Source organism: Evansella halocellulosilytica, assembly GCF_002335745.1.
Classification (GTDB): domain Bacteria; phylum Bacillota; class Bacilli; order Bacillales; family Salisediminibacteriaceae; genus Bacillus_CA; species Bacillus_CA halocellulosilytica.
Window position 1 is genome coordinate 384,841 of sequence record NZ_NIST01000001.1, and the last position, 57,671, is coordinate 442,511.

The following is a 57,671-nucleotide window of genomic DNA, read 5'->3' on the forward strand; positions in this document are numbered from 1 at the left end:
CGTATATTACGAGAAATGAACGAGAAAAGTGGTTAAATGAATCTCTAACATTTGCAACTGATGAAGAAGTTGAAGCAAATAGAATCGCTCCATACTTTCAAGACACAGTACAGCAATGGCTTGTTAACGATTTAGGTATTGAACAACAAGTTATTGATAACGGGGGTCTTGAAATTCATACGACGTTGGACTTTGAGATGCAAAGTGATGCAGAAAAGCTAGTACAAGATGAATTAGCTAACAACGAAGACTTACAAGCTGGTTTTGTCGCGCTTGATCCAAGAACTGGAGAGGTGCTAGCTTTAGTTGGAGGTAGAAATTATGAGGAAAGCTCCTTTAACAGGGCTACACAAGCAAAGCGCCATCCAGGTTCAACGATCAAACCGATTTTATATTACGCTGCTTTAGAAAATGGCTTACGACCGAATTCGATGTTAAAAAGTGAAGAAACAACGTTTATTTATGACGAGGGAAGAAAGGAGTACCCACTAAGTAATTTTAATGACAGCTTTGCAGATGATTATGTAACAATGCTGCAGGCTTTGGCGGTTTCAGACAACATTTACGCGATGAAAACACATTTCCTTCTCGGTTTTGATACGTTGATTCAGACCGCAGAAAAATTCGGGATTGAACAACATCTCGAACGGAACCCGTCATTAGCTATCGGAGCATTTGATGTAGGTATTTTAGAAATGGTAAACAGTTACAGTCCATTTGCAAATGGCGGTTACCGAGTCAAACCTCAATTTGTCAGTAAAGTCATTGATCGTGAAGGGAAAGTCCTTTATGAATCAGATGTTGTGCGAGAAAAGGAACTGGATCCTGCTTATACAGCAATCATGACAAATATGATGCAAGGAATGTTTGAAACGAGCTTGAATGCGCCTTATGCTTCCGTTACTGGTGGAAGCCTAGCACATTTTTTAGATCGTCCTGTCGCTGGTAAAAGTGGTTCTACCCCGAGAGACAGCTGGATGATCGGCTATACGCCTCAGCTTTTATCCGGAGTCTGGGTAGGCTATGATGAAGGTGAAGATTTAAAGGCTGGAGACGAATCTGCTTCGAAAAAAATATGGGGTAACTTTATGAAACAAGCACTGGATGGACAATTAAAACGACCATTCCCTGTCCCGGATAATGTCGTTGAAGTGAGTATAAATCCCCTAAATGGCATGGTCGCGACTGACGCTTGCCCCGTAAGCAGAAAAACATTGTTTTACGAAGGTACTGAACCGACTGAAGAGTGTACGGAACATATTGACTCAGAAGAAGTCCAGGAAGAAGAATATGAGAAACGAAAACAAAAGGAAGAAGAGAAGAAAGAGAAGTTTTTAGATAAACTCATTAAATGGTTTGAATAAAGTTTTACGCATTGTAATATATTTTTTTTTAAAAAAGACAGACGAAGGAAAGTTCCCTTCGTCTGCCTTTTTGTCTTAGTATTTCGTGTGTCGATTTTTAGTTTACTCATTTTCGTGCTTTTTTACAAGATGACTTTTATCTGTTCACAATTTGTTCACACTTTGTTATATCAATAAAATATTTTGAACGTCTGTTTTTTCATGTTTTAGACGAGAATTTCCTTTAAGTGTTCAAATCCTCTTTTAATTGATCATCTGAGTTTTCCCACATGTTTTCGTCAAATGAAGTTAAATAATCTTTTAGTACGTTTTTCGATTTATCATCCATATGAGAAACAATGATTCTTCCTTTCAATGATTTATCCATGTTGTTCACATGTTCCGGTAAACTTTTATAACCGCGGCGAATTTCACGATCGACTGTCAATTCACAAGCAGCAACACCTATATATGCGGGCTTTCCGTTTCTCATATCCGTTGTGATCCAAATAAGCCAATAAGGCTTCCCGTTTGGAACTTTATCCTTTTCATGAAGAAATTTGATTCCTTTTTCAACAGAGCTTCGTGCATGGAGCGCGCCCATATCAACGAATGCCTCTCCTTCTTCAACATCAATAAAGAGCGATGTCATATTATTTAAGTTCAAAACCCCTGCTCCGTATCCACCATGACCGTCTGTTGAATCTGAGCTTAATATGTTAAAGCCTTGCCCTCGTTTTTCACCTTTCTTTTTATCAAAAATATCCATAACGATATCCCTCTCTTTCAAATAAGAAACGTTTTTTTCTAGTTTATCATAGAAGGTTTTCATGATACACATATGAACAGTTGTATAAATTCAGAAGTTTTGACACACTGAAAGGAAATATAAGTCATCATGTCTAACGTATGTTACGATATAAAGAGATGGAATACTACCATAGAAGATGATAGGAGAGATTAACATGCCATATGTAACTGTAAAAATGCTTGAAGGGCGCACTGATGATCAAAAACGTGCATTAGTTGAAAAAGTAACAGAAGCAGTATCAGAAACAACAAATGCGCCAAAAGAAAAGATCGCTGTAATTATTGAAGAAATGTCCCCTTCTCACTATGGAGTAGCTGGAAAGCGGATTAGTGACGACGCTTAACTTCTATATGAAAGCACCCCCATTAAGACAATTTTTTGACCATGGGGGTGCCATTCTATATATTGTAATTATGCTTCATTTTTCTTCCTGATTGAAGCGATAAATTGATATGCTTCGTCTATTTCTTCTTCACGATAATTTGACTTTGCTTTTAACGTATATACTTTTTCCTTCACTTCATCCTTCGACAAATCCTCAAAATATAAAACCGTTGAGACGAGCTCAAGAAAACGCGAGCTTTGTTCATTGAGACGGTTTAACACTTCTTTTTCTTCAGGAAAATCGTACGGTGACATTTCTAGAAATTCGGAGCCTTTTTCTGAAAGATGATAACGGTATTGATAATAACCGCTCTTTTTTTCTTTAATTTCAGATACAAATTGAAGGTGACACATCTCTTCCATTCGTAAGTTCAACTCTTCTGAATAAGGACCGTAAATGTGAAACTGGTACTTTTCGAAAAAAGGAAAGTTTAATTTTTTTGCAATATAGATTAGCTTTTGAAGTTTTTTTCTTCCAACTACCTCACCGGTCTGTTTAAATAATGCCAGCAGCTTAGCATGTTCTTGTAACAACATTATCCCCCCTGAGTCATTAACAGTCTCAAAATTCGTTTTTTCTCGTCTTCAAACGAACTGAAATCTTCCAATAAGTCTTTTGGAAAATATAATTTATGGTCTGTTCTCTTTTTGCCTGAAATGGCTTCAACGACATCAGATTGCCGTGACAGCTCTCTAAGTTCCCCTGTAGGTTTCAACAAATGGATCGGCAGCCTTTCCTCTTCTTCACCTGGACGGTAAAAATCATAAGGAAGGTCTGAAGATGAATCGATTACTAAGTAATAAGCAGGATCAAGGCCGATTTTTGTGAATAGCTCCATTAATTCCGGCCATATTCTCATTTGCTGGCTAGGGTCACACTCAACGTATTTAAACAGTCTGCGGTCCATAAACCGTAAACATAGATCTCGTAAAATGCTGTCCTCTTCTTCTTGCCACTCTTGAAAATAATAAAGAATGATTGATTCGTCGAGCTTTAAATAATCTTTTAACGTAATTTCTCCGGAAAAGAGCGAATAGAAATGCTTCGGCTCGTCTTTAAATGTATACCCGTTTTCATAAAGGTCTTTTGCTCTATGTAAAATTTTGCTTAAGATGACCTCTGCACTTCTTGTCACAGGGTGAAAATAAACTTGCCAATACATTTGATAGCGGCTCATAATATAGTCTTCGACAGCGTGCATGCCGCTGTGCTTAAATACAGCTTGATCTTCTTTCGGACGCATGACACGCAAAATTCGTTCCATATCAAAGTGGCCGTAACTTACGCCTGTGTAAAAAGCGTCACGCTGCAAGTAATCCATTCTGTCTGCATCAATTTGACTCGAAATGAGACTGACAATTAATTTGTTTGGGTACGTTTTAGCAATGACATCCGCTACTTTCTTTGGGAATTCGTCACTGACTCCTTTTAACACTTTGTTAATATCAGTGTCGCCTAAAATAATTTCTCTCGTCCATTCTTCATGATCCATATGAAAAACTTTTTCGAACGAATGCGAAAACGGGCCATGTCCTACATCGTGAAGCAACGCAGCTGACAAACAAAGAAGACGTTCTTCTTCCTCCATCGGCTCCTTCTCTTCAATAATCTCTACCATCCGTTTCATGATTTCATAAACACCTAGCGAGTGGTTAAAACGGGTATGCTCGGCACCATGGAAAGTTAAATATGTCGTACCTAGCTGTCGGATGCGGCGTAGTCTTTGAAATTCCCTCGTGCCGACTAAATCCCAAATCAGTTCATCACGAACATGTATATACCGATGAACCGGATCTTTGAATACTTTTTCTTCATTTAGCTTTTTGAAACGGCTCGTCATTACGAGACTCCTTCCTGCTCCATACATCTCCATTATGATATTTAGCTCTTACTGTAAATTTTCGATCAGTTCATTGATTTCATTATACTAAAATCCACACTGAAAAAAAGAGCATATTCTCCATTATTTATCAAAAAATGACACAAAACCAAACAAACCATATGGAAAATAATTGAAGGTGCCTGACACCTGTAAAAATATGACAAAGGAAAAGAGGTTGAGCTTATTGTTAGGACTCTTCCAATAAGTTCAACCTCTCTATTTGGCCACATCATTTCATTCGTTTAATCACTTTTTCCATAAGCTGTTCTTCATCCAATGCGGCTACCGGACGGTCATTGACAAAGGTAAATACCTTCTTCCTTCCTGGTCCACAATAAGATTGACAGCCGATGTGTATAGTTGCATTCGGATCGAGCTTTTTTAAACGTGGAACTAACGTCTTTATATTAGTGGCCTGGCAATCATCACAAATTCTGAACTCATTTGCCACCTTCACCACATCCTCTAATCATATAAATTGGAAATGTAACCCATGTGCCTGGCACATGGTAGTTTCTTGGCAGTTTTTTGCACTATCGAACATTTTACAATGGATTGCGACTATATTCAACGGTAAGGTTGTCCATTTTTTCACCGATTATGGTATACTCGTGAAGAAAAAAATTCGAAAAACAAGTAAGAAACGAGGAGAAGTCAGTCGTGAAGACCATTCACTCCCCCCTTTATCGTAAAAAGTGGTCGATTCTCGATCAATCACACATTGGATTAACGATGAACCCGATGCAATCTTTTGCATATGATGATACGCTTTGCCGAATTGTTGGTGAAGAAGAGAATCTCGGTATCGCCAGGACGTGGGTTCACGACAAAACGGTCGTACTCGGTATTCAAGACAGCCGCCTTCCTCATATTAAAGAAGGAGTTCATTACTTAAAAGAGCAAGGCTATGATGTCATTGTCCGTAACTCTGGTGGACTTGCCGTCGTTCTTGACCCGGGAATATTGAACGTTACCCTTGTATTTAAAGACGGTAAACATATGTCGATTGACCGCGGATACGAATTAATGGTAGAGCTGACGAAAGCACTATTACCAGAGCTGGATGGCCTGATTAAAGACGGGGAAATTGCCGAATCTTATTGTCCTGGTCGCTATGATTTAAGCGTTCATGGACAAAAATTTGCTGGTATTTCGCAAAGGCGAATTCGCGGTGGTGTTGCTGTACAAATTTATTTAGCAGTTAACGGAAACGGAGCACACCGAGCGGAATTGATCAAAGACTTTTATGATCATGCTGTTAAAGGCGCACCGACAAAATATTCATATCCGCAAATTGTTCCGAGTAAAATGGCTTCGATCGAAGAATTAACCGGAACCCATCACACGGTCGCTCAACTCGTCAGCAGCCTTTTACGTACGCTGCAATCATTCAGTGAAGAACTAGGTGTATTTGAGTTAAAAGACGATACTTGGCCTGTCTTTGAGGAAAACTTGCAGCGAATGATAAAAAGAAACGAAAAACTTAATATGACATAAACGTGTGTGTAGAAAAATAGGCGTAAACTCAAGGCGACGAAGGTTTGAATCGTGGAGCGTATGATATTCATACGTGAGTAAGAGAGAAACGAGTCAACGCAAAAATACGAAAGCTATTTTCCCTAAACTTTTTGAACATCCAAAAGCTGCTGCCCGATGCAACGATGTTGCCGGACAGCAGCTTATTATTTCCCTTTCCTCTCATTTGTAAACCACAATGTTGAAAAGTCAACGGCATCCACTAGTGAAAACAAACGTGACTTTGCTTTGCCAACATCCCCTTTTACGACTTTACATCGTTTCTCAAACTGAACCCCCATTTTTTCAAATTCGTCATCTTCATATGCTATTTCCTTATAATCGAACCAAACCCGTTTCCCATCAATGAATACAGGAGCGCTCTCCGTAACGATTTTCGGTTGTGGAGCACGATATTCTCCTAAGTGAAAACTAGTATTTGTGTCGTACCCAGTGCCAATAAATAAGACATATGCGTTATTTTCATATAACCTTGCTAATGGAGATGCCTCCCCAAGGCCAAAATCCAGACCGTGATTATCAATTATTTCCTCCCTCTTCTTCCCCCATGCCGCAAATGAAACTGCAGGATGATTGCTCCGTAACACATTTGGAAAAGCCCGAAAAACGTCAACAATTACTCCCATTCCATATGTCGGTGTATACGAAGGGTGAAAAGCTGGCACCGACTCCCGGATCGGCTGCCACCAGCTTTTTGGTACAGGTGGATTTTCCCACTTTTCCGGATCACTTAAGTCACCACTATGAGTTGGCATGACAATCGTTCCATTATCTGTCACAACATCCATTAATGCTTGTACAACCGCAACTGCTCCTCCACTTGTCCAGCCTATGGAAGATAAGGAAGAGTGGACGAGAACGACCTGCCCCTCCTGTAAACCTAAGTTTTGCAAATCGTCCTTCAATCGATTAACAGTCATTGGCATTCTTCTATTCTCTCTCATATGACTCATTCTCTAACTCCCCTATTGTTCGTCTTCAAGTAGCGATTCTAAACATTGATAAAGTTCCTCTCGCTCAAGTTCACGCAACTCTTTCTCTTTTTGTAATTGTTGCAGATGATCAACGTTTCCTTCGACCATCATCTGTTCCTCGATTTGATGAATGGCATTTTCAATGTTGCTGACATCATTTTCTATGCTTGAAATTGACCTTTCCGATATTTTCTCTACAGTCGCAACTTTCTCTTTCGGATTTGACTTCCTTTTGCTATGTTGCTGATCTGAACGCTCTTCTTTTCCTTCGTTCATCTTCATTTTTGCGTAATCATAATTCCCGTTAAAAAAATTGAGTGTTTTATCGGCGAGCCAAAACACTTGCTGAAATAATTTATTAATAAAGTAACGATCATGGGATACAGCTAAAATCGTTCCATTATACTCCTCTAACGCCTCTTCTAATACTTCCCTCGAATCAATGTCTAAATGATTGGTCGGTTCGTCTAGGATTAGTAAATTGATGTCTTGATACATCAGTTGAGCTAACCGAAGCCTCATTCGTTCTCCACCACTCAACTGGTGAAGCTTCTTAAATACAGCAGCACCAAAAAACAAAAATTTTGCTAATATTGGCCTTGCATCTGCTTCAGACACGTTCACTTCATCTCTAAATGCTTCAAGAATACTTTTGTTCGTATCCTCAGAGGAGTAGACATGTTGAGCAAGATAGCCTACTTTTACTTGGCTTCCTAGTTTTATCGTTCCTTCTGTTACCTCTTCTTCGTTTAAAAGCATCTTTAGAAATGTTGATTTTCCTGAACCGTTATCGCCAATTAAAACAGCACGATCTTGATGACGAATGTGCATGTTGACATGAGAAAATAAGTTCCGTTGTCCAAAAGTCTTCGAGACATTATCTACAACGATTGCATCTGTTCCACTGCGGCTTGCTGCTTTTAATTCTATATTCATTTTCTTTCTGTTCAGCAGAGGCCGTTCTATTTTTTCCATACGCTCAAGTGCCCTCTCCATATTCCTTGCTCGTTTGTGCAAGCCTTCATTAGGTGGATTCGCACGATTTGCCCAATCCTTTAAACGCTTGATTGTCTCTCGCATCTTCTTTATTTTCTTTTGCTGTTCTTCATATTTTTGAAATTCGTTTAAGAGCAGCCTCTCTTTTTCCTTTATAAAGTTAGAATAATTCATGTGATAAGACGTCAACTCACCGTCTTCTAAATCAAAAATTTTGTTTACAACCTCATCTAAAAAATAACGGTCATGAGAGATAAGCAGAACTGTACCTGGAAAATCACGAATAAATTTCCCTAGCCACTCGACTGCTCGAATATCAAGGTGGTTCGTCGGTTCATCAAGAAGCAGTAAATCAGGCTTCTTTAACAGTAAAACGCCTAACCCTACTTTTGTTTTTTCACCGCCGCTTAAACCGTCAAATGGTTTCTGAAGAAATGTTGTTATATTTAACCCACTTGCAATCCGCTCGATATTTGCCTCTATTTCATAGCCATGACCGTTCGAAAATTGTTCTTGCTTTTCTCCATATAATTCAACAAGCTTCGTCAATTCGTCAGGGTTCGATTCTCTGCTAATTTTCTGCTCAATTTCCTCCATTTCATTTTCGATCATAATCAGCTTCTCGTATGCTGTTTTTAATACGTCGACCGTCTTCACCTCTTTCGGAAAACGAGGTAGCTGCTCTAAATAACCAACTGTCGTACCTTTTTTCCAATGAATATTACCTGAATCAGGATGTTCTTGTCCTGAAATGATTTTTAACAAAGTCGTCTTCCCGCTTCCATTTCGGCCGACAATTCCAATACGGTCGTGTTCAGATACTTCAAAGGTAACTCCTTCTAGTACAGGATCACCACCATACATTTTGGATAGATTTTTTCCGCTGCATGCAATCATAGTAGAACGTCCTCCTTATATTTACATGTTCTATTTTTCAGAGCGCAAAAAAGACCATAAGGAAGCTCTCCTCATGGTCCCATGAACTTTACGCATTTAGATGTTAAGAAGTTCAAAAAAAGCAAACAAAAAGGAGAGCTAAGAAGCTCCCCCTGAATGCGTACTTAAAATTGGGATAGAGATGTCCTCGCTGTTTTTACATTTATGAAGTTGCTAAAAAAGGACACACTTGTCCCTTGGACAGCAACACCAGAAAAAACAGCACGAACAATGTATAAGTACGTTATAAATCTGCTTCGTGCTAAATTAAAAACTGATTGAGTCATCTCTACCCACCTCCGTTCTACCATGTGTTACATGTTATCATAGTAAATCCTTTCCATTTTGTCAATTGGTCATGACGTAGAAAAATAAAAAAGCAGCCCTCACCAATTAGTTGGTGAGAGCCATTTTCAGATATTTATATTCGCGTTGATTGTTTAAAAATACACTTGTTTTCATTCGTAGTGTCCTCTTTGCCGCGGGCAAGGCTTCAGTTAATATGGGGAAAATCGATCCGGTGGTTAACCTTCTATACCTTGCATCGCTGTAATTAAGGCAAGCTTGTACACATCTTCTACGTTACAGCCTCGCGAGAGATCATTAACCGGCTTATTCAAACCTTGTAAAATGGGGCCAATAGCTTCAAACTCCCCTAAACGTTGAGCAATTTTATATCCGATGTTTCCAGCTTCGAGACTTGGAAAAACAAATACGTTTGCTTCCCCTTTTAACGGAGAATCTGGTGCCTTTTTTGCTGCAACGGATGGAACGAAAGCTGCATCAAATTGAAACTCTCCATCTAAAACTAATTCTGGGGCTTTTTCATTGGCAATCTTCGTTGCTTCTACAACTTTTTCTGTTTCTGGACTAACTGCAGACCCTTTTGTTGAAAAGCTGAGCATCGCTACTTTCGGATCAATATCGAAAACTTTCGCTGTTTTGGCAGCTTCAATAGCTGTTTCCGCAAGATCGTTGCTATCTGGAGCAATGTTAATCGCACAATCACCGAAAATATAACGCTGATCACCTTTCACCATGACAAAAACGCCAGACGTTTTCTTTACGCCTTCTTTCGTCTTAATAATTTGCAAAGCTGGGCGGACTGTATCACCAGTAGAATGAGCCGCTCCGCTCACAAGACCTGCCGCTTTTCCAACGTGGACGAGCATCGTTCCAAAGTAATTCGGTGTTTTTAAAATCTTACGCGCGTCTTCTGCTGTCGCTTTTCCATTTCGACGTTCAACAAACGCTTCAACAAGCTCTTCAAAATCTGCGTAAGTGTCAGGGTCATAAATATCTACCCCTGCTACATCAAGTTGTAATTCATTTGCTTTTGCTTGAATGTCTGTTTCACTGCCAACAAGAATTGGGTTTAAAATCCCTTCTCGTTTCAGACGGACTGTCGCTTCCAATATTCGTTCATCTGTACCTTCTGGGAACACAATCGACGGATTGTTTTGTTTTACTTTATCAGCAATTGCTGTGAACATATCACTCACAAAAATTCCTCCTTTAGTTAATCAATACCCGTTACTATTGATAAGGATACTCCTTCTAAACGAAAAAATAAATCGAACAGACATGATATGAACAAAGTTTAAATTTTCTGAATGTACACTCTTTCACATACTGCCGAATCCCTTCTGCCACAAGCGCCCAAACAACATCATCAACTAACCATTATTTAGTAATATCCAATATCATCCAGGTGCCAGGCACCTGGATGATATTGGATATCGACGGATATTCACGGGTTCGGACATGTGTTTCATCAGAATTTTCGTACTTTTCATTGCAACGCTATGACGTATCCGATTATAATGAATGAATAATCAGTCATTTTTAGATTATTTTGACGTCACCACTTTCATTTATGCAATTAAAGGGGGAAAAGTCATGGGTTGTGAAGCGATATTTCAACAGGCAACAGTGAAGTCTTTAACGATGAAAAGCCGTATTATCATGGGATCTATGCATGTAGGATTAGAAGGTCTAGAGAATGGTGTAGAGAAGTTGACCGAATTTTATAAAGCGAGGGCGAGACACCACGTCGGCTTAATCGTTACAGGAGGTGCTGCAGTGAACCCTGAAGGAAGCGGCGGCACAGATTTTATGACGATATACGAAGAAGAAGATATTGAACGATGGAAACCGTTAACTTCAGGTGTTCATGATGAAGGCGGTGCAATTGCACTGCAGCTTTTTCATGCAGGAAGATATGCATATAAAGCTTTAACAGGATATGATCCTGTCGCACCTTCTCCGATTCAGTCGCCAATTAATCCTGATCAGCCAATTGAAATGACAGAAGAGGATATTCAACGAACGATTCAAGATTTTGCTGAAGGGGCTAGGCGAGCGAAAGAAGCTGGCTTCGATGCCGTCGAGATCATGGGATCAGAAGGATACTTAATTAATGAATTTACATCGCCAGTGACAAACAAAAGGACAGATCAATGGGGTGGTAGCTTTGAACGGAGAATTTCCTTCTCCCTTCTCATTACTGAAGCAGTACGTAAAGCTGTCGGAGAAAACTTTCCGATTTTATTCCGTATGTCAGGGTTAGATTTAATTGAAAACAGTACGACTGAAGAAGAAACGATTCAATGGGCACAAGCACTGGAAAAAGCAGGTGCTGATGTCTTAAATGTCGGAATCGGCTGGCATGAGTCAAGAGTACCTACTATTTCAATGAAAGTTCCAAGATTAAAGTTTGTCCCTGTTGCAGAAAACATTCGGAGAAATGTCTCAATACCAGTCATTGCAAGTAACCGGATCAATGATCCAAAAGATGCTGAAGCTGTTTTACAGAAAGGAACAGTTGATTTTGTTTCAATGGCACGCCCCTTTTTAGCGGATGAAAAGATCTTAACGAAAGCTTATGAGGAGCGATTTGAGGAGATTAATACGTGCATCGCCTGTAATCAAGCATGTTTAGACCATGTTTTTGAAGGGAAGCACGCCTCTTGTCTTGTAAATCCAGTTGCAGGAAGAGAAACGGAGCTGAAAATCGTCCCAACCTTTCATCCAAAAAATGTTCTTATCGTCGGCGCTGGCCCTGCCGGTTTAGAAGTTGCAAAAGTCGCTGCCGAGCGTGGTCACAATGTAACAATTATTGATGAAAAAAACGAAGTTGGCGGACAGTTAAATTATTCGAAGCGAATCCCTGGTAAACAGGAGTTTTATGAGACGTTGCGTTATTATGAAGTTCAACTTGAATTACTCGGTGTTACGGTCCTTTTAAATAAGAAAGTTGATGAACACGATCCAATCATTAAACAATCAGATGAAATCATTTTAGCGACAGGAATTGTCCCTCGAACTCCGGATATTGAAGGAATCAAATCTTCAAATGTTACCTCCTACAGGGACGTATTTGAAGGGAAAGCAGAACTAGGCAAGAAAGTCACCATCATTGGCGGGGGCGGAATTGCTTGCGACTTAGCTCTTTATTTACACAGTAAGGGAATTCACGATATCACACTTCTTCAAAGGAGCAAGTCGTTTGCTCGCGGCATTGGCAAAACGACGCGGTGGGCAACCATTATGGAAGTACGACAAAAAGGGATTCAAATGATTGGCGGTATTGATCGCTACAAACAAATTGACGGTTCAACGATTACTTATTTGAAGGACGGAAATGAACATCACCTTTCTGCTGATTCTATCGTACTTGCAGCTGGGCAGCTTGTAAATAACCGCTTAGCGGAAAAGCTCGAAGAAAAAGGTCATAATGTCCATATTATCGGTGGAGCAAAGCATGCTCTCGGTTTAGATGCCAAGCGGGCAATATACGATGGCACCATTATCGGCAGAGAAATTTAAAGGAGGCAAATGATGATGTTTAAAAATGAAACCGTTTTATATGAAGTAAACGATCAAGTTGCAACAATTAAGTTGAATCGCCCTAAAGTAAAAAATGCGGTTAATTTCCAAATGCATGAAGAACTATATGACGCGTTTCAAACTGCACAACACGATGAAAACGTCCGAGTAATCGTATTAACTGGAACAGAAGATTCTTTTTCCAGCGGTGCTGATATTAAAAGTTTTCCTTTAAATGAGATGGAAAACTTTGATCACGGTGAAGCATTAGAAAAAACATATAATAAATTAATTTTACTAATGGAAGAAATTGATAAACCGACAGTTGCCTATTTGAATGGAACCGCAGTAGGTGCAGGCTTAAGTCTAGCACTAGCTTGTGACTTTCGATTTGCAGATCGAAATGCAAAAATGGCCTTAAGCTTCATAAAAATTGGACTAACCCCCGATGCAGGAGCTTCCTATTTCCTGCCCCGGTTAGTCGGATTAGGGAAAGCGCTTGAACTGTCGCTAGGTGAGGCTATCAACGGTGAGGAGGCTCTTCGAATCGGTCTTATTCATCAATTAGGAGATCCTGCGGAATTTGTTGCAAAGCTCGTTCATGCCCCCTCCCCTGCTTATTCATCGATGAAGCAGAACATGAAAGCCGGCATGCACCTTTCCTTAAGGGAGACACTAGACCTCGAAGTCGAAGGACAAAGAGCTGCAGGAAAATCACCTTTTCACAAGCAGGCCATTAAAAACTTTATTCAAGGCAATAGAAAAAAATAAGTATCCGCCCGTAAAACGGGCGGTCAGGCTGTTGAGAATGTTTTCTCAACAGCCTTTTTTTAAAAGAAAAGTATGATATCTCACGATCTCATCCCTCCCGGCGGACGCTTTCCATGGGGCTTGTCTTCAACTAATTCTGACTCAGCGAAGCATCGTCAGAATGGATTTTCAGACTGCGCTGATCCCATTGGAGTCGCCGCCTTTCGTTCTTCAATCAACCTAGAACATCCATCGTTTCCTGTTTAGAAATGATGGTTATTTTTTCATCAGTTTTATCTGATTATTCAGGTAAATATAGTATAATATAGATAAAACGACTCGTGAGGTGATCGTGTGTTACGCCCCATTCGTGCAAAACAAGTTGAACTCGAAATGGGCTCTATCGATCAGTTAGTCCCAGACGACCACTTACTAAGAAAAATTGATGCCACAATTGATTTTTCCTTCATATATGACAAAGTAAAACCTTACTACAGTGAAGATAACGGTCGCCCACCAATTGATCCGGTTATGCTTTTTAAAATGCTGTTTATTGGATACCTTTACGGTATCCGATCTGAAAGACAGTTAGAAAAAGAAATTGAGACAAATATTGCTTATCGATGGTTTTTAGGATTAAGTCTAACTGATTCGGTTCCTCACCATTCCACCATAAGCTTCAATCGGCATAAACGGTTTAAAGAAACAGACATTTTTCAAGAGATATTTGATGAGACCGTTCTTCTGGCTATGAAGCATCGTATGGTTGGCGGGAGAGCTTTATTTACTGATTCTCCCCACCTTAAAGCCAATGCAAATAAGCGAAAATTCACTAAGAAGACGGTTCAAGTTGAAACACGCGAGTACATAGAAGATCTAAATAAAGCGGTTGAGGAGGATCGAAAAGCACATGGAAAAAAGCCCTTACCGGAAAGAGATAAAAGAAAAAGAGATTAAAGTCAGTACGACAGATAAAGAAAGCGGCTATATGTTCAGGGATGGAAAACCCGAAGGGTTCTTTTATTTAGACCATCGGACATAGGACCGTCAAGAGAAGATTTCGTGATCCTTGACGGTAGGAAAAGCAGAAAAAGTACCGTCTAGAGAAGATTTCGAGTCCCTTGGAGATAGGAAAAGCAGTCAAGCTGCTTCGACGCATTCCCTTCTTCGATTAATCTTGCAGAGGAAGAAGCACAGTATACCTTCCAACTATTCGTTACTTTTAAAGAGATCTCAAGCATACAACCCTTAAAGGTTTATTTTCACACAGGCAGAGCTTGTGATTTACAAAGAATATAATAAAGAAAGATGTGAGGAGTATCCTATTTTTTGTCATTACAGACCGAACTCCGCTCTCGTCTTTCTTCATTTTCACAATACCGTCACAACTTTTTTTAAGGGGCTGTCTATCATAGACATCCTGTTTGGTTTTTAAAAGCGCAAAAGGTATAATAGAGTTGTGAATACGTAATGTTCAAGTGACAGAAAAACAACTCGGCAAAGTAATGGTCAAAGGGTGGCAGCATTGACTCACCCTCTTTTCCTTTGTCATTTTGAGCATCTGTAAACAAAGGTTTTGATGATGATCTATATTTAGAATGGAGTGACTTTTAATGAGTGAAGCAGCAAAAACATTAGACGGCTGGTATTGCCTTCATGACTTCCGTACAGTCAATTGGTCAGAATGGAAAAAGCTTGATTCAGAAGAACGTGAGCAAATTATCGGTGAGTTTTTAGGCTTACTCGAAAAATGGAATGTAACAGAAAAAAATCGTGAAGGAAGCCACGCTCTCTATTCAATTTTAGGGCAAAAAGCAGATTTCATGATCATGTTACTTCGTCCAACTATGGACGAGCTAAATGAGCTTGAAAATGCATTTAATAAAACAAGGCTTGCAGAATATACGATCCCTGCTTATTCATATGTATCTGTCGTTGAATTAAGTAATTACCTTCCAGCAGATAAAGATCCAAATGAGGATCCAGAAATTCAAGCTAGATTGAAACCAACCCTTCCAAAATGGCAATATGTATGTTTCTACCCAATGGATAAACGCCGTGAAGGAAACGACAATTGGTACATGCTCTCAATGGACGAACGACGTGCGATGATGAGAAGTCACGGAATGATCGGGCGCCAATATGCCGGGAAAGTCCGTCAAATTATTACTGGTTCTGTCGGTTTTGATGATTGGGAATGGGGTGTCACCCTTTTTGCCCATGACGTCCTTCAGTTTAAAAAGCTTGTTTATGAAATGCGCTTTGATGAAGTGAGCGCACGTTACGGTGAATTCGGATCTTTCTTTGTCGGAACCATTCTTGAGCAAAATAAATTAAAAACATTTTTACACATTTAAAATCTGTTTATCGAGTACCTCAAAACATTTGAGGTGCTCTTTTTTCTTGTCCAATGACATACCTGCCCCTTTCAAACATACATATTAAAATAGCGGATACGAACCCCGTTGTACACCTAGGGAAAGAACATAAAGGAGGTGTTCGTTTGGCCGTCATTCAGACAAATTCAGAGGATGTTAAGTTATTAGCCCGTTTAATGCGTGCAGAAGCAGAAGGTGAAGGCGAACTAGGCATGCTGAAAGCAGGTAACACCATGGTGAATCGGGTAAGGGCAAGGTGTCTTGACTTTGAAGATATTAATGATGTCGAAAGAATGGTATTCCAATCACCTGGCGGGTTTGAAGCTGTTCAAAAAGGTTATTTCTATCAGAGAGCGAGAGAAAGGGAACAGAGACTTGCTAGGAAGCTCATTCAAGGAAACCGTTATGGTCCAGCAGAATTTTCACTTTGGTTTTTCCGCCCAGACGGTCCTTGTCCCGAGCAGTGGTGGGGACAATGGAACTCAGGACGTTATAAACTACATTGCTTTTACACACCTCTAGCAAGTGAATGTCCATCAGTATATGAAACCTTTTAACTTTTTCTTTATTTCATTTTAAAAAAGGAGTGGTCACATGTATCCAACAGGAGGGCAATTCTCTCCAAATGCCGGAGCATACGGGGGTTTTCAGCAACAAGCAGGCCAAGGCTATCCAGTACAGATGCCCGGAGGGGTCCAACCAACTAGACAAATGCAGCAAATACCTCAATTCGCTCAACAACCACCGCAGCAACAGTTATTAGATGTCCCTGGAATGCTCCCTATTGAGCAGTCTTATATCGAGAATATTCTTCGCTTGAACCGGGGCAAAGTCGGTACGTTTTATATGACTTTTGAACAAAATGAGAAATGGAATGCGAAAGTATTTAAAGGAGTTATTGAGGCGGCTGGACGCGACCATATCATTATTAGCGACCCACAAACTGGAAAAAGATATTTATTGTTAATGGTAAACTTAGATTATGTAACATTTGATGAACCATTAGAATACGAATATCCATTTAATGAAGCAGACCCAGCACAAGAATTAGCGACCTACCCACCAAGATAAAAAACATGAAATTAAAAGTCTCAACAAAAAATTTATAAAACGAAAAGGTAGCTTAGTTCATGAGAGGTCATCTAACTCTCTAACTAAGCTATTTTTGTTTGTTAAAGGTGACGTTTCATTGTAAAAATAGGGTTGTCTCAGGTACATCTAGTGTGGCAATAGGAAGTTGAGGCATTCCCCTCGGAAAAGTGCAGCATGAGTAGATGTCACATTTGTTCCTTAGGGTAAAAGCGTCCGGCGATAGTGATTTCGAATTCTATTTAATTTAATAAAAGAAAGGGTGTCCTCAAAATACTTTTTGGACAGCCCTCTTAAAATAACCTTATTTATTAAAGTGACAATGCTGCTACGAAAAGTAATACCCAGCCAATTAAAAAGGCTAATCCACCAATAGGTGTAATCGCTCCTAATACGCCAATTCCAGTCAGACTGAGGACGTATAAACTTCCAGAGAAAATTAAAATACCAATAAAAAACGCCCATCCTGCTCCATAAAGTGACCCGGAGGCTCCCATTTGCTGTATGAGAATTGCTACACTTACAATCGCTACTGAATGAATCATATGATATTGTACTGCAGTATTCCAAGTTTCTAAATGACCCGCTGCTTCCAGTCTCGGTTTAAGTGCATGTGCACCGAAAGCACCTAAAGCTACGAATAAAAAGGCACAAATGCTACCTATCATTAAAAATAGTTTCATATGGCGCAAACTCCTTTGTTCAATTAATCATCCTGAACAAAGAATATCATAACTTTTCATCATTGACCAACTAACTTAACGATTATGAACATACACCCTTAAAGCATTTTCCATTCTTTCTGCTTCCTCATTCGTTGTACTGTGAATGACAATGTGATCACCGTTCACTTCTAAATTTACATGCTTAAAGCCTTGTTGATGTAAAAAATCAGCGATCGCTTGAGCATTTTCCTTTTCTGCGTACATCGTATGATCACCAACGTAATGATGATTAACATATAATTCGTAACGATCATCATGTAATTTTGCATCTTGAGTTTCCTGACCTGCAAAACGGAAAAATATCGGAATACCTACATTCCCATTATTGAATATCACATGACCACTCCTTTCTTTTTTTCATTGTGTCCGATTATTTATTTTCCATGTATATTTCCAACAAGCCACTAAGTTATGTTAGATTTCATTGTTGATGACGAAAATCAACAAACTACCTCAATGCACCTTAAACCGACTAACTTTTTTTATTGAATACAACAATAGATGAAAAACCACACTAAATAAGTGTAACAGCCTTCTGCTTGTCACTACGTTTTTAAACTTACACGGTAGGAGATACTCGTTTCATAAAAAGTCGCCGTCCAAAAATCACGACTTCCGTGGTTTACTCATATCTTGGAAGGTTTGACGTTCATTTATGTAAAGAGAAAGAGAGGATACATAATAAGATGGAATGGTTGCCAGTACTACCTTTTATCGTTGTACTTATCCTTGCACTTACAACAAAACAAGTAATTCCAAGTTTATTCGCTGGTGTTGTTGTCGCTGCATATATAGACACTCCCAATTTAATTGGAGGGTTGGAATCATTATTGTATTACTTTACTTCTGCTTTTCATGATGGAAGTAACTTAAAAATTATTTGGTTCCTTTATTTATTTTCTGCTGTAGTCGGATTAATGAAAATTTCTGGCGGAATTAAAGGCTTCGTTAAGATTGCTTCTGAGAGGATTACTACAAGAAGAAGCGCTATTTTTCTTACGTGGATTTCAGCACTGGCAACTTTTAGCGCGCCAAGCTTTCGAATCGTAACGATCACGCCTGTGATGCGAGCATTGCTCAAAAAGCTTCCAATGTCCCGTCAAGAGCTCGGCTTCGTCATTGAAACGACAGCTACACCTGTGATCGTTTTAATACCATTAGCTACTGCTTTTGTCGGATACATGACTTCGGTTATCGAATTATCCATTCACCAAGCTGAAATAACGGGTGACAGCTACCGGTTATTTTTAACGAGTATTCCTTTCAATTTCTTTGCTTTTCTTATGATCTTATTAGGTGTTTATTATAGTATTTTTCATAAAACGCCCCACCCTCCTTTAAGTGAAAAAGAGGAAGAAAATGAACATAATGAAATCCCGGATGAAAAAACGTGGGAGGACTGTCATCCATGTGTAGCAAGAAATATTCCGGTGAAACCGTGGAATTTAATTTTTCCGATTATTAGTATCATCGGATTTACGTTTCTTTTTATGTACATATTAGGGGTCCGTGAAGGTGGTGAAGGGCTCGCTATTTGGATCGAAGCAAATGTGTTAGACGCGATGGTGCTCGCTCTATTATTAACATTAGTCGGACTCGCTCTCCTCCTTAAGTTTCAAGGTTTTACGATGAGCAAAATGATGAAATATATAATAGAAGGCGGCAATGATATGATGAGCGTCATTCTTCTACTTACAGTCATATGGGCGTTAGGAGAAGGAAGTGAATCATTAGGCTTTGCTCAAATAATTTCTGAAGCCTTTGCTTGGATTCCTCCAAGCTTTGTCGGAGTCATCGTCTTTGTTCTTGGCTGCGGACTTTCATATTTTATCGGTTCAGCATGGGGAACTTGGGGAATTTTAATGCCCATTGGTGTTTCGATTGCCGGTGCAAGCGGAGCGTCACTCCCTTTCGTTATCGGCGCTGTCTTTGCTAGTGGTACATTCGGGTCATTTGCTTCACCTTTAAGTGATGATACGAATACGACAGCTGGAATATTAAGTTTAAATTCAGTTGAGTATGCAAAATTCAAGTGGAAACCTGCAATCATTGCAGCAAGTTTAGCATCAGGGTTGTATTTACTCTATCCATTCATTTTTTGACCATTCATTGTGAACATTGAACTACTAGTTGCAGACAAATATCGTGATTTCCTTTATAATCGATTTAATCCTTAAGGAGTGCAACATCTTCGGGGAAAAACCCTTCAAATTCACGTCTCATGGCTCTTTTTTCCCTTACAAAGGAAAGGAACGGTGCCTGCAATGAAAACTTCTTTAACAGTCCGCCCTTATACAATGGATGATTTTCATGACCTGTTAACCATTCAAAAGGAAGCTTTCCCCCCTCCTTTTCCAGAAGAGTTATGGTGGTCAAAAGAACAAATACACTCCCATGTTCACACCTTCCGAAACGGGGGATTGATTGCTGAAATTGGTGGTGAAGCAGCAGGATCCGCAACTTCTGTCATCATTGATTATGATGGCTCTGATCATACGTGGGAGCAAATTGCTGACAACGGCTACATTAAAAACAGTCACGATCCAAATGGAGATACTTTATACGGGATTGACGTTTGTGTCAGACCGAAATTTCGTAGTAAAAGAGTTGCAAAAGCGCTTTACGATGCGCGTAAACAATTTGTCATCACGAACAGCTTGAAACGCTTTATTGCTGGCTGTAGAATCCCAAATTTTCATGAATTTGCAGGAAAAATGACAGTTGATGAGTATGTAAAGAGCGTGAGTACTGGTAACATTCAAGACCTCGTTTTATCTTTTATATTAAAGCAAGGGTTGACAGTAAAACAAATCATGCCGAATTATTTAGACGATGAGGAATCACTCCATTACGGTATCATCGTAGAATGGAGAAACCCAAGCCATTGACAACAAAGCTTGGGTTTCTTGTATGATAACAACTTACAAAATTTCAGTTAAAAATCAAACAAACTGTCACTTTCAGGTTCATCGCCGTCATCATAAATACGTGACTTTCCACTTGGATGACGCTTCTCTAATGAAGAAGATTCATTCTTTCCCCTTACCTCTTCAACTGAGGCGTGTTGAACTTTGGGTGCCTCCTTCTGTCGTGAACCTTCTGTTGAAAGGAGCGGCTCACAATAAGACTTCATCGTTGCTGCATGTTCACGATAGGCCGGGGAGGAAGGCTGTTCATGAAGAACAGCTTTCAAACGCTTTAATTCTTCCTCCATTTTCTCTAAGACGATCTCTGCTGGGATGTTCACCGACCTTCTCTCCTTTCTGATACAATCTTATTTTTCCGTTAACGCCATAAATGTATCTAAATCTTCTTTAATTAAATCAATCGCTTGCTGCCAAAAATCTGGTTTTGTTAGGTCTACATCTAAATGTTTTGCCGCTAAATCTTCGACTTCCATACGCCCTGTGTCTCGCAGTAAAGAGACATAGCGTTCTTCAAAGTCTTCTCCACCTTCAGCAGCCTTTGCATAAATCCCCATACTAAATAAATAACCGAATGTATACGGGAAGTTATAGAATGGTACACCTGTAATGTGGAAATGAAGTTTAGATGCCCAGAAGTGAGGCGAGTAGTTCCCTAACGAATCACAATAAGCTTCTTTCTGTGCTTCAAGCATTATTTCATTTAACCGGTGTACACTGACAAGTCCTTTTTTACGCTCTTCATAAAAGCGTGTTTCAAATAGGAATCGGGCATGAATGTTCATAAAGAACGCAATGCTGCGATTTAATTTGTCATCGAGTAATTGGATTTTAGCTTCTTTTGATTCTGCCGTTTTCACTGTAGCATCAGCCACGATCATTTCTGCAAAAGTAGAAGCTGTCTCTGCAACATTCATCGCATATCTTTGCGCCATTTGCGGTAAATCATTCATGACATGCTGATGATAAGCGTGCCCTAATTCGTGGGCAAGTGTTGCCACATTTGAAGCTGAGCCATCATAAGTCATAAAGATTCGTGACTCTTCAGACACCGGAAAGCTCGTACAAAACCCACCAGGACGCTTTCCTGGACGGCTTTCTGCTTCAATCCAGCTTTTTTCAAATGCCATCTTTGCAAAATCAGCCATTTTCGGACTAAACGTATGGAATTGTTCTGTAATCATTTCTGCTGCTTTATCATAGCTTACTTCTTCTACATTATCAGATAACGGCGCACTAATATCAACCATGTCTAAACGTTCAAGTCCTAGCAATTCAGCCTTTCTCTTTAAATATTTCGTAAATGTAGGCTTATTTTTTGTAATCGTATCCCACATTACATTTAATGTTTCCTTTTTCATCCGATTGATTTGAAGCGGTTCTTTTAAGACATCGTCCCAGCCTCTCGCATCATATGTTTGCAGTCTAAAACCGGCTAAGTGATTCAATGTATTCGCAAACAGTTCAGACTCCTTTGCCCAAGCTTTTTCACTTTGTTCAAAAACATGTGTCCGGACAGCACGATTTTTATCACTCATCTTATTTTGAGCTTGTCCGACTGATAACGATTTTGTTTCTCCGTTTTCTTCGATATCAACTGTCATTCGGCCGACGATCGTATTGTAAAAGTCACCCCACGCATGATATCCGTCAACAGACAAAGTCTGAATCAGTTTTTCCTTATCTCCAGAAAGCTTTTCTTTCGCATTCTCTCGTCTTTCATTTAAATTATACGTTAATGGCTTCAATTCTTCTAACTGAACAAATTGTTTCCACTCGCTTTCAGAAAAAGCTAGCAACTGTTCATCAATCGACGTTAACACGGCAGAGTATAGTGAGGAAAGCTGTTTTATTCTGCCTGTAAGTAGTTTTGCTTTATCATCTTTAACATTTTGTGCAGTTAAACAACTGACAAAAGCTCCACCTTGACGGACTTTCTTGCCAACTTCCTGTGCAAATCCGATCATCTCTGCCCACGTCTGTACACTTACTTCATTCTTTTCTTTTAATTGATCTAAATCATGTTGAAATGTCACGAGATCCCTTTCAAGTTCGTTTAAAAAAAGGTCATATTCTTCTGAATGACTTCCGCCTGGAAAAATTGCATCCAAGTCCCAAACTTCACTATATTTTTTCCCCATATGTACTTCTCCTCCTCTTTTTTTACTTGTTCATTAATACTTTTCCGAGGTGACGAATTTTATCCGATTCGTAAATATGTACACCTCTGCTTTCCTCTTGTGCAACAGCTCTCATGACTGCTGCAACATCCTTCCCTTTTACTGGTTTGTACTTTTCGAGTGGTCCTGCTAATAAAAACGATACTGGGGCAGTAAAATAAGCCGCTGCTTGTTCGCCCAAACGGAATTCCTCTCTTTCACCAATTAATAAAGATGGGCGAAATATGTGTAATGACGGGAGGTTTAATATGACTAAAGCTTCTTCTAACTTTCCCTTTACACGATTATAGAAAAAACGAGATTCCCTGTCTGAACCTATTGCAGAAACGACAAGGAGCTTTTTTACTCCTGCTTTTTGTGATAACTCCGCTATTTTTGTTGGATATACATAATCAACCTTTATAAACTGTTTTTTCGTTTTTGCTTTTTTCATCGTTGTTCCTAAACAGATAAAAACATCATCTATACTTTCGAATAGATGGTCATATTGTTCGAGACTGTCATAATCAATGACATGTTCAATGACATGTTGATCATTGAATGATGTTTGTTTTCTCGACAAAATATGAACTTCACTGTAGTATCCGCCAGCGATAAGCTCTCGCACTAACTGCTTTCCTATTAATCCTGTAGCACCAGCTATTAAGGCTTTTTTCAACCTTCTGCCCTCCATCTTGATCATATTTTTAACACCATGCTTGTTGGAGCAATGTCGTGACAAAACGGATACGCTCCATGAACATGGTGTAAGGTGTGTTATAAACAATGTACCATGAAAGTTAGGAAAAATGAAAGAATCGTACTATATTTTGTCCGTTTTTTCTGAAAATACACACTTCAGTCAAACAGTTATTGCCATAAAGCTAAACAACAAAAAAGAGGCCGCTCACTTAAAGCGAGAAAGCCCCTCTACTCTCTTATTTTGACGTTTCATCGTTTAACAGGTAAGCGAATTTTAAAAGTCGTCCCTTCATTAAGTTTAGATGAAGCCGTAATTGATCCGCCCATTTCGTTAATGATTTTGTAACTTATCGTCAATCCTAACCCTGTTCCTGTTTCTTTCGTGGTAAAAAAAGGTGTTCCTAATTTATTTAACGTATGCTTATCCATGCCAACGCCTGTATCTTTAATTCTAATCTCTATTTGATCATCGTATGAGGTCTGAATCATTAAATAACCTCCACCTTTCATTGCTTCGATCGCATTTTGAATGAGATTTAGAAAAACTTGCTTTAATTTGTTTTCATCCAATACAACTTTTGGCAAATCTTTGCCAAAATGTTGTTGAACTTTTATCTTTCGATCGTTTAATTGTGTTTGATGAAGAGTTAGTAAATCTTGCAGCATGTCTTCAATATTTGTCTCCGCTAATTTTTCTACAGGTGATGGATTAGCTATATTTAGGAGATCCGTAATAATCTTATTTACACGGTCGATTTCATTCATGATTAATTGGTGATATTGATCTTCTTTGCTTTCATTTTTATCTATTAATTGAATGCAGCCTCGTATCGTCGTTAACGGATTCCTTATTTCATGAGCAAGACCTGCTGACATTTCTCCGACTACTTTCAATTTTTCAGAGCGAATTAGTTCTTTTTCCATCAGCCGCTTTTCCGTTAAGTCAGAAAGAATGACAAGCATTTCATCATGTTCTGACGGATTTTCCAGATTCGGTAACGTAGAAATACTAATAAAGAAGTATTTAGACTCATCACCGAGTTTACATTCGATTTCAAATGATTGCTTTACGGCTTCTCTCCCAAGTATATGAACGAGCCCTGCTTCTGCTACGACCTTATTAAATGCTTCTGAAACATGGTCAATTTCCTGTAATGTTTTCCCGACAATTTCACCTTGATCAACAGAAAACAGCTTTTCACACTTTCGATTGAACAGAGTGATTTTATTATCTTTACGATTAATTGCGAATACACCATTGTCGGTCGTCTGTAATATTAATGTAGACTTTTTATGGCTGTTTTCCCGTTCCTCAAGCTTTTCAGTCATTTGGTTGAATGTGTTATTTAATTGGTTAATTTCTTCATATGCATTTATAAATTCTCGCGGCTGCTTCTTCCCTAACGCGAAATCATTCGTCGTTTTGACAAGACGCTGTACTGGTCGAACGAGATAATTTGAGAGACGTACGACAGCCATTGTTGTAACGACTAATACGATACCAAACACGACAACATATTGCTGTAACAGCTTTGTCAGCGGTTCATACAATTCGTCTTTATTCACGGAAACGCCTATATACCAATCATGCTCAAAGCCAGGCATTTTCTCAATTTTAGAAAAAGAATGTACTTCATTTTCTGCTTCAATCGTTAATAAATACTGGTCCGTAGCCACTTCGATAATTTCCTGTTTTTCCAGCTCGTATTCTTCAAAGTAGTTATAGTTAAAGATTTGTTCTTGGTCCGGATGTGAAATAATTTGTCCTTCACCATTTACTAAAAAAGCATAACCGCTTGAATCAGAGCCTTGTTGCTTTTCATTATAATCTCTAATCGTTCTATACAATTCATCAATATCGAAAATCGGTGAAATGACTCCGATCACATCCTGATTATAATTGTAGACCGGAGCTGCAAGAACGAATAGTGTCTGGTGTAGAAACTGAGAATAATAAAGATCTGACATAAATACATTTCCTTCTAATGCAATCGGAAACCAAGGTCGATCGGCTATGTCGGACCCCATCGTACCAATGTCACTGTCTGCTATAACCGTCCCATCCGTATCGACAAATATTCCACCAGAGTAGATTGAGTGTACATCAAGAAACTGTTGAAACTGTTCACGTATTTCTAAAGAGGTACTGTCTTCATCAGTAAATATTGGATTTCTAGCAATATATCGTACATCATTCAATCGTTCCTGAATAAATGCCTTTACTTCTAAAGCCATTCTTTCACTATTCATCGATAATGAATGTTCTACACTTTCAGTTATATCATTTTTTTGAGCAAAGAAACCCATCGTTCCGATAATCAGCATTGGAATGAATGTGATTAGTAGAAAAAAGACGAGCAGCTTTGATCGCAACGTTTGAAACATCCTCTTACTCCTTTAAACAAAACTTAGCTTATTACGAATAATGATTCTGCTATTTATACAAAATTCTATTCTATTTGATCAATCTATTAACACTTTAACTATTATAGTACAAAAATGATGCCAATTGGTGATTTATTCGACACATTCTAACTAGAATCGACATGTATTCGGACAATGAATGCGTTACTAGCTAAAAAAAGGGGGATTGACAAGGGTTGATCAGACAACGAGTACGCTATTGCGATTTTTATTGCTGTCTTCATGCGCGGAGCAGAGCAAAGCGCATTCTCTATTGGCGGATAATAAGTTCTCTATTAGTAAAAAAAGAGGCAATTGGAGGTTGAATAAGACCTTAACTGTACCGCCAAGAGGCGCATTCTGGCTCCTTGGCGGTACATAAATTACTATTTGTACCGTCAAGACTAGCATGCGGATCGCTTGGCAGGAAAAACCCCCTGCCTGTTTGATACCTTTTTGGAGGACAACGAGTACGCTATTTGCTAAAAAAGAGGTAGTTTCAAAGGTTAATCGAACAACGAATGCGCCATTTGCTAATAATGATGAATAATGAACCGCTTTAACGTTAAATAGCGAATCCTATGTCCTAAAGTATTGTATAAACAACGTTTTTGTCACAAATAACGGAATACACGTCCCACTCCTGAATAATAACTCCAATAACAAACGAGGGTATCGCCAAAAGCATATACTTTTGCGATACCCTCATTTCTCTTTAAGGTTGTTAAACTACGACCACTACATGTTTAAATAGTATTTATACAGTGCCTGTGTTCCAGCGTTTTCTTCACCTTTTTCAGCAAGATGCTCGTACAATTGTTTTGCTTGGGTTAGGCCTGGCGTATTAAGACCCATTTCTTCTGCTGACTGAATCGCTATTTTCATATCTTTTATAAAGTGTTTGATATAAAATCCAGGCTCAAAATCGCCTTCGATCATTCGCGGTGCTAACTTACTTAAAGAAAAGCTTCCAGCCGCTCCTGACTCAATACTTTTTAAAACCTTAACTTGATCTAGACCTGCTTTTTCGGCATATACCATCGCTTCACAAACACCCATCATTGTACTCGCAATCGCAATTTGATTCGCCATCTTCGTAAATTGTCCAGCACCTGCTTCACCTTGATGTTGAATGTTCGTTCCCATTAACGAAAAGACTGGCAGCAACGATTGAAACACCTCTTCATCGCCACCAACCATAATCGCCAGCTTTGCTTCTCGAGCACCAATATCTCCACCTGAAACTGGCGCATCAAATGCATACATCTCTTTCTCCCTAGCAGCAGCAGCGATCTTTTTAGCGAGAGAGGGCGTCGATGTCGTCATATCGACGAGTAAAGTGCCCGGCTTTGCATGATGAATTAATCCATCTTCGCTTAAATATACTTGCTCTACATCAGCTGGATAACCAACGATTGTAATAATAATATCTGATTTTACAGCAAGCTCTTTAATCGTATTGCACCAGGTAGCCCCTTCATTGACTAGTTCGTCTGTTTTTGTCTTCGTCCGATTATAAACGTTTACGGAATAACCACCTTGTAAAAGATGGAGTGCCATACTTTTTCCCATTACACCAGTACCAATAAATCCAATCACTTTTTGTTCCATCATGCACAACCCCTTTACTCTTAATCTATCTGTTCATTCCTACTTATATTTACTTGGGTCAGAGCCAAAACGTTTATTTTCATTGCATCGTTGAAGTCTTTCAACATCTTCTTCACTTAACTTGAAATCAAAGATCTCTGCATTTTCCTTAATTCTCGATGGCGTAACGGATTTAGGGATCGTTACGACATGATTTTGTAAATCCCAGCGTAAAAGAATTTGTGCTTCTGTTTTACGATATTTCTTGCTTAGCTCCACTAATAGTGGAGTACCGAACATTCGGCCACGCATTAAAGGACTCCAAGCTTCAAGTTGGATGTTATGTTTCTTACAATAACGATGCAGTTCCTCTTGTGTCAGAAGCGGATGATATTCTACTTGATTTACGACTGGAACGACCTTCGCATCATCCAACAATTGCTCTAAGTGAGAAATGTTAAAATTACTGACTCCGATCGCCCGGACTTTCCCTTCCTCATAGAGATGCTCCATTGCTTTCCACGTTTCTTTAAACTTTCCGGTAACAGGCCAGTGAATTAAATATAAATCAATGACTTCGAATCCTAATTTTTCACGGCTTTTTTCAAACGCTCGCAACGTCTCTTCATATCCTTGGTCATCATTCCATACTTTTGTCGTGATAAACAGTTCGTCCCGAGGGACATTTTCCTCACAAATCGCTTCACCAACACCTTGTTCATTATTATAAAAGGCTGCTGTATCTATGCTTCGATAGCCGGCATCCAAGGCTGTTTTAACAGCATTTTTCACTTCTTCCCCATCTTCAACTTTATAAACTCCTAAGCCTAACCAAGGCATTTTGACTCCGTTATTGAGTGTAACCGTTGATGTAATACTGTCTGTCATTTCCTTCCCCCCTTTTCATTAGGAACATATTCAGGTAGCGACCAATCGAGTTCCTCTGAACCGATTTGTCTTAAATACTCGTTTGTTTTTGAAAAAGGTTTGCTGCCGAAAAAGCCGCGATTTGCAGAAAACGGGCTCGGATGGGGCGATTTAATGATAAAATGATGGTCATTTGTAATGAGCTCTTCTTTTTGCTGAGCAGGTTTTCCCCACAAGATAAAAACGACTGGCTTTTCCCGTGCGTTCAGCACTCTGATCACTTGATCTGTAAACTGCTCCCATCCTCTGCCTTTATGTGAATGTGCTAAACCAGCTTGAACGGTCAATACTGTATTGAGTAATAGAACGCCTTCTTCCGCCCATTTTTGTAAATATCCATGAGACGGAATCGGATGCCCTAAATCATGATTCATTTCTTTATAAATATTTTTCAGCGATGGTGGGATACGGACACCAGGCTTCACTGAGAAACTTAAGCCGTGCGCTTGACCAGGGCCGTGATAAGGGTCTTGCCCTAATATGACTGCTTTCGTATTTTCATAGGATGTCGTATGTAATGCGTGAAAGATATCATACATATTAGGATAAACTGTCTGCTCCTTATATTGTTTTTTCAAAAATTCCCTTAGTTCAAGATAGTAGTCTTTCTGAAATTCATTTTGCAGATGTTCAGCCCAATCATTTGATAAAGTTGTCATATGATCACCTTCTAATGTAAGAAATTATCTTTATAAGATGTTCAAAATGTAAGTGTGACCCTTTTAGTGTAACATGTTCGCTAAACAAGGAACTTATGACTTTTTCCCTGCTTCTTTCTTTAAATGTTTCATCCCTTCACGAATACTTAATTTAGATAGATCTTCACTTTTTATAAATGCTTCTACCGATGCAGGATTTGTTTTTGAATACTCTCGCAAAGCCCAGCCAATTGCTTTCTGGATAAAAAATTCTTTGTCATGACGGTTTAATCGGATAATCTGAAATAATCGGTCAGCATTCGTCATCTCTTTATACTTTAACTGATGCAATATTGCCGTTCGGCGCAACCACATGTTTTCACTCGTCTGCCAGCTTAAAATATATGTTTCTATTAATTCTCGTTCTCGTAAAAACAATGGGCCAACAATATTTGAAGCAAGTGTATCAACCGTATCCCACCATGACTTCGTCGTGATTAACTTCTCTAACAGACGAATGTGGTCACGATGAAGCTCTTTTCGTCGTCGATGCAAAATGTTTAGTGCGGCATACTGATACTCTCTTTCAGGTAGCTCCCATAACTGATTGATCACTTGTATAGGAAACGGTTCGACCTTCAATATATCTGTTTCGTTAAAAAATTGTTTTAATTGTCCTTTTAGTTGAGGTGACTTGATTCCTAAAAATTGAAAGTGATTTTTCATATATTTTTCCATCGGGATCGCTGTTTCACGATTCGCCTCATTTTCAAGCCGTTCTCTTAAATTTTTTACATACATGTGATTAGCTCCTATTCCCTTCCATTTTCCACTAAAAAGAAGGTATTTAAGTCTCATACCCTAAATTGACAATCTATAACGTTCGCACTATATTAAAGATAATATTTACTAGATCGTGTTTTACAAAAGGGGGAACAATCCAACAATGGCTAAATTATTAATTACTGATGATGCAGCTTTTATGCGAATGACATTGAAAAAAATTGTTACTGACGCCGGATATGAAGTCGTCGGTGAAGCCGAAAATGGTAAGGAAGCTGTCGCGCTTTTTGACGAACATCGTCCCGACCTCGTTACGATGGATATTACGATGCCTGAAATGAACGGCATTGAAGCATTAAAGCAAATTAAAGAACTTGATCCGAAAGCTAAAGTTGTGATGTGTTCAGCGATGGGTCAGCAAACGATGGTCGTTGATGCGATACAACAAGGTGCTGTTGACTTTATTGTGAAACCTTTTGATGAAGTGCGTATTAAAGAAGCACTAGAAAAAGCGTTAAGCAGATAATCTACGTTTACAGTCAGGGGATAAATTCCCCTGTCTGTTTTAATATCCAGCTACTGCCTCCACCCTTCTCTTTATGACATTCCTTACGTAAATAAAATTTCCTGCTCAATTTTTAAATCAAGATAAATTCGTCGTTCGATGTATTTTACTCGAATAAATCGTCACATTGTCTCCAAATTCGGGCTTTGACAAATAAGGAAAATAAGTTTAGAAAATGGCCGTCATAGTAGATTAATGCTCTTTTGTTGCGACGTTTTTAAATACTGATACAATATATATTAATACCGATTATTTCGATAGGATATATAAGAAAGTTGACATACTGTGTCGTCAACTTATCGTCGAATTACCGCCGTCTTTCTTGTAATGTGCCACGGTTTGTTCTTTTAGACGTTAATCGAGAATGAAAATAAATGTTCTTATTTTTAAGGAAGGTGGATGAGAAATGGATAAAGTATACGTGATACACGAAAATGAAGAATGGTGTGAACCGCTTTTTTCCGCGTTAAAAAATGAGGGTGTGCCATATGAAAACTGGCATTTGCGTGAGGGCAGTGTCCCTTTAGATTCCGTTCCTCCAAACGGCGTTTTTTATAACCGGATGAGCGCTTCTTCGCATTCTAGAGGGCACCGTTATGCCCCAGAGTTAACTCATGCTATGTTAACTTGGCTCGAGGCATATGGAAGAACCGTTTTAAACGGTCGAAATGCGTTAGGATTAGAATTAAGCAAGGTTGCACAGTATGAAGCGCTAAAAAAACATGGTATTACAGTACCTCAAACGACAGCAGTTGTCGGGGATCAACAGTTGATTCAAGCAGCAGAACATTTTCCTAAACCATTTATTACGAAGCATAACCGTGCTGGAAAAGGATTAGGAGTACACCAATTCCAATCCGTTGGAGCGTTAAAACAATTTATTGAATCTGGCCAGTTAGAACCTTCTGTTGACGGTGTTATGTTGCTTCAGGAGTATATTTCCTCTCCAGATCAGACGATTACGAGATGTGAATTTATTGGAGGAAAGTTCCTTTATGCAGTAAAAGTTGATACTTCAGAAGGATTTGAACTTTGCCCTGCAGAAGCTTGTACAGTTGGTGAACAATTTTGTCCGACAGACGGATCAGAAGCTTCTGCCACGAAACGCCCAAAATTTGAAATCATTAAAAACTTTTCGAGTCCACTAATTGAAAAATATGAACAGTTTTTAAAAGAGGAACAGATCTCCTTTGCTGGAATCGAGCATATTACAGACGCAAATGGAAATACGTACACGTATGACGTTAATACGAACACAAACTATAACCCCCAAGCTGAGGAAGCCGCTGGCATATTTGGGATGAATGAGGTCGCTCGCACATTAAAAAAAGCAGTTTTATCAAACAAATAATGAAATTCGTGAGCATAAGCATTCATACGATCATCTTTAGGTTTTTTATATGGTGGTAGAATAAATAATATACGATGGGAAGTCTTTAAATGGATTCATTTTTAAAAATGAAAGCCCCTATCAAGACATTCCCTTCTTTTTTTAGTATCATTTATGTAAGAAGTGGTTAAAGCACATGTTCAAAAGGGATGCCATAAACAACGCCACTACATCTGTAGCAGTGTTTTTCTCGACTTTTGGACATTCTCTTATAGTATCAGGAGGTCAAAACGATGAAACCGATTGATCCGCAAAAAGCTCAAGATATACTGACAGAGCTTACAGGAAAAAAACTTTATATTCACTTAGAAACAACAAATGGTGCTTATGCATCACATAAAGACCAATCATTCTTTTCTGCAGGTGCATTTATTCGGAATGTTCAGCTGACATTTGTGCAAGGGCAAATTAAAGGAGAGGGCCCTTACCGCATCGGCCTTGAAACTGAATTAGGCTGGTTATACGCTGAAGGGTTAACAGACTTGCACATTAATGAACATGGTCAAGTATTATTTGCCGGTCACGACGCCGAAGGTAAATTAGCAATAGCACTTGAATTAAGCGAAACACCTTTTAAGAAATAAGTGAGGAAGTGATATGATGGAACGACATGTACTCGTTGTTTTCCCCCACCCAGATGATGAAGCATTCGGGGTAGCTGGCACCATTCTTTCTCATACAACAGCAGGAACACCTGTCACCTACGCATGCTTAACTCTTGGAGAAATGGGAAGAAATATGGGCAGACCTCTCATCGCAAATCGAGAAACATTGCCTGAGATTCGCAAAGCTGAGCTTCAAGAAGCTTGTCGACTGCTCGGTATTAAAGACTTACGTATGTTTGGAATGCGTGACAAAACTGTCGAATTTACAGACCAAGAATTATTCATTCAACGATTGTATAAATTGATGGAAGAAACAAATCCATCGCTCGTGATCACCTTCTACCCAGGATATGCTGTTCACCCGGATCATGATGCAACCGGAGCAGCTGTGATTCAAGCTGTACAACGTTTTCCTAAAGATAGTAGACCGACTGTACATGCTCTCGCATTCTCAGAAGGCTGTGAGGACGTAATCGGGTCACCGGATATAGAAAACCATATTGCTGATCATGCCGACCAAAAGCTTAAAGTCATTGAAGCTCACGAATCACAGACGGCAGGTATTATCGATGTCATGAAAAAAAGATTTAAGGAAAATGACGAAACGATAAAGGAACGAATGACGACAGAACGTTTTTGGACATACCCTATTCATGATCATATAAAGGAATAAAACAACAATCAAACTGCCTCTACCAGGATTCATCTAATGGATCAGGGAGAGGCAGATTTTTTCTTCTTGGTCGCTAGTATACGATACGTTAACGACTGATAACCGCAGCGGTCTCGATAAGTACCTTGATTCTTTTAGTGGAGATAAAAACGATACCGTATAAAAAAAAGACAATTATGGGTAAAAGAAATGATTAAAGATTTTTTTAGTTTAAGGGAAGTTAGAGCGTAGTTTTCACCGGCCAACGATTCACTTCACTTTCAAACTTTGGCGGCTTTTCTGGAGATGTTAAATTCAGTTATTAGTGTTGCTTCACATCATCAAATTGATATGGAACAGACTCCTCCGTTCTCTTTTCAAGTTCATGTGAGAGTTTTTTCGATGAAATGATCGAAAAGGCAAATGGTCTATATTGGTTAGGAAATTTAGCGATTAATTCGACAGTACGGCCATCAAATTGATACCGAACAAGATTTTTCATTTCAATTACCGTCTTTACATTCGTAAATAACGGAACAAATAGCACATAATTTTTAGTTACAACTAAGTAACCTCGTTTTTCCAGACTATGTCTAACGGCATCAACGATGAGGATTGTGTCTTCTTTTACGATCGCCTTCACTTTATATTTTACAATTGCGGCAATCAATAAGTCGATTCCAAAGGACAATATAACAGCTGTCAGCAAACTGAGTAAACTGTAAATCACCCCCCACTGGCTAAGAAAAACCGTTCCAAATACCCCAAATAAAAGCCAACTGACAATGTAACGAAAATATTTATCGGTAAACGGTCCAGCAAGTCCGTTCATACATTTTCACCCCCTTTTTAAATATATAGTTTATTAATATACCACAAACTACAAAATTATTAAACTAATTTGTTCTATTCAACCTCTTGAAGGACATAGAATCCGTTATTTTCACAAAAGACGATTATTTTTATAGCGCTGGAGGACATCCAATCCGTTATATCGTGAAAAGGATGAGAAAAATCGTAACGAATCATTTGGTCAGCTACATTCAATATTTTAGCTTTTTAGGCATCCGGATATAAACAAAACTATCGTCCATAAGTTTCATCATTTCTGATGGTACAAAAAATGCCCGGTATCTCCAATACAAAGTATAGAAAAACACAATTGATTGTATCTATACCTATGGAGAGCCGAGCACTGCTTCCTAATAGAGGATGCTCAAAAATCCGAGTAAAATAGCTTTCGTATCTCTGCGTTGACTCGTTTCTCTGTTACGCACGTATGAACACCATACGCGCCGCTACTCAAAACTTTGTCGCATAGATCTACTTGATTCCTTTTGTTCTTCTTTTTGAACACGCACTAATATTTAAATCTTAACAAGTCGCCGTATATAATTTTGTCAGAGTAGTAAAGTTCTGATTCACCTTTTTCTTTAGCTGAAAGACAATGATCCATGGAAATCTCTTCACCTGTATGATTGTCATAACACGTTTCTGCCGTATAGATGATTTCATCTGTAATAACTGTACCATTCCTTAATACGGCAAAATCCTCTCTTTGATCATTGAGTAAGTCTGAGCCAAACATGAAAAATTCCTCTTCTTGAATTCCTAAAAGGTTCATTAACGTTGGCATGACATCAATTTGGCCTGATACCGAACTAATTGTTTCCCCTTCCATTCCAGGAATATGAATAATGAGCGGTACACGTTCAAGCTTAACTGATTCGAATTGGTCTAGGTCTTTATCTAAATAATCACCTAACTCATCATAATGACTCTCAGCAATACCATAATGATCACCATACATGACTAACATTGTATTTTCATAGATACCTTGTTCTTTTAATTTCTCAACGAGATCTTTCATCGCTTCATCCGTATAGCGAACTGTCGGAAAATACCGATTTACGATCTCGCTTTCCGAATCATAACGATCAATGAAGTGGTCCTCGGGATCTAGTTCATAAGGGAAATGATTCGTTAAAGTAAGAAAGGTACCGTAAAACGGCTTTCGTATTTCTTCTACATATTCCATTGATTGTTCAATCCAGTCGATATCCTTCAAGCCCCATCCAACTGTATTATCCTCATTAATGTCATAGTCATCAAATGAATAGTACCGATCGTAACCTAGATTTTCATACATGACATCGCGATTATAAAACGTCTCATCGTTTGCATGAAATGACGCAGTGTGATAGCCGATATCCCTTAACATTTCAGGAAGTGCAAAATATTTGTGATCTGCATGTGTATGAAATACTGCCCCTCGCCCTAACGGATAAAGGGAATTGTTTATTAAAAATTCTGCATCTGACGTCTTCCCTTGACCAGTTTGATAATAGAAATTGTCAAAATAAAAGCTTTCTTCAATGAGCCCGTTCATGAATGGCGTAATTTCTTGACCATTCACTTCCTCACCGATAACAAAGTTTTCAACCGATTCTAACGAAACAACGATCACATTCATTCCTTCAGCAGCCCCGAAATACTCACTGTTCGCATTGACTCTGCGTTGGTCCAAGTGTTCTTCGATATCGTCCCAGTCATCTTTTTCAGCAAATACCGTCTGAGTACTTGTAGACATATGAACAAATGCATCATATACATAAAAGTTATATAAACCAATCGATTGCACAAGATGATCACGGTTAAAAGAGTGAGCCCGAGTGTCAGATGTCCCTAATCGATCTGCTTGGGAAACGCCGACAATTGTTAAAGCAGTCACCGCAATAATCGCATACTTATGTTTTCCTTGTTTAAGTGGTGTTTGGCGAACGGACAAGTATTGAGGCTTTTTCATGATGAGAAAACCGATAATAAAAATATCGATGAAAAAGAACAGGTCATACCACTGAATCAATTCAATTATACTCGTGCTTAAGTCACCCATATTCGTACTCATCACTAGCATAGGCAACGTGATAACATCACTGAATTCCCTGTAATAGACCGCATTCGAGTATAAAACTACTGTCAATAACAGACTAATGACAAAATAATACTTACTTTGTATATTAGGCTTCATTAAAAGTCCGATACTAAAAACAACGAGCAGAAATGCAAGTGGATTTAACGCAAAAATTACACCTTCAAATACTTGATTTATATTTAAATTGAAAGTAAAAATAGAAACAATAAATGTCTTTAACCATATGACAGCGAGGCAAAAAAGCATCAGCTTATGGTCACGGACAAAGGCTTTCATAATAGCCATCCTTTCTTCACATTTCCCTTATACTAAAGGTTGTTCAAACATAATCCCTCTCTAGTTAAACGAGCAATAATAAGAAATTATTCCTATTCATTTTATGAAAGAAGACAACTCTCCTACAATAATTGTTTCATATTTACATTTTTTTATAGATTTCGCAGGCTTGTTCAACCGGAATGATGACTTACTCTCCTATACCCTGTTCACGATAAACATTAACCAAACCCTTCTATATAATAGAGACGATACACAAATGATGAAAGTTTCAAAATTCTCTGGAAGCTGATACAATGAAAGGGATGACTACATAAGATAAGGGAGAATAGACATGGGACAATTTGAACAAAAATTAGAAAAGTACGCTGAATTAGCGGTTAAAATCGGTGTCAATGTTCAAAAAGGACAGACGTTAGTCGTTTCTGCACCAATTTCCTCTGCTGATTTAGTAAGGAAGATTGCCAAGAAAGCATATGAGGCTGGAGCGAAAAATGTTCATATTGAGTGGAGTGATGACGAATTAACTCGAATGAAATTTGATATGGCTCCATTTGAAGCTTTCAAAGATTACCCACTTTGGAAAGCAAAAGGGTTTGAAGAGATGGCCGAAAACGGGGCTGCATTTATGACCGTAAAATCAACTGACCCAGACCTTTTGAAAGGTGTAGATCCTGAGCGAATTGCAACTGCAAACAAAACTGCTGGAAAAGCAATGGATACGTTCCGCAAGTATATTCAATCAGACAAGTTAAGTTGGCTTGTTGTTGCTGCTCCTTCAAAATCATGGGCAGCGAAAGTATTCCCAGATGCATCTGAAGAGGAGCAAGAAGCTAAATTATGGGAAGCAATGTTCGAAGCGGTTCGTGTAAACACTGCAGACCCTGTGGCTGCCTGGAAAGAGCATGACACGAATTTACAGACAAAAGCGCAATTTTTGAACGAAAAAAATTATCAGAAACTCCATTACCGCGCCCCTGGAACAGATTTAACGATTGAGCTGCCAGAAGGCCACATATGGAAAGGTGGTGGCGGTGCAAACGAAGCAGGTGTTCATTTTGTAGCGAATATGCCTACTGAAGAAGTGTTTACTGCACCGAAAAAACAAGGTGTCAATGGATATGTCACAAATACAAAACCACTTAATTACGGCGGAAATTTAATTGATAAGTTCACTTTAACATTTAAAGACGGCAAAGTTGTTGATTATAAAGCTGAAGTCGGTGCAGACACGCTCAAACATTTACTTGACACGGATGAAGGCGCGAAATTTTTAGGTGAAGTAGCACTCGTTCCACATAGTTCACCTATTTCACAGTCAGGTATTCTATTTTACAATACTCTTTATGACGAAAATGCATCGAATCACATTGCATTAGGTAGCGCGTACACATTCTGTGTCAAAGGCGGACCTAAAATGTCTAAGGAAGACCAAGAAAAAGTCGGCTTAAACCAAAGTATTACTCACGTCGACTTTATGATCGGCTCAGGAGAAATGGATATTGACGGGGTAAAAGCTGACGGTACGAGTGAACCTTTATTCCGTCAAGGAGAATGGGCAATCTAACCTCTTCATCATTTTTAATCAACCTCACATAAGGCATGACGAATAGCGCAGCTTCTGTTAATCTTTTAGCAGGAGCTGTTACTATTTTTTCTTTATTTGGAGGCGAAACATATGACGATGAAAAAAGCGATTACAATTGCCGGTTCCGATACGAGTGGTGGGGCCGGCATTCAGGCAGACTTAACAACATTTCATGAACTTGGTGTTTACGGAATGAATGCCTTGACGACTATTGTAACGATGGATCCAAAAAATAATTGGGCTCATCAAGTTTTCCCACAACCGATCGACGTTGTAGAGACACAGTTAGAAACGATTCTTGATGGTATCGGTGTCGATGCAGCCAAAACGGGGATGCTCGGTTCTAGTGAAATGATCGAAATGGCAGCTGAGAAATTAACGGAAAAGAATATAAAGAACGTTGTTGTTGACCCTGTTATGGTGTGTAAAGGTGCAGATGAACCTCTTCACCCAGAGCATACAATCAGCTATCGCCAATCACTTGTGCCAATTGCAACTGTTGTGACACCTAATTTATTCGAAGCTGGCCAGTTAAGCGGAGTTAAACCGATTGAAACGGTCGAGCAAATGAAAGAAGCTGCTGTAAAAATAAAAGAGCTAGGGGCAAAATACGTCTTGATTAAAGGCGGAAGTTCAATAGGCGGAACAGCAGTTGATGTTTTTTATGATGGAGAAACATTCGAACTTTTAGAATCTGAAAAAATCGAGACCGACTATACTCACGGTGCCGGCTGCACATACGCTGCAGCGATTTGTGCGGGGCTGGCAAATGGTCATGATGCTCATACAGCTGTCAAAGCTGCAAAATCCTTTATTACGAATGCTATTTGTGAATCGTTCCCATTAAACGAATACATTGGCCCTGTTAAACGATATGCAAACCGAAGCGTCAAATAATAAGTAGATGAAGGCTGTCCAAAGTGAACTTTGAGGGCAGCTCTTTTTATTTTCTTATTTAATAGAATTCAAAATCACTATTGCTGGAAGCTTTCACCAAATAGATAAGTGCGACATCTACTCAAACTGCATGCACTCCCAGCTTATTTTAGCTCAATTAAATACCGTTAGCCTTCTTTCACTTTCTCCCTCCTCTCTATTTCAACCTTTCAGTTAACATTCGACTACATAGTTATAATGACCTATTCATTACAAGAAAAATATCGTTTTCTGTCAAATCAGAATTTTCCAATAATTAAGTATCGGCGAGTATTATTTAGTAAAACGAAGAAAAGTGAATTTGTTCGCAGTACATAGATTATAACGAGCATTGAGAAAAAGAATGTCGTTGAATAGAATAAGGCAGACAACTTAGTACAAACAGAAAAAATATTGAGGGGGGGCAATTTTATTGAAGCTGGAACGTTACAAATCAATCTTTCTATTGATCTCACTTGTGATCATTCTTGCTGCGTGCAGCGATAATGACGAGGAGACGAGCAGCGTTATTGATGAATCAACTGGGGAGGATGTTGAACACGGTGAAATTGTACGAGACATTGTCATTAATAGTTCGACCCAAGAGGCAAACAGGCAAAACTATGAAGCTGCACTCATGATGCAAACTCAATGGGAAGAGCTAGGAATGAACGTCTCTGTCGAACCACTTGAATTCAATACACTTACAGGCCGTTTATATGGTGACTCACAAGAGTTCGATGTGTATACAATCGGCTGGTCTGGAAGAGTGGAACGAATCGATCCTGATATGTTCTTATACTCTATCTTCCACTCATCAAACACAGAACCGGGTGGGAATAACACAACTGGCTATAGTAACCCTGCTTATGATGAATTAGCAGATGCCCAACGAAAAGAGATGGATCCGGACGAACGCAGGGAAATCGTCTTTGAAGCCCAACAAATGCTTGCTGACGAAGCTCCATTAATTACACTTTATGCACGTGATCTTTATCATGCATATAATCATGAACGATTTACAAATATGAATGCGATGCCTGGTGAGGGAATTTTCAGTGAATGGATGCCAATGGATGCTGAGCCGTTAACCGATGATGCCACTTTACGTATCGCAAGTATTCATGACTTGGACACTTTAAACCCACTAGCTGCAAATAGTGTTTATGAATGGAGAAACCTTCGTCTTATTTATGATAAACTCATCCGCTTAACACCAGAAGGGGAACCTGAACCTTGGGCAGCTGAAAGCTGGGACATTGTGGATGACACAACAATTGACGTAACAGTACGAGACGGAATGAATTTCCATGATGGTGAACCTGTTACGGTTGAAGATGTTGCTTTCTCCTATGAATATATGATTGATTGGGAAGTTGGCTACTTTTTGGCATTTCTAAACCCAATCGATACAGTAGAAATTGTCGATGATAATACTGTCCGTTTCACATTAAATGAACCATATGCTCCATTTATAAACAACACATTAGCGCAAATCCCAATCTTGCCAAAACATATTTGGGAAACAATCGTTGAAGATGAAGGATTGAATCACCCCGAAGAATTTAATAATGATGAAGTGATTGGCAGCGGTCCATTTACATTTGAAGTTTGGAGACGTGGCGAAGAACTTCGAACAGCTAGATTCGATGATCATTTTTATGATGTCAATATTGACGGTTACATCGTTGATCTTTATTCACAAAATGAAGGAGTCATGACAGCACTTGAAACTGGCGATGTTGATACGAACGGAGAACAATTTATCCCAGCACATATTAATCAGGCAGAAAGCCTAGCACATTTGGAAATGATTGAAGTTCCTGATATCGGCTATCAATATGTTAGTTTCAACACCCGACTAGAGCCTTTCGATGACACAGCATTCCGTCAAGCGATTGCCCATACAATTGACTTCGATGAAATTCTCGATGTTCATTTAGAAGGGTTCGGACAACGAGGCGGATCTGGGCTTGTCATTAATGAAGCAAATGAATTTTGGCATAATCCCGATGTTGAACGTCCTGAATTTGACCCGGAGCGAGCAAGGGAAATACTTTCAGACGCTGGTTACACATGGGATGAAGATGGACGGTTAAGGATGCCAAACAATTAAATTTCTACGAGGAGAAAGTCGGCGCTCCGTCGACTTTCTCCATTTCAAGAACACTCAATTATGACCTCTTAAATAAAGGTGGTGGATCGTTACATCATGCTTAAATATATCGGTAAACGAACGATACAAATGGTCATTACTTTACTCATTGTTGCAACGTTAATTTTCCTTATGTTCCGTATCATGCCTGGAGATCCTTCTGCAGCAATGATTGATCCTTCCATCCCTCAAGAAGCTCGTGAACAAATGATGGAAAGGTACGGATTAAATGATGGATTGTGGACCCAGTATACCGTTTTTATGGCTGACTTATTACGCTTTGATTTTGGACAATCTTTTTATTACAACAGAGACACAATCGAAATTCTCGGAGATAAGCTGGCGTCTACTCTCATCTTAATGTTCGCTGCAATGATCTTCGCCTATGGAATCGGTGTGTTTGGCGGAGCTTGGATGGCATGGAGAAGAGGTACATGGGGAGAATCATTCGCTACAGTATTAGCTCTCGTATTCCGTTCTGCTCCAACATTTTGGCTCGGTATTATGGCCATTTATTTATTCTCAGTTATATTAGGCTGGTTTCCCCATTCAGGCATTCGAACATCTGGATACGAAGCAGATAATTGGATGCAGGTGTACTTTACGTGGGACTTTGTCTGGCATTTAATTTTACCGACGATCGTTGCCGGAGTATTTTTCTTAGCTACCCCGTTATTAATTATGCGCAATACAATGCTTGAAGTCATGGGTGAAGATTACATAGAAATGGCAAAAGCAAAAGGGGTTAAAGAAAGGAAAATTCTTTTTCGACATGCAGCAAGAAATGCTCTGCTTCCCGTCGTTACGGCTGGAGCCCTTTTTATCGGTTCTGCAATTGGCGGTCAAGTGTTAGTTGAGTATGTTTTCAGCTGGCCAGGCCTAGGACAGGAAATTGTTTTAGCGGCACAGCGACACGATTATCCATTAGCACAAGGTTCATTTATTATTATGGCTGCCCTCATTATGATTATGAATCTAGTAGCAGATATCGTCTATGCCTACCTTGATCCACGTATTTCTTATAAATAAATAGAAATGGGGTGAGCTTGTCTATGAGTAAATCAGCTGTACGAGCTAAAACAAATCCAGTACCGATTCAACCTAATCAAGACCCTAAACAAAACAAAAAGAAAAGTAATCATGTTTTTCGCATGTTTTTGAAAAATGTAAAAAGAGATAAATGGGCGTTAACTGGTTTGATCATCATCATTTTCTTCACTTTCGTAGCGATTTTTACAGATTTAATCGCTCCATATGATGTCTATGAAACGAACCGTGATGAATCTGGAGAAGTCGTCAGGCTACAGCCGCCTTCTACCGATCACTTATTCGGAACGACAAATACAGGAAGGGATGTATTTAGTCAAGTCGTCCAAGGAACTCGGACAGCAATGATTGTAGGTATATTAGCCGCAGTTCTTGTTACGTTTGTCGGTACAGCTATCGGGATTATTGCCGGTTATTTTGGAGGTTGGATCGATAACCTTCTCATGAGAATCGTCGATATCTTTTATGCGATTCCTTTTATCCCTTTTGTCATTGTCCTTGTCGCTCTATTGGAGCCAAGTATATGGAATATTATTTTAGCTGTCTCATTACTAACTTGGCGGACAGTTGCCCGTATTGTCCGTTCTCAAGTCCTTTCTGTAGCAAAACGTCCTTTTGTCAAAGCGGCTAAAGTTGCTGGAGCAGGTCACGGTCGGATTATGCTGCTCTATATTTTGCCAAATGTCGTCCCACTAGCTTTGTTAGAAATGGCGTTTATGGTCAATTGGGCGATTACCGCAGAAGCATCTGTTGCCTTTCTTGGATTTGGAGATCCTGGAATGACGAGCTGGGGACAGATTTTACACGATAACTTCTCAACTGGTAACTCTCGAACCGCTTGGTGGTGGGCTATCCCACCCGGCTTAGCTATCGTCTTACTTCTCGTTTCCATTTTCTTCGTCGCAAGAGCTCTGGAAGACATCGTGAATCCTAGGTTAAGGAGGAGATAATTGTGACAGCAGTATTGGAGGTTAACAATTTAAATATTGACTATGTGACAAAAGAAGGAACGCTCCAAGCCGTTCGTGATATCAATTTTAAACTTGAAGAAGGAGAACGCCTCGGTTTAGTCGGAGAAAGCGGTTGCGGGAAAACGACATTAGCAAAAGCATTGATGAGACTGCTTCCAGAAAACGGGGTCGTTTCAAATGGAGAAATTATCTTTAAAGGAAATGACCTTGTCCCAATGACAGATGAGCAAATCCGTCAGTTGCGCTGGAAGCACATTTCTATGATTTCACAAAGTGCTATGAATGCCTTAAATCCAGTATATACTGTTGGCGATCAAATTATTGAAGCGATTCAAACACATGATAAAGTTAGTAAAAAAGATGCGTATGCAAGGGCAGCCGACGTGTTTAATCTCGTAAACTTAGAAGAAAAGCGGCTAAAAGACTATCCACACCAAATGAGTGGCGGTATGAAACAACGGGCAATCATTGCCATGTCTCTCGTTCATGACCCTTCTCTTATTATTGCAGATGAACCGACAACCGCTTTAGATGTCGTTGTACAAGACAGAATTTTAAACCAAATTATTCAAGTTCAGAAAAAAATGAATAGCTCTATGGTGTTTATTACACACGATATATCAGTTGTATCAGAGACGTGTACGACTATTATTGTCATGTATGGTGGGAAAATGATGGAAAAAGCAAACAGACGCGATTTCTTTAAAAACCCTTATCACCCTTATTCGTTAGGTTTGCAAAATGCGTTTCCTAGTATTACTGATATGGGAGACGAATTGATTTCTATACCTGGCACGCCACCAAAGTTGATCAACCCTGAAGATGGTTGTCGATTTAAAGAACGCTGTCCATTCGCAACAAATAAATGCAACGAGACCCCAGAGCCTGTCGAAGTTGATAAAGATCATTTTGTTGCTTGCCATTATACAGATAAAGTGACGGAGTTTAGAGAAAAAGCCGCAAAATCTGCAACATGGGATCAACAACAAGAAAAACTGATCGAAACGTCTTAAGGAGGGATCGATTGTGCTAAATACAACAGTAAAAGAAATCGATCAAAACGCAGATAAATCTGTTTCAGAAAAACAACCATTCATTGAAATTAACCACCTGAAAAAGTATTACGATGTAGGAAGTGGATTTAAAGATTTATTTAAAAAAACGGAAACGAAAATAAAAGCAATTGATGATGTTTCTTTACAAATAAACGAAGGTGAAATACTTGGACTTGCCGGTGAAAGTGGCTCAGGAAAAACAACAACTGGAGAAGTACTCATCCGCCTGCAAGACCCGACTGCTGGTGAAATTTTTATCGATGGAAGAGATATCGCGAAGATTCGCGGCAAGAAAGAAAAGGAATTTCGTAAAGATGTACAAATGATATTTCAAGATCCCTACGAGACGTTAAACCCGCGTTTTACCATTTTTAGAACGATCGCTGAGCCATTAAAAATCCAAGGCCTGAAAGATCAGGAACAAATTATGAATCGTGTCATTAAAGCATTAGAAATTGCTGAACTCCGCCCAGCCCAAGATTATTTACAACGCTTCCCCCACGAACTTAGTGGCGGGCAACGGCAACGCGTTGCGATTGCCCGCGGCATCGTAAATGATCCGAAATTCATCGTAGCTGATGAGCCGGTATCTATGCTCGATGTCTCAATACGTGCAGGAATTTTAAATTTATTAAAAAGGCTACGTTCCGAAATGGGCTTAACGATGCTTTACGTGTCGCATGACCTTTCGACAATCAAATATTTATGCGACCGCATCGCAATTATGTATTTAGGGAAAATCGTTGAAATCGGATCTGTCAATGAAGTAATTAATAACCCTCAGCACCCTTACACGAAAACACTTCTCTCTGCTGTACCTGTGGCAGATCCTGATATCGTTCGTGAAAGGATGCAAGTAACTGACGAAGTACCAGATCAAATCCATTTACCCGAAGGGTGCCGCTTTACCCCAAGGTGTCCGTTTGCGACTGATGAATGCAAAACGTGTGACCATGAGTTACGAAAGCTTGGAGATGATCAATTTAGTGCCTGCATCTACAACGGCGATGAACTGTTTAACAAATAGCCATGATTCATTAAATGAGCTGCATATAGTGGTACTTTCGGTCTTGTTTCAAAAGCCACTTATTCCGTTACCACTTCCATAACGCTCAACTATAGAAGTTTCGCGGACATACGTTCCACTACTATGCAATTTTGGTGAACGATTCTCATGTTTTCACTAAATAACGAATCCGATGTCCGCCAAAAATCACAGCAGATTATTGGAGCACCTAGGCAGACCTATGCGGACACTGAGTTCGCTAAATGCCCGAAAAGAGGTAATTTTCGGAGATTGGAGGTCACAGGATCCGCTATTGAGTCAAAAAGTCAATGATTTCATATGTTTTGGAGTGAATAACGGAACAGGTGTCCTCGAAAGTTGCGAGAAAGGCGTTTTTTGTCAAATAAGAGATCAGATGTCCGCAAATAAAACCGATGACAACAACAAGAGTTTTGTTATACGAACGTAGTCTTGTTATAAAATCTCTTATATTTTTTTTCGAAAACTTGTTTCTATTTTTTCTGAATTTTTTATATAATAAGATAATCATAGAAAAAAGGGGGTATCTTATGCTCGAAAACATTATTGAAAGTGTAAATGATGTCGTCTGGGGTGTGCCCATGCTCATTTTAATTATGGGTACTGGAATCTATTTAACATTCAGACTTGCATTTTTACAATTTCGCACATTACCTTATGCATTAAAGTTAGCATTTAGCCCACGTTCCCAAGACAAAAAATCCAAAGGAGATATTACACATTTCCAAGCACTTACAACTGCACTGGCGGCAACTATCGGTACTGGTAACATTGCCGGGGTTGCAACTGCTGTTGTCCTAGGTGGACCCGGGGCCGTCTTCTGGATGTGGATTTCTGCTTTATTTGGAATGGCGACCAAATATGCAGAGGCTGTTCTAGCCGTTAAATACCGTGTGCAAAACAAAAACGGCGAATTTTCAGGCGGTCCAATGTATTACATTGAAAAAGGGCTAAAGTTAAAATGGTTAGCTGTTTTATTTGCTATTTTTGGAGCACTTGCTGCATTTGGAATTGGAAACGTCGTTCAATCAAATTCAGTGTCAGATGCATTAAGTGCCAGCTTTAATGTTCCATCTTGGGTAACCGGCCTCGTATTGATGGTTCTTGCAGGTCTTGTCATTCTTGGCGGTATTAAAGCAATCGGACGAGTAACAGCTTATTTTGTTCCTGTTATGGCATTATTTTATATTATTGCGGGACTCGTCATCATTGTCACGAATTGGGAACTTGTTCCTGCAGCTGTCTCGTTAATATTCACTGACGCCTTTACTGGTCAAGCTGCTGCCGGGGGTGCGATCGGAGCTGTTATCCGTTGGGGTGTCGCAAGAGGTGTATTTTCAAACGAAGCCGGTCTCGGTTCTGCACCTATTGCTGCTGCAGCAGCTAAAACTGACTACCCTGGTCGACAAGCACTCGTTTCAATGACACAAGTGTTTATTGACACGATTGTCGTTTGTTCAATCACAGGAATTGCGATCGTTATGGGTGACCTATATACAGGAGGCGCTTTACGGGGAGCTGACTTAACCTCTTCGACATTCGAATTTTTCCTTGGCGGAACAGGTGCGACGATCGTAGCAGTCGGTCTAACTTTCTTCGCGTTTTCGACCATTCTAGGATGGTCCTATTACGGAGAAAAATGTTTCGGTTACCTCTTCAAAGAAGAGTATGTAAAATATTATCGCTTTCTCTTCGTTATCTTAATTTTTGCCGGAGCAATTGGTAAAATCGATGTTGTATGGGGTTTTGCAGACATTATGAATGGTCTCATGGCAGTCCCTAACTTAATCGGACTTCTCGGTTTAGCAGGTGTCGTTGTTTCAGAGACCCACCGCTTCCTTAAAGTGGCGAGAGAAGAAAAGCTGCAGAAGAAAGATCCACATTCCGAAAATCAATGACCGATCGTTCCTAAGGCGCCACCTTGAACGGGTGGTGCCTTCATTTATTGGTAATTTATACATATTTAAAAGAATGTAGACAAAAACAAGGATTTATAATCATGAACGTCAAATACTATAGTTGATCATTTTATAGTTATGCATTAAAATTAAAATCATTGAATATTTATTAGGAGAGGTGACCATCTTGGAATCAAAACATCACGAACAGCAGTCTTCAGCAAGCATATGGAAGTTTATTATTCCGTCCTTATTAGGTATCGGATTATTTATGATGCCTATTCCAACAGAGGAAGGAATTACGATTCCGATTGCGCTTTTATCTGGAGGATTAGAAGACCTTCTAAGTGCCGCTCTACCAACAATTATGGCTTATATTATTTTATTGAGCGTCCTAGGAGTGATTATTCATAAAGGATTTCGCCCATCAGCATTAGAAGATAGTACGTTTTTTAAGAACTTATTCGATATTCATCCATTTTGGTTTATCGTACGAATCATTGCTGCTGTATTAGCTTTTATGACGCTTTATCAAATTGGTCCTGAGTGGGTACATGATGCGGATACGGGAGGACTTCTTCTCGGGAGCTTACTTCCTACGCTTTTTGCGGTCTTTTTATTTGCCGGACTTTTCTTGCCACTACTATTAAACTTCGGTTTACTAGAATTTTTCGGCTCTTTGTTAACGAAATTAATGCGTCCGTTATTTACGTTACCAGGCCGTTCATCGATTGATTCCTTGACATCATGGCTTGGCGACGGAACAATCGGTGTATTATTAACGAATAAACAATACGAAGAAGGCTACTATTCAAAGCGAGAAGCAGCGGTTATTGGTACGACATTTTCAGTCGTTTCGATTACGTTTTCACTCGTCGTCATAACCGAGGTCGGCCTTGACCATATGTTTGTTCCTTTTTATTTTACGGTCTTTATTTCAGGGTTAATCGCAGCCCTCATTATGCCCCGTATTCCACCGCTTTCTCGTAAGAAAAGTGAGTATGTGAGCGGCAACGAAGGAAAATTGGACGAGTCAATTCCTTCTGGCTACAACCCATTCAGTTGGGGTTTTAAAAAAGCTAGAGAACGTGCTGATAAAAATACGAGTTTCGTTGGCTTCTTTAAAGATGGATCTAAAAATGTCCTCGATATGCTTGTCGGAGTAGCACCAGTTGTAATGGCATTTGGTACGATTGCAGTCATTATTGCTGAATTTACACCGGTATTCACATGGCTCGGTACTCCTTTCGTGCCAATTTTAGAAGCTATGCGTGTTCCAGAAGCAAGTGCAGCCGCAGAAACGCTCGTTGTTGGCTTTGCTGATATGTTTCTACCAGCTATCTTCGCTAGTGGTATCGAAAGTGAGATGACGCGATTTATTATTGCCTGTGTATCAGTCACTCAGCTCATCTATTTATCTGAAGTCGGTGGAGTATTATTAGGTTCGAAGATTCCAATCAACTTCAAAGATCTTTTAATTATTTTTATTGAACGTACGTTAATTACATTGCCGATCATTACATTGATTGCACATATCATCTTTTAATAAAACTAATAAAGATATATGGCTTTTTGATAGAATGAGTTGTATGGGGTGCAGCGCTCGCAAATTCCGTTGTAGGTATTCTTGATTTCGTCAAAATATCTACTTGTGCTTTAGTTACCTTATGAATTGATAGAAAGGATCAGGCAACAATCTGCCTGATCCTTTTCATATATCTTATCCTTTTCTCGCGATAACCTCTACCTCAACTAATGCATCCTTTGGCAGCCGTGCTACTTCAACAGCGCTTCGTGCTGGATACGGCTCTTCAAATTGTTCAGCGTACAACTCGTTTACTCGTACAAAGTCATTCATATCTTTCATAAACACAGTCACTTTTATGACATCATTCATCGAACAGTTCGCCGCCTGCAATACAGCTTTTACATTGGCGAAAACTTGTTTCGTTTGTGCTTCCAGTCCTTCTTTCATTTCACCTGTTTCTGGATCTAAACCGATTTGCCCTGACGAGTAAACGATATCCCCCGAGATCACTGCTTGTGAATATGGACCGATTGCACTTGGTGCCTCATTCGTTTGTACAATTTTTTTCTCCATTATTTGTTTGCCTCCTTTATTTACTTTCCATGTAATAATTGAATTTGCCTTTGTTGCTCTGCTCGAATTCGTAACGCTTCGTGTGCTTGTCCTACTGATGTTTTTTGAAATGATACCGTGTGACCAGGTAATAATTGAGCAATTTTCCACAAATCAGCTGATATGACGTTTGCGATCTTTGGATAGCCGCCTGTCGTTTGCCTGTCAGCCATTAGCACAATTGGCTGGCCATTCCCTGGCACTTGTATTGAACCTTTTGCAACTGCATCAGTGACAATCTCGTGTTCTCCGATATGCGCTAACGAACTTCCTTCCAAACGATAACCCATTCGGTTTGAATTTGGGCTGACTTTATATGATGCAGAATAAAATGTATGAATTGCATCTTCTGTAAACATATGGGCTTGTGGCCCAGGAATAACTCGAACCAATTGATGGGACTTGTACGTTGGAATCATCGAGTGAGAGAGTCGGGCGCTATGAATCCTTCTTTTTTTATTATAAGAGAATTGACTTGAATTGCATATTAATGAGTCACCTGATTTTAATGTTCTGCCTTCATAACCTCCGAATTTTCCAGCAGTGTACGTCGAGCTGCTTCCCATCACTTTTTTTACAGAGAACCCTCCTGCAACTGTTAAATAAGCCCTTGCCCCTTCTGCAGGTTTTCCAAATCGTAAGGTCTGTCCTTCTCTCATAAACATTTTACACCACGTTCCGACAGGTTCATGATCAATCGTTGGATTAAGGTCCGCCCCTGTTATACAAATCATTAAGTCACTTTCAGCTTTTAAACTTGGACCAACCATCGTAATTTCAAGACCAGCAGCAGATTGCTTATTTCCTAACAAAAGATTGCCCATTTGAAGTGCATCTTCATCCATTGCTCCAGAAGGTGCCACGCCAAATTGTTGGTAATGATAACGCCCAATATCCTGAATCGTAGTATGTAATCCTGGCTCTATGACATGAAAGGCTTTCCTCATCGTCTCTCACCGATTGTTTCTAGTCTGATCTCTTCGTTCATAAAAAGCTGCCTAAGTTCTTTCACAAAGCTAAGTGCTTGCGCTCCATCTCCGTGTACACATAAAGTATCTGCTTGAATAGGGATCTCTGTTCCATCAACTGCCGTTACCGTATTCATTTTCGCCATTTGCAGTGCTTGTTCCTTTGCTTTTTTCGGGTCATGAATAACAGCATGTTCTTGATTTCTTGGAGTTAGTGTTCCATCCGCTTCATATGTACGGTCGGCAAATACTTCTTCCGCCACAGTCAGCCCTGCAGCTTTACCTGTCTTCACAAGCTCGCTGTTCGCTAAACCGTATAATATTAGAGATTCATCGGTGCTTTTAAGAGCATTTACAATTGCTTCAGCGATTATTGGATCTTTCGCTGCCATATTGTAAAGAGCTCCATGCGGCTTCACATGATGTAACTTCGTACCGTACAAATGTGTAAAGCCTTTTAATGCATTTATTTGATAAACGATCATATTATATACATCATCGGATGAAACCTCCATATAACGTCTGCCGAATCCCGCTAAGTCAGGAAGGCCTGGATGTGCACCGATGGCAACCCCTTTTTCAGCAGCTATTTTTACAGTTTTATGCATCACATTATAATCACCTGCATGAAATCCGCAAGCAACATTTGCAGACGTCACATAATGTAACACTTGTTCATCCTCACCCATTTTGTAGTGACCGAAGCTTTCTCCTAGGTCACAGTTTAAATCTATCGTTTTCCCCACTTTTTACCTCCCCCTCTCGTAATTTTAGGTTTGAACGTACCCGACTCAACATTTTGCTGGATATATTCGAATTCTTCCTTGTCAATTGGTTTAAATCGGATTTTATCACCTGCTTTAATCAAAAACGGCATATCATTTCTTAAATCAAATAACTTTACAGGGGTCTTTCCGATAATCTGCCATCCGCCAGGACTGTCTAGCGGATATACGCCTGTTTGCGCTCCAGCGATACCAACAGATCCTGCTGCAACGTACTTTCTTGGCTCACGTTTTCTCGGGGTCACTAGACTGGGTAGCATACCGCCTAAATATGGGAAGCCTGGCTGAAAGCCGATCATATATACATGATAGGAAGAATTAGAATGCCATTCAATGACTTTTTCTTCAGAACAACGATGGTACTCAGAAACATACCGTAAATCCGGCCCCGCTTCTTTTCCATAATACACTGGCAAGGTAATAACACAGTGATGTTGATGAGATTTTCCATCGTTTCTTTTCAACCGATTGATCAAATATTCTTTCACAATTTCATAGCGAATCAATAAAGGATTATAATAAATCGTTACACTTGTATATGCAGGAACGAGTTCAACAAACCCTTTGAACGGATGTTGTTGTATGGATGCTGCAAAAGAATGTACACGATCATTTACTTGCATTGAGACTTCTAATCCGAATTCAATACGAATACCATTATCTCCGAGTGGTGAAATTGATAATGCCTCTGTCATAGATTCTCACCCCCGACTTTATTTTCCCCTATTATAACAATGATCAATCAACTGTGCTTTTTTACAACCCACCAAGGGGGATCAGAGTCTTCTTTTGACATCTCTTTTTGGCGGTACTTTTTCTGCTTTTCATACCGCCAAGCTGCACAACTTCTCCTCTTGACGGTACTTTTTCTGCTTTTTATACCGTCAAGGGTCTCGAAATCTTCTCTTGACGGTACTTTTTCTGCTTTTCATACCGTCAAGGAACTCAGAATCTTCTCTTGACGGCACTTTTACCGATTTTCATACCGTCAAGGAACTCGGAATCTCCTCTTGACGGTACTTTTTCTGCTTTTTATACCGTCAAGGGTCTCGAAATCTTCTCTTGACGGTACTTTTTCTGCTTTTCATACCGTCAAGGAACTCAGAATCTTCTCTTGACGGCACTTTTACCGATTTTCATACCGCCAAGGGTCTCGAAACCTTCTCTTGACGGTACTTTTTCTGCTTTTCATACCGTCAAGGAACTCGGAATCTCCTCTTGACGGTACTTTTACCGATTTTCATACCGTCAAGCTGCACAACTTCTCCTCTTGACGGCACTTTTACCGATTTTCATACCGCCAAGGGTCTCGAAACCTTCTCTTGACGGTACTTTTTCTGCTTTTCATACCGTCAAGGAACTCGGAATCTCCTCTTGACTGTACTTTTTCTGCTTTTCATACCGTCAAGGAACTCGGAATCTTCTCTTGACGGTACTTTTTCTGCTTTTCATACCGTCAAGGAGCTCAGAATCTTCTCTTGACGGTACTTTTTTTGCTTTTTATACCGTCAAGGGTCTCGAAATCTTCTCTTGACGGTACTTTTTCTGCTTTTCATACCGTCAAGGAACTCAGAATCTTCTCTTGACGGCACTTTTACCGATTTTCATACCGCCAAGGGTCTCGAAACCTTCTCTTGACGGCACTTTTACCGATTTTCATACCGTCAAGGAACTCGGAATCTCCTCTTGACGGTACTTTTACCGATTTTCATACCGCCAAGGGTCTCAGAATCTCCTCTTGACGGTACTTTTACCGATTTTCATACCGCCAAGGGTCTCAGAATCTCCTCTTGACTGTACTTTTTCTGCTTTTCATACCGTCAAGGAACTCAGAATCTTCTCTTGACGGTACTTTTAATACTTTTCATACCGTCAAGGAACTCAGAATCTTCTTTTGACGGTACTATTACCAGCTTTCCTACCGTCAAGGAGCTCAGAATCTTCTTTTGGCGGTACTATTAACTAGTTTTCTTACAGAGGTTAATCCTCTATCCCATAGTAAGATGATTTCGCAGACTCGATCCGTTTAAAGTTGTTCGAAAGGACCTTTCGTATTGTCTTAACATTTTTAATTAGTTTACACCAGTCATATATTTGGTATGGGGTTATGCTTCTATTTGGAAATAGGGCATTAAATTCTTTGATGCTGCGTATGATACCTGTTTTATAATCTTCCCTACCTCCACAATCATTACAGATGAATGTTCTTTTTGTAAATGAAATATTCAAAGAATAACATAGTGGACATAGTATCCCTTTTTCAAGGTCATCATAGCAATATTCAGGTAAGCGATCGTAGGGTGTTTCCTTTAAATAAATAGATAATAATTGATCTGCTAACTTTTTGTGTGATTCATTTAAATTTGCTGGCCTCTTTTTAATTTTTTGGATAAAACGGTTAAGCTGTGTTGGAAAAATAATAGGAAGATTCTTTGAAGATTGATATAAATGAAATTCGGGGTTGACGAAGATAAGATAAGCTTCTATTGAAAAGTTGAAGCCAAGCTCTTGAAGTAACGCTCGAAATATGGATTCATTTCTTTTCAGTTGAAGTAAGGGATTCTTTATTTCTACATTTGATATTGAATACCAATCATCCTCTTTTATATAAAAGTCACCTTCATAGTTTTTCACTTCGAAAAGGGAAATTGAATTTGAGGATATTAATAAGGAGTCAATCTGAAATAACGTATTATGATGTTCGAGTAATAAATCATTTAGAATAAGTCTATCATTTGCAAGTGGTGATATCCATTCATCAAATTTCCGCTCCCCTCTGTAGCCCTTTTCAAGGTTTAAATAGTTCTTTCTCGCTTGTGGTTCTAAATTCATACGTACATTTAAAGACCTCAAATCCTTTAATTCTTGTGATTCATAACGACTTTTTATAATCAATAATACATCCCCCCTTTTTTACTTTCACTACATCATAGCTCTTCTGAAACGCAATGACAAGCTAAACTACTTCATTCAGAATAGGAAAAAGCCGGACACTTGGAATAAAGAGTTAAAATAACGTTGAAAAACAGGAGAACGTCTAGAGATCTAAATGTTTAGCAAAAATTGTCGGGGACCAGGTCCCTGACAATTTTGTGAACTTTTGAGATTCTTTTTTATTTAGTCTGTTACTTGAGATTCTCTCCACGTTATCCGCTCTCACAAATTTCATTAATCAATGGCCCGGAGTGCTTTCGCTTTAAAAAGGATGGTGAAACATACGAGTGTTAAACATATAGAACTTCCTAACATTATCATTTCTATTGAAATATTCATCGCAATGAAGAGCGAGGTCATTAAATATGAGATAGGTACTAATCCCATCGCTGCAAAAGTAGTCAAACTCATGACTCTCCCTAAATATTCCTTTTTCGTATAGTGCTGAATGACAGCAAATAGTGGAACATTTGCGGCACTTGAAGCCATTCCTATTAAGATCACGAACGTCAGACTCATCCAAAAATTCGAAGATACACTTAACCCTATGAAAAACAGGCCTAGAACAGCAATACCTAATATTGAGATAAATCCTCGCTTTTTTTGAACATTTAGTATCCCAATTAACATTGCACCAAGAACCATCCCTCCTGCAATTCCTCCACTTAAATAACTGTAAGTTAGTTCATTTCCATGAAGGACATTCATCGCAAATATCGGGAGACCGAGCATAATTGGCCCTGTAAAAAACAAGTTTAAGAAGACCGCAGATATCATTAATGTAACTAAAAATGAGTGACCTTTTACATATTGAAACCCCTCTTTCATCGAGTTAAAAACACTTCCTCCCTCGGTTTCTTGTACTTGAACCTCACGTTCTTCGTTTTCTTTTCTTTTTAACAGGACATCAATGAATCCAGCGATAAGTAATGTGAGCGCTGTTATTGCAAATATAAAGACATATCCTCCAAACGCTAGCATAGCTGCTGCTAAAACTGGTCCGGCAATTAATGAAATTTGTCTCGTCATATTGACGATCGAATTAGCTCGTGTCAGTTGTTCTTGTTTAACTGTTTCCGGAAGAACTGCACTACTTGCTGGCCAAAAGAATGCATCCAACACGCCAAATAGAAAAGACAATGCGACAAGTGGCCAAATAGACAAAATATCATATACGAGTAAACCAATGACACCAAATAAGAGTACTCCTTTCGTGACATCTGAAAGAAACATAATCCAAGCTTTACTTATCCTGTCGGCAATAACACCGCCAATTAGCATAAATACCAGTCTCGGAACAGATGAAGCAAAGAAAACGAGACCAAGCATCGCTTCCATATTCAAATAGTCAACAACATACCAATTCGTTGCAAGCATAAAAAAGGAAACACTAAAACTAGAAACAAGTAACGTTAAAAACAACAGAACAAAACGATATTCTTTAAATACTGACCTGACTTTCTGTTCAATTCGAACTTCCTGTTCACTTATTGCTGCTTTTTCAGCCATATCCTCTCACTCCACATATTTTTATAGTATATGACATTCGATATATATCGAATGTTCATCCAAAAGAATAGATGGCATTGCCATCATCCTTTTCACATTTATTCAATTAACATCTTTTCCAGCTGTTTTAATATACTTTGAACTTCACCGCGGTTCACTTCGTAATACACTTTATTCTCCTTACGAACGGCTTTCACTAAGTGCTGTGATACTAACGAACTAAGGTGGTGGGACATCGTAGAATTGGATACTCCCAACTCTTGAGCAAGCTCGTATCCGTATCGCGGCTTCTGTTTCAATGTGTTCAATATTTTATAACGCCTTTCATCAGTCATAACTCGCACAGCATCTAAAACCTCTTTATCCCCTCTACTCATGAAGAACGTTTCGATATGTCGAGTACCTAATATGACTGTTGTCAAAGCCGGCTCATTAAGTTGTGAAAACATCAATCCTGTGTCATGAAAATAGGAGGATAAAATATAAACATCACCATCGAACTCGTTTTCAACTCCATATTGAATGAGCAGGTCATTCAAATATCCACCTTGCCCACTTTTCACTCCACCCTCAAGTTCGTTTAAAAATTCTTTTTGTACATTTAACACCTTTTCTTCGAAGGGTTGAAAGTATTGATAATAAAATCTTTCGATCAATTGGATAAATCGTTTTTTCGTTCGTTCCCCATCAAAAATTAAGTAGCTTAACTTCCATCTTTCACTAAGAGGAAGATTTAATTTATCAAGAAATGGAATCACTTTCTCCGGATCATCATAACTGTCCAATTGTTCTGATGGGCTATAGCCTGCATGGGTGAAATGATAAAACAGTTCGTCAATCGGCATTTGATGCAACATACTAATAAAGGAATGAACATCTTTATAAACACCTTTTTCCACCGCTGGAGATAATAACGTAACACCTAAATAACTTTCACTATCAAAAAAAGTATGTAACTCTTCTTTTATCTCATCCGGCAGCTTCTCATTCATCTCTTTTACCCACACATCAATTTCAGGCAATATATGAGGACGATGCTCTTCATTTTCAACTATTTTATTGTGTGAGACGACTCTCAACATACTCGCTAACAGTTCAGCTACTGTTGATTGTTCAAAATACAAGTTATATTTCATGTAAACACCCCTACCTGTCCATTTCGAATGTCACTTTCGATGATAATAGTATTTTATACAAAAAGCACATTCGATGTCAATCGAATATCTAAAATATTTTCAGTATTTTTACAAATGGTCTTTTCTAACTAGTTTAGGTGGATTCTTCCATATTTATTGAAAAAATGAAGAGGCTGAAAGGAAATTTCTGAATTTTCTTCTAAAAATTCAATTTCTTAATAAAATATTTAGCAAGTCTATTTGTATAGAAAATTTGTTTTACAAAATTTATAATTTTCTGTTGATTTATTGCGCCCAGTATAGTAATTTACATTATAAACCGTTAGACTTTTCAGAATTTTAAAACCGCTGATGCAGCACGTAATTCACTATACAAATAAAAAATCTTGCCATATAGAGTTATTGTTACAGACTATGAAAATACACCTTAGTAAACGTTGATGATTCATCTTTTTAGACATTTTTGCCTATAACCGCTTTGTCTAAGAACATTGATGTATCTACTAATATGAGATCAAAGATAAATACATAAGCTTTCCCCTGACTTTGATCCTTTTCAACATGTACATATTTTATAAAAACACTGGAGTGATTAAGGATATGACGAAGCCAGTTTTAGATGTGCGCAATTTAAAAACACACTTTTTTACTGATCGGGGAGAGGTTCCAGCAGTTGATGATGTGAGTTTCGACATACATAGTGGAGAAGTACTAGGTATTGTTGGTGAATCCGGGTGTGGAAAAAGTGTTACCTCCTTGTCTGTTATGGGACTTGTTCCGAATCCACCAGGGAAAATTGTCGGTGGACAAATTCTCTTTCGGCAAAAAAATTCCACTGAAGATGAACAGGAAGAAGACCTCGTAAAAGTAAGTAAAAAAAGAATGAGGAAAATTCGCGGAAATCAAATCGCAATGATTTTCCAGGAACCAATGACTTCTTTAGACCCGCTCTATACAATCGGCTTCCAAATTATTGAAGCGTTAAAAAACCACTTCAAACTATCAAAAAAGGAAGCTCGCCAAAAAGCGATTGACATGCTCAAACTAGTTGGCATTCCACGTGCAGAGGAAATTGTTGATGAATATCCACACCAATTATCCGGAGGAATGCGCCAGCGAGTGATGATTGCCATTGCTATGTCATGTGACCCTGAAGTCTTAATTGCTGATGAACCTACGACAGCACTTGATGTGACAATCCAAGCACAAATTCTTGCATTAATGAAAAAGTTAAATAAAGAGCAAGGAACAGCTATTATGCTCATTACTCATGATCTTGGGGTTGTAGCTGAAATGTGTGACAGAGTTGTCGTCATGTATGCAGGAAAAGTTGTCGAAGAGGG

At 39.1% G+C, this 57,671-nt stretch carries 51 protein-coding genes and 1 pseudogene (2 of these 52 only partly in view); 25 read left to right on the forward strand and 27 right to left on the reverse strand.

The window, feature by feature from the left end:
• Positions 1 to 1,364 carry the 3' portion of a transglycosylase domain-containing protein gene (locus tag CD001_RS01720; protein WP_257009958.1) on the forward strand. Its footprint begins 715 nt before the window's first position, so the window shows 1,364 of its 2,079 coding nt (coding positions 716-2,079); its start codon lies beyond the left edge, outside the window; its stop codon occupies positions 1,362 to 1,364.
• A gap of 223 nt (positions 1,365 to 1,587) precedes the next feature.
• Here the strand turns inward: CD001_RS01720 and CD001_RS01725 are convergent, their stop codons facing one another.
• Positions 1,588 to 2,112: a YwhD family protein gene (locus CD001_RS01725; protein ID WP_096185920.1), complete on the reverse strand. Its 525-nt coding sequence runs from the start codon at positions 2,110 to 2,112 to the stop codon at positions 1,588 to 1,590.
• 196 nt (positions 2,113 to 2,308) lie between these two features.
• On the opposite strand from CD001_RS01725, the gene CD001_RS01730 reads away from it, so the two are divergent.
• Complete coding sequence (locus CD001_RS01730; protein ID WP_096185921.1) at positions 2,309 to 2,497, forward strand: 2-hydroxymuconate tautomerase; 189 nt, start codon at positions 2,309 to 2,311, stop codon at positions 2,495 to 2,497.
• A gap of 68 nt (positions 2,498 to 2,565) precedes the next feature.
• On the opposite strand, the gene CD001_RS01735 is transcribed toward CD001_RS01730, so the two are convergent.
• The 3 genes from CD001_RS01735 to CD001_RS01745 form a co-directional block, all read right to left on the reverse strand.
• Positions 2,566 to 3,072: a YwgA family protein gene (locus tag CD001_RS01735; protein WP_096185922.1), complete on the reverse strand. Its 507-nt coding sequence runs from the start codon at positions 3,070 to 3,072 to the stop codon at positions 2,566 to 2,568.
• 2 nt (positions 3,073 to 3,074) lie between these two features.
• Positions 3,075 to 4,379 (reverse strand): HD domain-containing protein, encoded by a 1,305-nt coding sequence (locus tag CD001_RS01740; RefSeq protein ID WP_096185923.1) that lies wholly within the window; start codon positions 4,377 to 4,379, stop codon positions 3,075 to 3,077.
• 271 nt (positions 4,380 to 4,650) lie between these two features.
• A complete protein-coding gene (locus tag CD001_RS01745; protein WP_096185924.1) occupies positions 4,651 to 4,872 on the reverse strand; it encodes a DUF1450 domain-containing protein in 222 nt (73 codons plus the stop codon).
• A gap of 209 nt (positions 4,873 to 5,081) precedes the next feature.
• Between CD001_RS01745 and CD001_RS01750 the strand changes: the two genes are divergently transcribed.
• The gene (locus CD001_RS01750) at positions 5,082 to 5,918 is read left to right on the forward strand and encodes a lipoate--protein ligase family protein (protein ID WP_257009682.1); all 837 of its coding nucleotides are present in this window, start codon (positions 5,082 to 5,084) and stop codon (positions 5,916 to 5,918) included.
• A 185-nt stretch (positions 5,919 to 6,103) separates the two neighbouring features.
• Here the strand turns inward: CD001_RS01750 and CD001_RS01755 are convergent, their stop codons facing one another.
• From CD001_RS01755 to pta, 4 genes are all read right to left on the reverse strand, one after another.
• Positions 6,104 to 6,910, reverse strand: a complete 807-nt coding sequence (locus tag CD001_RS01755; protein ID WP_096185925.1) for an aminoglycoside N(3)-acetyltransferase — start codon at positions 6,908 to 6,910, stop codon at positions 6,104 to 6,106.
• 12 nt (positions 6,911 to 6,922) lie between these two features.
• On the reverse strand, positions 6,923 to 8,824 hold the full coding sequence (gene abc-f / locus CD001_RS01760) for a ribosomal protection-like ABC-F family protein (RefSeq protein WP_096185926.1): 1,902 nt from the start codon (positions 8,822 to 8,824) through the stop codon (positions 6,923 to 6,925).
• 164 nt (positions 8,825 to 8,988) lie between these two features.
• Positions 8,989 to 9,150 carry an RAxF-45 family protein gene (locus tag CD001_RS26210; RefSeq protein WP_179298570.1) on the reverse strand — a complete coding sequence of 54 codons (162 nt, stop codon included), beginning with the start codon at positions 9,148 to 9,150 and terminating at the stop codon, positions 8,989 to 8,991.
• A gap of 237 nt (positions 9,151 to 9,387) precedes the next feature.
• A complete protein-coding gene (gene pta / locus CD001_RS01765; RefSeq protein ID WP_407081134.1) occupies positions 9,388 to 10,356 on the reverse strand; it encodes a phosphate acetyltransferase in 969 nt (322 codons plus the stop codon).
• A 406-nt stretch (positions 10,357 to 10,762) separates the two neighbouring features.
• Between pta and CD001_RS01770 the strand changes: the two genes are divergently transcribed.
• From CD001_RS01770 to gerQ, 6 genes and pseudogenes are all read left to right on the forward strand, one after another.
• Positions 10,763 to 12,691 carry an oxidoreductase gene (locus CD001_RS01770; RefSeq protein WP_096185928.1) on the forward strand — a complete coding sequence of 643 codons (1,929 nt, stop codon included), beginning with the start codon at positions 10,763 to 10,765 and terminating at the stop codon, positions 12,689 to 12,691.
• A gap of 9 nt (positions 12,692 to 12,700) precedes the next feature.
• The gene (locus CD001_RS01775; protein WP_306454054.1) at positions 12,701 to 13,462 is read left to right on the forward strand and encodes an enoyl-CoA hydratase/isomerase family protein; all 762 of its coding nucleotides are present in this window, start codon (positions 12,701 to 12,703) and stop codon (positions 13,460 to 13,462) included.
• A 333-nt stretch (positions 13,463 to 13,795) separates the two neighbouring features.
• A pseudogene (locus CD001_RS01780) lies at positions 13,796 to 14,480 on the forward strand (transposase); the annotation flags it as partial.
• Positions 14,481 to 15,054: 574 nt separating this feature from the next.
• Positions 15,055 to 15,798, forward strand: a complete 744-nt coding sequence (gene hemQ, locus CD001_RS01785; RefSeq protein ID WP_096185930.1) for a hydrogen peroxide-dependent heme synthase — start codon at positions 15,055 to 15,057, stop codon at positions 15,796 to 15,798.
• Between the two features lie 146 nt (positions 15,799 to 15,944).
• The gene (locus tag CD001_RS01790; RefSeq protein WP_096185931.1) at positions 15,945 to 16,376 is read left to right on the forward strand and encodes a cell wall hydrolase; all 432 of its coding nucleotides are present in this window, start codon (positions 15,945 to 15,947) and stop codon (positions 16,374 to 16,376) included.
• Positions 16,377 to 16,413: 37 nt separating this feature from the next.
• Positions 16,414 to 16,890, forward strand: a complete 477-nt coding sequence (gene gerQ, locus CD001_RS01795; RefSeq protein WP_257009683.1) for a spore coat protein GerQ — start codon at positions 16,414 to 16,416, stop codon at positions 16,888 to 16,890.
• A 329-nt stretch (positions 16,891 to 17,219) separates the two neighbouring features.
• Here the strand turns inward: gerQ and CD001_RS01800 are convergent, their stop codons facing one another.
• Both CD001_RS01800 and CD001_RS01805 read right to left on the reverse strand, forming a co-directional pair.
• Entirely contained in the window at positions 17,220 to 17,591 is a 372-nt protein-coding gene (locus CD001_RS01800; RefSeq protein WP_096185932.1) for a DUF423 domain-containing protein, read from the reverse strand.
• Positions 17,592 to 17,666: 75 nt separating this feature from the next.
• Complete coding sequence (locus tag CD001_RS01805; RefSeq protein WP_096185933.1) at positions 17,667 to 17,969, reverse strand: hypothetical protein; 303 nt, start codon at positions 17,967 to 17,969, stop codon at positions 17,667 to 17,669.
• 350 nt (positions 17,970 to 18,319) lie between these two features.
• Between CD001_RS01805 and CD001_RS01810 the strand changes: the two genes are divergently transcribed.
• Both CD001_RS01810 and CD001_RS01815 read left to right on the forward strand, forming a co-directional pair.
• Positions 18,320 to 19,735, forward strand: coding sequence for a Na+/H+ antiporter NhaC family protein (locus CD001_RS01810; protein ID WP_096185934.1), 1,416 nt, complete (start codon positions 18,320 to 18,322; stop codon positions 19,733 to 19,735).
• 162 nt (positions 19,736 to 19,897) lie between these two features.
• Entirely contained in the window at positions 19,898 to 20,521 is a 624-nt protein-coding gene (locus CD001_RS01815; protein WP_096190455.1) for a GNAT family N-acetyltransferase, read from the forward strand.
• Positions 20,522 to 20,568: 47 nt separating this feature from the next.
• On the opposite strand, the gene CD001_RS01820 is transcribed toward CD001_RS01815, so the two are convergent.
• From CD001_RS01820 to CD001_RS01855, 8 genes are all read right to left on the reverse strand, one after another.
• Entirely contained in the window at positions 20,569 to 20,880 is a 312-nt protein-coding gene (locus CD001_RS01820; RefSeq protein WP_096185935.1) for a YwdI family protein, read from the reverse strand.
• Between the two features lie 27 nt (positions 20,881 to 20,907).
• Complete coding sequence (locus CD001_RS01825) at positions 20,908 to 22,698, reverse strand: M3 family oligoendopeptidase (protein ID WP_096185936.1); 1,791 nt, start codon at positions 22,696 to 22,698, stop codon at positions 20,908 to 20,910.
• A gap of 22 nt (positions 22,699 to 22,720) precedes the next feature.
• Positions 22,721 to 23,395, reverse strand: coding sequence for an NAD-dependent epimerase/dehydratase family protein (locus tag CD001_RS01830; protein ID WP_257009684.1), 675 nt, complete (start codon positions 23,393 to 23,395; stop codon positions 22,721 to 22,723).
• A 272-nt stretch (positions 23,396 to 23,667) separates the two neighbouring features.
• A complete protein-coding gene (locus CD001_RS01835; protein ID WP_096185937.1) occupies positions 23,668 to 25,803 on the reverse strand; it encodes an ATP-binding protein in 2,136 nt (711 codons plus the stop codon).
• 756 nt (positions 25,804 to 26,559) lie between these two features.
• On the reverse strand, positions 26,560 to 27,432 hold the full coding sequence (locus CD001_RS01840) for an NAD(P)-dependent oxidoreductase (RefSeq protein ID WP_218839271.1): 873 nt from the start codon (positions 27,430 to 27,432) through the stop codon (positions 26,560 to 26,562).
• 39 nt (positions 27,433 to 27,471) lie between these two features.
• Positions 27,472 to 28,299, reverse strand: coding sequence for an aldo/keto reductase (locus CD001_RS01845; RefSeq protein ID WP_096185939.1), 828 nt, complete (start codon positions 28,297 to 28,299; stop codon positions 27,472 to 27,474).
• Positions 28,296 to 28,997 (reverse strand): uracil-DNA glycosylase, encoded by a 702-nt coding sequence (locus CD001_RS01850; protein ID WP_096185940.1) that lies wholly within the window; start codon positions 28,995 to 28,997, stop codon positions 28,296 to 28,298. Before CD001_RS01850 ends, CD001_RS01845 begins: the two co-directional genes overlap by 4 nt.
• 93 nt (positions 28,998 to 29,090) lie before the next feature.
• The gene (locus CD001_RS01855) at positions 29,091 to 29,777 is read right to left on the reverse strand and encodes a DNA alkylation repair protein (protein ID WP_096185941.1); all 687 of its coding nucleotides are present in this window, start codon (positions 29,775 to 29,777) and stop codon (positions 29,091 to 29,093) included.
• Between the two features lie 145 nt (positions 29,778 to 29,922).
• Here CD001_RS01855 and CD001_RS01860 point away from each other — a divergent pair, with 145 nt between their 5' ends.
• The 4 genes from CD001_RS01860 (at position 29,923) to bshB2 (ending at position 32,992) form a co-directional block, all read left to right on the forward strand.
• Positions 29,923 to 30,285: a response regulator gene (locus tag CD001_RS01860; protein ID WP_096185942.1), complete on the forward strand. Its 363-nt coding sequence runs from the start codon at positions 29,923 to 29,925 to the stop codon at positions 30,283 to 30,285.
• A 445-nt stretch (positions 30,286 to 30,730) separates the two neighbouring features.
• Positions 30,731 to 31,675 (forward strand): ATP-grasp domain-containing protein, encoded by a 945-nt coding sequence (locus CD001_RS01865; RefSeq protein WP_096185943.1) that lies wholly within the window; start codon positions 30,731 to 30,733, stop codon positions 31,673 to 31,675.
• A gap of 272 nt (positions 31,676 to 31,947) precedes the next feature.
• Positions 31,948 to 32,298, forward strand: coding sequence for a YojF family protein (locus tag CD001_RS01870; protein WP_096185944.1), 351 nt, complete (start codon positions 31,948 to 31,950; stop codon positions 32,296 to 32,298).
• A 16-nt stretch (positions 32,299 to 32,314) separates the two neighbouring features.
• The gene (gene bshB2 / locus CD001_RS01875; protein ID WP_096185945.1) at positions 32,315 to 32,992 is read left to right on the forward strand and encodes a bacillithiol biosynthesis deacetylase BshB2; all 678 of its coding nucleotides are present in this window, start codon (positions 32,315 to 32,317) and stop codon (positions 32,990 to 32,992) included.
• 301 nt (positions 32,993 to 33,293) lie between these two features.
• On the opposite strand, the gene CD001_RS01880 is transcribed toward bshB2, so the two are convergent.
• Positions 33,294 to 33,803 carry a hypothetical protein gene (locus CD001_RS01880; RefSeq protein WP_096185946.1) on the reverse strand — a complete coding sequence of 170 codons (510 nt, stop codon included), beginning with the start codon at positions 33,801 to 33,803 and terminating at the stop codon, positions 33,294 to 33,296.
• 528 nt (positions 33,804 to 34,331) lie between these two features.
• Positions 34,332 to 36,182 carry an LTA synthase family protein gene (locus CD001_RS01885; RefSeq protein ID WP_096185947.1) on the reverse strand — a complete coding sequence of 617 codons (1,851 nt, stop codon included), beginning with the start codon at positions 36,180 to 36,182 and terminating at the stop codon, positions 34,332 to 34,334.
• A 334-nt stretch (positions 36,183 to 36,516) separates the two neighbouring features.
• On the opposite strand from CD001_RS01885, the gene CD001_RS01890 reads away from it, so the two are divergent.
• From CD001_RS01890 to CD001_RS01935, 9 genes are all read left to right on the forward strand, one after another.
• The gene (locus tag CD001_RS01890) at positions 36,517 to 37,749 is read left to right on the forward strand and encodes an aminopeptidase (RefSeq protein WP_096185948.1); all 1,233 of its coding nucleotides are present in this window, start codon (positions 36,517 to 36,519) and stop codon (positions 37,747 to 37,749) included.
• A gap of 111 nt (positions 37,750 to 37,860) precedes the next feature.
• Positions 37,861 to 38,667, forward strand: coding sequence for a pyridoxine/pyridoxal/pyridoxamine kinase (gene pdxK / locus CD001_RS01895; RefSeq protein ID WP_096185949.1), 807 nt, complete (start codon positions 37,861 to 37,863; stop codon positions 38,665 to 38,667).
• Positions 38,668 to 39,118: 451 nt separating this feature from the next.
• Positions 39,119 to 40,801 (forward strand): ABC transporter substrate-binding protein, encoded by a 1,683-nt coding sequence (locus CD001_RS01900; protein WP_218839230.1) that lies wholly within the window; start codon positions 39,119 to 39,121, stop codon positions 40,799 to 40,801.
• A gap of 96 nt (positions 40,802 to 40,897) precedes the next feature.
• A complete protein-coding gene (locus CD001_RS01905) occupies positions 40,898 to 41,869 on the forward strand; it encodes an ABC transporter permease (RefSeq protein WP_096185950.1) in 972 nt (323 codons plus the stop codon).
• 23 nt (positions 41,870 to 41,892) lie between these two features.
• Positions 41,893 to 42,837: an ABC transporter permease gene (locus tag CD001_RS01910; RefSeq protein WP_218839231.1), complete on the forward strand. Its 945-nt coding sequence runs from the start codon at positions 41,893 to 41,895 to the stop codon at positions 42,835 to 42,837.
• Between the two features lie 2 nt (positions 42,838 to 42,839).
• The gene (locus CD001_RS01915; RefSeq protein ID WP_096185951.1) at positions 42,840 to 43,871 is read left to right on the forward strand and encodes an ABC transporter ATP-binding protein; all 1,032 of its coding nucleotides are present in this window, start codon (positions 42,840 to 42,842) and stop codon (positions 43,869 to 43,871) included.
• A gap of 13 nt (positions 43,872 to 43,884) precedes the next feature.
• Positions 43,885 to 44,940: an ABC transporter ATP-binding protein gene (locus CD001_RS01920; RefSeq protein ID WP_218839232.1), complete on the forward strand. Its 1,056-nt coding sequence runs from the start codon at positions 43,885 to 43,887 to the stop codon at positions 44,938 to 44,940.
• A gap of 548 nt (positions 44,941 to 45,488) precedes the next feature.
• Entirely contained in the window at positions 45,489 to 46,856 is a 1,368-nt protein-coding gene (locus CD001_RS01930; RefSeq protein WP_096185953.1) for an alanine/glycine:cation symporter family protein, read from the forward strand.
• Positions 46,857 to 47,043: 187 nt separating this feature from the next.
• Positions 47,044 to 48,402: a YjiH family protein gene (locus CD001_RS01935; protein WP_257009685.1), complete on the forward strand. Its 1,359-nt coding sequence runs from the start codon at positions 47,044 to 47,046 to the stop codon at positions 48,400 to 48,402.
• A 174-nt stretch (positions 48,403 to 48,576) separates the two neighbouring features.
• On the opposite strand, the gene CD001_RS01940 is transcribed toward CD001_RS01935, so the two are convergent.
• The 7 genes from CD001_RS01940 to CD001_RS01970 all read right to left on the reverse strand — a co-directional run bounded on the left by CD001_RS01940 (position 48,577) and on the right by CD001_RS01970 (position 56,328).
• Positions 48,577 to 48,957: a RidA family protein gene (locus CD001_RS01940; protein WP_096185954.1), complete on the reverse strand. Its 381-nt coding sequence runs from the start codon at positions 48,955 to 48,957 to the stop codon at positions 48,577 to 48,579.
• A 20-nt stretch (positions 48,958 to 48,977) separates the two neighbouring features.
• On the reverse strand, positions 48,978 to 49,943 hold the full coding sequence (locus CD001_RS01945) for a 5-oxoprolinase subunit C family protein (RefSeq protein ID WP_096185955.1): 966 nt from the start codon (positions 49,941 to 49,943) through the stop codon (positions 48,978 to 48,980).
• Positions 49,940 to 50,653, reverse strand: a complete 714-nt coding sequence (locus CD001_RS01950; RefSeq protein ID WP_257009959.1) for a LamB/YcsF family protein — start codon at positions 50,651 to 50,653, stop codon at positions 49,940 to 49,942. The genes CD001_RS01945 and CD001_RS01950 overlap by 4 nt, the downstream gene beginning before the upstream one ends.
• Before the next feature lie 41 nt (positions 50,654 to 50,694).
• On the reverse strand, positions 50,695 to 51,444 hold the full coding sequence (gene pxpB / locus CD001_RS01955) for a 5-oxoprolinase subunit PxpB (RefSeq protein ID WP_096185957.1): 750 nt from the start codon (positions 51,442 to 51,444) through the stop codon (positions 50,695 to 50,697).
• Between the two features lie 1,285 nt (positions 51,445 to 52,729).
• Entirely contained in the window at positions 52,730 to 53,644 is a 915-nt protein-coding gene (locus CD001_RS01960) for a nuclease-related domain-containing protein (RefSeq protein ID WP_096185958.1), read from the reverse strand.
• A 273-nt stretch (positions 53,645 to 53,917) separates the two neighbouring features.
• Positions 53,918 to 55,192 carry an MFS transporter gene (locus CD001_RS01965; protein ID WP_096185959.1) on the reverse strand — a complete coding sequence of 425 codons (1,275 nt, stop codon included), beginning with the start codon at positions 55,190 to 55,192 and terminating at the stop codon, positions 53,918 to 53,920.
• Positions 55,193 to 55,290: 98 nt separating this feature from the next.
• Positions 55,291 to 56,328, reverse strand: coding sequence for an ArsR/SmtB family transcription factor (locus CD001_RS01970; RefSeq protein WP_096185960.1), 1,038 nt, complete (start codon positions 56,326 to 56,328; stop codon positions 55,291 to 55,293).
• Between the two features lie 600 nt (positions 56,329 to 56,928).
• Between CD001_RS01970 and CD001_RS01975 the strand changes: the two genes are divergently transcribed.
• Positions 56,929 to 57,671 carry the 5' portion of an ABC transporter ATP-binding protein gene (locus tag CD001_RS01975; protein ID WP_096185961.1) on the forward strand. The gene runs 274 nt beyond the window's last position, so 743 of the gene's 1,017 nt are visible here — the first part of the coding sequence; its start codon is at positions 56,929 to 56,931; the stop codon falls past the right edge of the window.

Coding starts and splice junctions, on each gene's coding strand:
- abc-f (WP_096185926.1), bottom strand. CDS start 8,824: ATGATTGCATGCAGCGGAAAAAATCTATCCAAAATGTATGGTGGTGAT.
- hemQ (WP_096185930.1), top strand. CDS start 15,055: ATGAGTGAAGCAGCAAAAACATTAGACGGCTGGTATTGCCTTCATGAC.
- CD001_RS01850 (WP_096185940.1), bottom strand. CDS start 28,997: ATGACAACTTTATCAAATGATTGGGCTGAACATCTGCAAAATGAATTT.
- CD001_RS01885 (WP_096185947.1), bottom strand. CDS start 36,182: ATGAAAGCCTTTGTCCGTGACCATAAGCTGATGCTTTTTTGCCTCGCT.
- CD001_RS01970 (WP_096185960.1), bottom strand. CDS start 56,328: ATGAAATATAACTTGTATTTTGAACAATCAACAGTAGCTGAACTGTTA.
- CD001_RS01810 (WP_096185934.1), top strand. CDS start 18,320: ATGGAATGGTTGCCAGTACTACCTTTTATCGTTGTACTTATCCTTGCA.
- CD001_RS01815 (WP_096190455.1), top strand. CDS start 19,898: ATGAAAACTTCTTTAACAGTCCGCCCTTATACAATGGATGATTTTCAT.
- CD001_RS01910 (WP_218839231.1), top strand. CDS start 41,893: ATGAGTAAATCAGCTGTACGAGCTAAAACAAATCCAGTACCGATTCAA.
- CD001_RS01845 (WP_096185939.1), bottom strand. CDS start 28,299: ATGACAGACAGTATTACATCAACGGTTACACTCAATAACGGAGTCAAA.
- CD001_RS01890 (WP_096185948.1), top strand. CDS start 36,517: ATGGGACAATTTGAACAAAAATTAGAAAAGTACGCTGAATTAGCGGTT.
- CD001_RS01730 (WP_096185921.1), top strand. CDS start 2,309: ATGCCATATGTAACTGTAAAAATGCTTGAAGGGCGCACTGATGATCAA.
- CD001_RS01835 (WP_096185937.1), bottom strand. CDS start 25,803: ATGTTTCAAACGTTGCGATCAAAGCTGCTCGTCTTTTTTCTACTAATC.
- CD001_RS01725 (WP_096185920.1), bottom strand. CDS start 2,112: ATGGATATTTTTGATAAAAAGAAAGGTGAAAAACGAGGGCAAGGCTTT.
- CD001_RS01880 (WP_096185946.1), bottom strand. CDS start 33,803: ATGAACGGACTTGCTGGACCGTTTACCGATAAATATTTTCGTTACATT.
- CD001_RS01800 (WP_096185932.1), bottom strand. CDS start 17,591: ATGAAACTATTTTTAATGATAGGTAGCATTTGTGCCTTTTTATTCGTA.
- CD001_RS01865 (WP_096185943.1), top strand. CDS start 30,731: ATGGATAAAGTATACGTGATACACGAAAATGAAGAATGGTGTGAACCG.
- CD001_RS01950 (WP_257009959.1), bottom strand. CDS start 50,653: ATGGGTGAGGATGAACAAGTGTTACATTATGTGACGTCTGCAAATGTT.
- CD001_RS01870 (WP_096185944.1), top strand. CDS start 31,948: ATGAAACCGATTGATCCGCAAAAAGCTCAAGATATACTGACAGAGCTT.
- pta (WP_407081134.1), bottom strand. CDS start 10,356: ATGTTCACAGCAATTGCTGATAAAGTAAAACAAAACAATCCGTCGATT.
- CD001_RS01930 (WP_096185953.1), top strand. CDS start 45,489: ATGCTCGAAAACATTATTGAAAGTGTAAATGATGTCGTCTGGGGTGTG.
- CD001_RS01840 (WP_218839271.1), bottom strand. CDS start 27,432: ATGGAACAAAAAGTGATTGGATTTATTGGTACTGGTGTAATGGGAAAA.
- bshB2 (WP_096185945.1), top strand. CDS start 32,315: ATGGAACGACATGTACTCGTTGTTTTCCCCCACCCAGATGATGAAGCA.
- CD001_RS01740 (WP_096185923.1), bottom strand. CDS start 4,379: ATGACGAGCCGTTTCAAAAAGCTAAATGAAGAAAAAGTATTCAAAGAT.
- CD001_RS26210 (WP_179298570.1), bottom strand. CDS start 9,150: ATGACTCAATCAGTTTTTAATTTAGCACGAAGCAGATTTATAACGTAC.
- CD001_RS01945 (WP_096185955.1), bottom strand. CDS start 49,943: ATGAGGAAAGCCTTTCATGTCATAGAGCCAGGATTACATACTACGATT.
- CD001_RS01855 (WP_096185941.1), bottom strand. CDS start 29,777: ATGTATGTAAAAAATTTAAGAGAACGGCTTGAAAATGAGGCGAATCGT.
- CD001_RS01965 (WP_096185959.1), bottom strand. CDS start 55,192: ATGGCTGAAAAAGCAGCAATAAGTGAACAGGAAGTTCGAATTGAACAG.
- CD001_RS01755 (WP_096185925.1), bottom strand. CDS start 6,910: ATGAGTCATATGAGAGAGAATAGAAGAATGCCAATGACTGTTAATCGA.
- CD001_RS01825 (WP_096185936.1), bottom strand. CDS start 22,698: ATGGGGAAAAAATATAGTGAAGTTTGGGACTTGGATGCAATTTTTCCA.
- CD001_RS01775 (WP_306454054.1), top strand. CDS start 12,701: ATGATGATGTTTAAAAATGAAACCGTTTTATATGAAGTAAACGATCAA.
- pxpB (WP_096185957.1), bottom strand. CDS start 51,444: ATGACAGAGGCATTATCAATTTCACCACTCGGAGATAATGGTATTCGT.
- CD001_RS01940 (WP_096185954.1), bottom strand. CDS start 48,957: ATGGAGAAAAAAATTGTACAAACGAATGAGGCACCAAGTGCAATCGGT.
- CD001_RS01770 (WP_096185928.1), top strand. CDS start 10,763: ATGGGTTGTGAAGCGATATTTCAACAGGCAACAGTGAAGTCTTTAACG.
- gerQ (WP_257009683.1), top strand. CDS start 16,414: ATGTATCCAACAGGAGGGCAATTCTCTCCAAATGCCGGAGCATACGGG.
- CD001_RS01905 (WP_096185950.1), top strand. CDS start 40,898: ATGCTTAAATATATCGGTAAACGAACGATACAAATGGTCATTACTTTA.
- pdxK (WP_096185949.1), top strand. CDS start 37,861: ATGACGATGAAAAAAGCGATTACAATTGCCGGTTCCGATACGAGTGGT.
- CD001_RS01860 (WP_096185942.1), top strand. CDS start 29,923: ATGGCTAAATTATTAATTACTGATGATGCAGCTTTTATGCGAATGACA.